Consider the following 49,176-nt stretch of genomic DNA (forward strand, 5'->3'; position numbering starts at 1 on the left):
ACGATTTGATAAAATTTCTCCTCACGCAACCAATCTTTGATCGGTACTGGGAAGCCTAGTTTTTCACGATTGTACCATTCCTCTGGTAAATGACGCGCTGCCGCTTGACGGAAGGCAAACTTCGTATTTTCGGCATTGATCAAATATTTGGTTGGTACAATCTCAGAGACCTTCATCATTTCTTTGTCTAGTAATGGTACCCGAACTTCCAATGAATTAGCCATTGCCAATTTGTCAGCTTTCAAGAGAATATCTTTCGGCATCCATTGGTGCATGTCCAAGTACTGCATTTTTTTGATTTCAGACATATCTTGAACTTTTTCGTAGTGAACATCAACAATGTCTTTGATCGTTGGACTTTGTTGGTATTCAGGCTGTAAATAGTCAACAGCTTCATCTTCTTCAAAGACCTTCGCTTGACCAATAAAGAACTCTTCCGCTGGTGCTAAAGAAGTGTACAAATGCAATGCACCTTTAAAGGTTTTGCCCTTCAATCCTTTAGCGATCGAGTAACGCATGCCTTTTGGTAATTTTTTCAAGCCTTCCGCTACAACCTTGACTGCTTTTGACTTTGTATTCATTCCATAAGCTTGGTACCCAGCGAACAATTCATCAGCACCTTCACCACTCAACGCCACCCGTACATCACGGCTAGCAAGTTCAGTTAAGAAATACAGTGGCACACATGAAGGGTTAGAATCTGGTTCATCCAAATGGTATTGGATCAACGGGAAGTATTCAAAGGCTTCATCACCGGTAACGACACGAGATGTATTATTTAAATCAATCAAATCAGCCAATTTTTTAGCTTCAATTGATTCGTTATATGATTTATCTCCAAATCCAATCGAATAAGAATGCTCTGGGCGTAAAACGGCCGTTACATAACTTGAATCCACACCTGATGACAAGAACGAACCAACTTCAACGTCAGCGATCCGATGCGCTTCAACTGATTTTTCAACTGTGTCATCAATCAAATCAACGGTTTCTTCCAAAGTCATATTGGTTTCTTGCTCTTTCACATCCCAATATTGCTGAATGTCTAACTTACCATCTTTGTAGATAAAATAATGGCCTTCTTTGATCCGATAAACATTTTTAAAGAAGGTTTCATCCAATGCTGAATATTGGAAGGTCATATAAGGCTTCAAAGCTTCCTTATTCAGTTCTTTGACAAAGTTTGGATGCTGCAAGAAGCTCTTGATTTCTGAGCCGTACATAAAGGTTCCATTCATTATAGCGTAATAAAGCGGCTTGATTCCAAAGTGGTCACGAGCACCAAATAATTCTTGTTTTTTCGTATCCCAGATCACGAAAGCAAACATGCCACGAATCTTTTGTAATAAGTCAATCCCATATTCTTCATAACCATGTAATAGCACTTCAGTATCTGCATGCGTTGTAAACACATGGCCTTTTGCGATCAAATCTTCGCGAATACTTTGGTAGTTATAAATTTCTCCGTTAAAGGTGATAATTTTTGTACCGTCTTCATTTTTGATCGGCTGTGTACCGCCCTCAAGGTCAATAATACTTAAGCGACGGAAACCTAAAGCGGCACCTTCATCAATAAATTGTCCAGCGCTGTTAGGTCCGCGGTGAACGATTGTATCCATCATATTTTTAACAATTTGTTCTTTTTGCGTTGTATCTGAACGGTCAATAAATCCTACAATTCCACACACAATCTCTACCCTCTTTCAAACATGGTAAACTGATACTCTTTCATATCAACTTTCAAAGTATATCATAGGATTTACGGACTTTCACGAGTGAACGTGATTTCCTACAAAAAAAGCTCAAAAATTTAATTTTTTTCAAAGGGAAAAGAATAGGGAGTTAAAATGAGTCGGATTTAGAAAGGCTTCTCGAACTCGCCCAGCTTTTGCTTATTGCTCAAAAGCTAAATCATGAGACTGAACATGGCTATACCTGCTTATTCATGTAAAAATTTAATCCTTTCCACAAGTAAAAAAACAACACGCATTTCACCAAAAGACTTTGGAGCAACACGTGTTGTTTCATTATTATTCAGTAATAGTCAAAGGTACTAAGAATGGATAGCTGCCAAAAAATTCGATCAATGATTTATTTTTACGATCGGTATTCAGCTTCAGGCTGCTAGACTCGTCTTGTGAGTTTTGCTCAATCGTTACCGTTTGATTCCCATCTAAAGCAATCAGATAGCTATTTTCATCAATCTTTTTGAAATCATAGTTTTCGTTATCCATAGTCGTAATAAAGATTCTGTCCAGCACATCAACTGGCGTCTTATGATGAAGATCTACCGTCAGATCTAATGGCTTACTATTGTCTAAAAGATTGTCATCAAACTCAAATCCTAGCTCTTTCATATGTGCCATGACATCATTCATTTCACGACTGAACATTGAATTTTGACCACTAGTGTAAATGTGCTTGTTGTAGCAATCCTTCAATAACGTCAAAACAGCTTCATCTAAAACGGTGACTTTCATCGTTTCTGGATAAACTTGCATTAGTTTAATTTTTTCATTGCGGAATTTACCATCAGAAGTCGGCATCATAAAACTAAAGTTGATAACATTCTCATTGGTTAAGCGATAAGAAAGATTAAAATGCTTGCTTTCCCAAGTAGAAAAATCATTTGTTGAAAGATAGAGACCATAATTTTCCAATGGCTTAATCAGTTCAAAGGTAATGTATTCCAATAGCGCGCCTTTTGCGATCGCTGAAATCGAAAACTCTTCTCTTAAAAAGATCTTTTTGAAGTAATCCAATAGCGTTGGAAAATCTGACTCCATCAATACTTTTCGGAATTTTAAATCAGCAATCTCTTTTTCTGCATCATCGATCAAACGAAGTAAATCTTGATAATTTTCATTGCGATTATCATAATAATTTAGGGAAGAATCGCTAACAGGTTTGGATTGTGGCGTTGCCTTAAAGGCTTCAACCGATTCCTCCGTCGTTTCATCGTCAGGGTGAAGAATTTCTTTCTCGCGAATATTCAAACCTGGTTCTTCAGACTCTACCAGTGCGTCATAGATCTGATTGATTTTATTCTTTTCTTCGGTCATTTATTCCGCCCCCCTGTTTAAGAAATCCTTGATAAAAATTTCAAGTGCGGCATCCATTTCTTCCAAACCGCCAAACCTTTTTTTGATCAAGCGCAGCTCTTTCAATGCGACAGCTTGTTCTAGCTCGATTCTGGCAATTTTACTCTCCAAAGCAATTTTTTGTGACTCTCCAGATAGCTGATCTCCCACAAAAGGTGTCCATTCGCTCCGCTGTCTTTTCAATTCCTTTAGCTTGTCATCGATTACTTCAATTTCTTCTTCGATTTTTTTGCGGTTCATAAAGCTTTTTGTTTCTTCAAGCTCAGCCTTCAGTTTTTCTTGATGTGCGATCTTACCGTTTATCTCACGTAACTCCGACTGAGCGGCAATGGTTTTTGCATCAAAATCATCCTGTTGGTTCTGAAGCTGTAATAATTCTTCTTTATAGTCACCATTCATGACCTTTTCCCATTGATCACGAATCTCAGGTAATATTTGTATAGTTGGTTGTGTAGCGTCGACTTGCAACACCGACCGATCTCGATAATAGCTACCAATCTGATAATTTATCAAAATTGGTGAAACGACATCCCGCATGATCATAAATGGGAACGTCCTCTGAATTTCTTGATCCAATTTACTTGTCAAAAAATTATCGATTTCATGGTTTGCATTACTGGATTGTTGAATCGAAGCTGGCAATTCATTCCAATAGATTTGGTAAACGTCACCCATACGTTCTTCTTTCATTGCCTCTTCCAACCGTTTGATCTGCCCCATCAACCCACCTAACACATCGGAAGCAGATTCCTTCACTGAATCAAATGATGTTTCAGTTTGAAGTTCTTCCTGTTTCTCTGGAGTCTCCATCTAAGACCCTCCTTCATTTTTAATAGTTAACTATATAATAAATATTACCATAATTATTATTGATACCATTCATTGAGAGAGAAAATATCTAAATATTTCCTTTAGAATCAGAAACCACTCCTCTATTTTACCCTAGCCGAGTGATAATGATAAGCATAAACTGTTGACATACGAAAAAAAAGATTGTGTCAAACTTAGAAAGTGACACAATCTTTTTGATTAATTTGTTAATCCGCTAAAAAAATCTTTAATTTGCTGCCACAAGTTTGCAAAAAATCCTTGATTATCTTCCAGTGTCCCTTTGAGTGAATCACCAAACTTCCCTAGTTGATCAGAAACTTTATTGACAGTTCCTTTAAAATCATCACTAATTTTATCTAGTTGTTGAATGGATTCCTTGTCTAACACGCCATCGGTAGTTTGATATTGTTGTGCAAGTGCTACTAATTTGTTGATATCATCTTTTGTCACGTACTGAGAAAGATTATTTTTTTCCAATGCATCATTGACGATTTTTTCAACGTCCTCTTTCGTCGCTAACTCGCTTTGTTTTTCCTTAAGCTCAGCCAGTTCCTTTTTAATGTCTACTAAAGTTTGGTTTAATTGTGCCTTGTAGGCTTCATCAGCCTTTTCTTTTTCACTATCCGACAGGTTTTGATTTTGACTTTGCTCATTTGCTTTGTTGACAACCGATTGTGAAACATCAGAAGTCGTGTCTAATTCTGTTTGTGCTAATTGTGCCCGCTCAGGATCAACAGTCTCACCATTCGATTCAAAAGCTTTGTACACACCTGTCAAAGCACTTTCACCTGTCACTTTTACCACGCTGGCAACCTTGACTGTCGCATCGGTAATCCCCGCCGTAACTAATGGATTCTTGTATTGATCTGCAGTAATTTGTGTAATATTTTGTGGGGTTAGAATGTTGACATTGATGCCTTTGCCTTGATCCTCACGATTCACCACCACAGAACTCAACATAACACTGTCATCACCGCTGCCATAGCCTAGGTATTTTACTAAATCAGCTCCAGTGGCTGTCTCCATCTTTACGCTATCTTGATTAATTCCTAATTTATCCATTGTTTCGTTTAATTGTTGTTGGTTCAAGCCTGCCCCGGCAACAAATGTTGGTTTTCCCCAACGTTCATTGATAGCTCCATCATCAGCCTCCGCATGAACTCTGGAAGTACCAAGTAGTCCAGCACCTAAAGAGAGCCCTATACCTGCTAATAAAATATATTTATGAAATTTCATAACAATGCCTCCTGTTTCTTGATAGTCTTATTTTAGCTGATTTACTTCTGTTTACTAACTCGGAACCCTTCTGTTTAAATAATTATTTACCAAACTAAGAATCTCTTAAGCTTTTTATCAGTCTTAAGTTGGAGGTAAATGTGAATCTTCCATGCTATAGAAAAAACTTCCCAACAAAAGCTGTTGAGAAGTTTTTGAGAATTACTTTTCTTTCGTCGTAAAATGGATCTTATCTTGGTCATCACGTTCCAAGTAAGTTGTTTCCTTCAGATAGCTAAAATGTAATTCTTTGATGCTGGTATCTTCCAGCATCTTTTCGTAGCCTTCAAAAATTGCTCGAATGTATTGTTTGTAAGCTTGTTTTTTTCGTTGTCGCTTGTTCATAAGACACCGTCCTTCTTGGTTATCTTACCAATCTACGGCTTTTCAGACAAGTATTTTATTGATAGGTTTGACTTAAATAGGTCAATAAATCTTTTGAAAGATCCGTTGCAGAGGTTCCTTCAGGCTTATTCTCTAGGAACTCAACCACTGAGTAATTCTGTTTTTCGGAATCAAAAGCATATAGGAAACTGTTTTCTTGTCCCTTTTCATCTTGCTTTTCTTTAATTTCTGCCGTACCTGTTTTTGCAGCTAACGGAATATTTAGCTCAGCTAAGCTGTGGGCCGTTCCGTTTTCATCACTGACCACCGCTTGCATATCGGCAGTAATCGTTTCAGCTGAGCTGGCTTTGATAACTTCTTTTTCATTTTTTGTCTCTTTGTCCGCAATCAGTTTAGGATAAACCATCGTTCCTTTATTAGGAAAGACAGAATAGGCAGTAATCTGTTGGATAGGATTAAGTAATAATTGTCCTTGTCCATAGCCAGTATCAGCGAGTAAGATTTCTGAGTCAAAACTATCTTTGCTAGATATTTGTGCTTCGTTCATTGCAATCGGCAAATCCAGTTCCTTGCCAAAAATGAATTTATTCAACCCAGCTCGGAAAGTTTTTTCACCCATTTTCAATGTCTCTTGTGCCATATAAATATTGTCAGAATAGACCAATGCAGTCCTTAAGTTGACTGGACTAACATCGGAGACGCGAGTCACCTGGTATGAACCCCAAGAACTATCTTTTTGCCATTTCAAACCATTAATTGCTAATTCCTCATTCGGATTCAAGGTACCAGCGTCCAGGCCAATTGCAGCAGTAATCGTTTTAAAGGTTGATCCTGGTGCATACCCATTTGCGAAACGACTCATAAAGGGCTGATTTTTATCATTGCTATATGCGTCGTAATCCGCTTGACTGATGCCATTAGTCATTTTATTCGGATCAAAACTTGGTGAACTTGCTGCCACTAATAGCTCACCTGTCTTTGGAGCCATCACTACACTTGAACCAGCTTGCCCGTTCAAACCGTTATAAGCGATTTGCTGAGCGCGACTGTCGATTGTTAATTTAACATTTTCACCATCTTTTTTGTCGATCTTCTGTAAGACCTTTTTCTCATTTCCTTTACTATCAGTGATTGCTAGTGATCCGCCATCTTTGCCTCGTAACTGTTTATCTAAAGCCATTTCTAATCCGCTGCGACCAATCAAGCTGTCGCTGGCAAGCTCGCTGTTTTTCTTCATATCCTCAGCAGTCACTTTGCCTACATACCCAATTAATTGCGCCGCTGCTTCCTTTAGAGGATACGTACGACCTGTTGCTTCTTTAACTTCTAAACCTTCTGGCGTGTCTTTTGGTGCATCAGCAGTAGTTTTTAGTGGTACAAAGAAATCATCTTGGACCCAGCCCTGTGCTAAAGCGGAATCTATGTCTTTAGCAGTAATATCTAAACTTTTAGCAATCGCTTCGATTTTAGCTGTCCGTTCTTCTCCAGTACCAAGATTTTTGGGAACGATTCCCGACTGGTAAACTGTTCCATTGACGGCAATACCTTGACCGCTACGATCTAAAATCTCCCCGCGAGTCGCTGGATCAACAGAATAGTTGACCTTGTCCTTGCCAGACATTCCAGGGAAAATCAAATTCGGTTTCCAGTTAATTTCTTTCCCAGCATCTGTCAACGTGCCAGAGTATTTTTGGTTACTTATTTTCCCAAAGCCTGTATTCACTGATAACTTGTAACTAAAATGATAGGTGTCACCTTTTTTATTTACCGTTAAATCCGTCATTTTGATATTTGACGCACTGATACCAGAAAAAATCGACTGGTACTTTTCGGCTACTTGTTTTTTTGAATAGCCGCTCGCCTTAACTGAATCAGCATTTAAATTTTGGGTAATGTCTTGATAATTCCCTTTTTGCAAGCTCTTAACAAAGGCTTTGACGGTTGTCTCCCCTTGTTTTTTTACTTGATTCGCTTGATAAGCGCGAACACCAAAGAAACCAGCTATCAGCAAAATAATAATCCCAATAATTATAATTGGCAGCTTCTTATTTGTTTGTTTTTTTGTACGTGTACTTCTCTCCATATAGGGTCCCCTCCCTAGCTTCTTTCGCCCAGTTTCTTTATACTATAAAAAAGGACGTGTTAATTATGAATCATTGTTACTTATTCATTGGACCAAGTGGTTCAGGAAAAACCAGCTTGGCTGAAAAAGCCTTCACTCCTGAACAAAAAGTTATTTCGTATACAACGCGCTCCCCACGTGAAGGTGAGGAACATGGACGTGACTATTTTTTTGTATCAAAAAAGAAATTCAAGCAAATGGTCAATAATGACCAATTTGCGGAATACGATGTTTATGACGAAGAATTTTACGGCATTGCCAAATCAACTTTACGAAAATCTTTGGCTGCCGGTGACTGCTATGATCCGATCACCACGACCGGTTTTATCAACCTACATCGAATTTTTGGTGATCAAATGGTTCCTATCTGGATCAATATTTCGCAAGAAACAATGATCGCTCGCCTTGAAAAAAGAGCAACAACTGAAGAATTAGAACGCCGTTTAGCAATTTTTCAAGAGGATGTAGAAAGCCTTGAACGATTGAAACAATTTTCCAATCTAATTATCATCAATGGTGAAGCCACACTTGACGAAATGCTCCTTCAATTACATCGAGCTCTGGATTAATTGAAAAGCTTTGCGTTCTCCGTGTTCAAATGGAAAATAGATCATGCCGCAATAAACAAATCCTAATTTTTCGATCAAACTCAACATCGGCTGATTAGCAGGGTAGGTATCGATCCGAATGTCTTTAAATCCCAAAAGTTTAGCCTGCTGAATGGCTGAGTTCAACAGTGTTTTTCCTAGCCCCATTCCACGATAATTTTGATTAACTGCGACATGGTGTAATGCTACATAAGGTCCATTCCCCTGCCACTTCCCATCGATTGCTTCATAGATAGGGTCCTCTTCAGCAAGCAGCGCGACCGTCCCAACGATCTCGCCTTTTAGAGTCAGCACATAGCTGGCTTTTTTTCGTATATCTTCGCGAATCACTGCTTCGTGAGGCTCGTGGCCATTTTGCCATTGTGGTGATCCTTGATCCTTCAAATATTGTTTGGCCTGATTGATAATGACACCAATCTCTGGAAGATCCTCATAGGTACTCAACCGAAAATCAAAATCCTGTTCCTTTAGATCGCTAGTTTTTGCTTCGTTGCCAAAGGTTATGATCGTCTCCGCATCCTTTTTGCCCAGAATACCTCCTAAGACTTCCCCCATTTGCTGGGCTTGTCTGACAATAAAATCTTCATCTTCATATCCCATTATTTTTCCATCCTCTCTGCCAATGATCACCGTGTTCTAAATAGGCCCCGATCAACTCCAAATGGTGTGCCAATGACCATTTCTTGATTGTTCCCAAGCCAGGGAATTTCTGTGTTTCTCGATAGTGCAGTAATTCTTCTAAACCAATAGTTAGTAAGAGCTGATCCTGATTACGAAAATACCATTCAGATAACTTTTCTAATGCTTCAAAAAATTTTCCACTTTGATCCTGCGCGGATTCATTGCTGTCTGACACAAAGTGTTTGACTCTAATATTAAAGTACGCATCAAAATAGCTAATATGAATAGCAATCGCACGACTTGGACCACCTTTGTCAAAATAACGACTGCCTTCAATCGTATAATCGCTAAAGCCCTTTGATTCAGCGGATAAATAGAGATGCTCATCGCTATAAAAATCATCCACTTTTTCAGCATAATTGGCAACATTTTTTTTTGATTGAAAGGCTTCTCTGAGTAAAATTTTATTTGGCACATCTAAAACTCTAAATCTTCCCTGATCAGGGATAACAGACAGTGCGGTATTCGGAATAGCTAAATCCTTTATTTTACGCGAGGAATGTGCGTTAAAAATATAGAGTTCAGCCTCAAATGGAGTCTCCTTTGTCACGATCTCTGCTGTTTTAACGCTGGACTCTGAACTCACCTTCCATTCAAAGCGTCTTTCTGCAAAAAGTTTAGCTGTACCAACTTGCGGGTTCGTAATTAAATAACAAACAAAATTTTCTCTATCAAACAACTCAATTGTCTTTTTTAGTGTCGCCGAATCACGAACAGGCTCGATGATCGGCCGAATTTTGTTCGACCAGCGAGCTTCCTTAATCAACGTATTAACTGCAAGCAGGTCGAATTGTTTACCGCGTAAATAAGGATAATACATAGGCTCACTCCAATGGTTCAGTCGGACGACGCCGAACCTGTCTTTGCTGACGTAAAAACTCATAATCTTGCTCTAATGCTCGCAGCTCTTCTTCTAAACTTTCGATGCGAGCCGCTTGAACATCTTCAATAAAGCGCTGATAGTAATTATTCTCCTGTAGGCTATCCTTCTCATCCAAACGCCGACGCAATTCTTTATAAAGCTGTTCTGTCGAAAAAAAGCTTGTGCCATAGGACATGCGTTTAGCTTTTTGAACCTCGCGAAACAACGAAGCCATAAAGCGTTGAGTAAGAGCAGTTTCTTCAACCTGCAAAGCTCTTTTTACTGGCTTTTTTGCAACAAAAAAGGTTCCCTCAGCAGGAAGTTCATCTGCCTCAGTGTAAGGTCGGTAAACTAAGACTCCAATCTCACTTGGAATGTCCTCCATTACCTTCAAATAGAGTTCTTCCGTTAAAACAAAATAATTGTAATGTCCGATAAAGGAAAGTTTAGCTTTTGAGTAAAAATCGGCTTTTGTCACCTTAAGCTCATAACAACGCCACTCTGTTGTATTTGGTTTGAAAAAGCAAGCTAGCGTATCGACAATTCCTTGATCTTCTGGCATTGTGACTTCCTCAACGACGATGCCACCGAGTTCAATACAATAATAATAAAGTGCCTTTTCAATTTCTTGCGTTAGTGTTGTTTTCATTTTCTCACCATGGGAACGTATTTTCGTAAACTTTAGCATAATTGTACAAAAAAAAACAGAGGGTACCCTCTGTTTTAAATAAAATATGAAAGATCACTCGCTGGACTTGGATAGGCAAAGATAAATTTTTCAATTTCTTCGTGTGTCATTTTCTTTGTTAAAGCGATCAAGAGATAATTGATGACTTCATCCGCTAGTTGGCTCAAACAAGTAATAGCAGCGATTTTATCTTCTTCGTCATAGACAAATTTTATCTTTGCTCCTTGATCGTTGATTCGGTGATACGTGTACCAGCTGGACAAATCCATTGTTTGTGAATGGTATTTTTCCGGATGAGCAGCAAGTTCTCTTTCACCTACACCTAATCGTGCGAGACGTTGATCGCCAAAAACAATGGTTGGAATTAATGGATAGTCGATCGCTTCGGTAGCCTCCGTCATAGCCTTAACAACATAGCCTGCTTCAAAACCAGCTACAGGAGTCAGTTTGGGTTGGCTTTTCGCTACAACATCTCCGCATGCGAAAATATTTTGCTGTGTCGTACGTAAATGATCATCAACTTTTATTCCTTTTTTGTCATAAGCGACATCGGCTTTTTCTAAATTCAAGCCTTCCACATTTGGTATTCGACCAGTGGCTCCAAAGACCATATCGGTAATTAATTCAAAATTTTCACCACTGATACGATATTGCGGATGCATCAGTTCTACTGCTTTTGTGTTTACATTAAAATGAAAATGAACACCAGCTAGTTTCATATGCTCCACTAAAGCTGACACTAACTCTTGATCAAATTCTTTCAACGGACGATCATTGTGATGTATGATATGGACCTCTGAGCCAGCAGCACTAGCAATCACGGCTAATTCGAAAGCGATATAACCTGCACCGATAAAAGCAATTTTTTTAGGTAAATGCTCCAAAGCTAAAAAATCGGTACTGCTTTGCAGCAGATCTTGTCCGTCAATTGGGAGTACTGATGGGCGTTGTCCAGTTGCGATCAGAAATTGATCTGAAGCTAGAATTTCATCATTAACAATGATTTGATGGGTATCAATAAAGCTAGCCTGTCCCTGATAGCGATCAATTTCCGCTGCGTCTAACCCATCTTTAGTATTTTGGGGAACACTGTCTGTATAGCTTCGCTTAAAGGTCATCAAATCTTCCCAAATGATTTTAGGTGTTTGTTCAAAGCCATTGCCAACCATTGTCTCAATCCGCTTTTGCGCTTCTACTCCACTCATCAGCATTTTTTTTGGATCACAGCCACGATTAGGGCAAGTACCGCCCCATAAATCAGATTCGACAACTGCTACTTTTTTTCCAAGCTCTTTGAAACCATAAGCAGCGGAATTTCCAGCAGGTCCGCTACCAATTACAATCACATCATATTTTTCCATTGTTAGCCCTTCTTATTCGTAATAAAGTAATTATTTTTTGAAATGCGCAAAAAATAATTCGTATCCTCATGCCGCATACCATTCCACTAAACCTTCCTGTTTGTAATTACAGCACCCTGTTACAAAAGACTGTCCGTTTCGATAACTGCAAAAAGTGGAACTGGCATCTTATTCGTAATAAAGTAATTATTTTTTGAAATACACAAAAAATAATTCGTATCCTCATGCCGCATACCATTCCACTAAAACTTCCTATTTGTAGTTACGGCATCTTGCTACAAAAGATTGTCCGCTTCGATAACTGCAAAAAGTGGAACTGGCATCTTATTCGTAATAAAGTAATTATTTTTTGAAATGCACAAAAAATAATTCGTATCCTCATGCCGTATCCTATTTCACTCAAACTTAAAAGGTGTTATCGTGTTTTATTATCCGGCTTCTTGACTTAAATATCGGAACACATCGCTCCGATTAACGATACCGATTATTTTGCCGTCTTGCTTCATCGCAAAGGCATCATGCTCTGCTAACAAATCAAAAACTTCACTCAAGCTAGTTTCAATAGACAAAGTTAATAACTCAGAGGCTGCTGTTTCTGATTTTTGGTAAAAACCGCCATTATATAGGACCTCCAATGTTTGTGTATACACCTCATCCGTCGTTTCATCAAAGAATTCTTCCACAAATTTATTGGCTGGATGCTTCTGAATCTCTTCTGGTGTATCACACTGAATCAATTTTCCTTCATGCATGACCGCGATTCGACTACCGATCTTCATCGCTTCTTTCATATTATGAGTCACGAAGATTACGGTATTGCCTAACTTTTGATGCAATTCTAATACAAGGTCTTGAAGACTTGCACGTGAAATTGGATCTAGCGCGCTAAATGGTTCATCCATTAAGACAATGTCCGGCTCTGATGCTAGCGCACGAATGATTCCGATCCGCTGCTGTTGTCCGCCTGAGAGCTCACTTGGCATCCGATCTCTAAATTGATCTGGGTCCATGTCAACCTCCCTCAATAATTGGTCCACACGGTTGTTGCGTCGTTCCTTATCCCAGCCGAGCATATCAGGAATAACTTCAATGTTTTCCTTGACACTCATGGTTGGAAATAAAGCGATCTGCTGTAAAACATAGCCAATCTGCCAGCGTAATTTCTGAATATTGTAATCTTTGATTCGTTTTTCTTTAAAATAAAGATTTCCATCTGTAGGTTCGATCAAACCGTTGATCATTTTTAGTGAAGTCGTTTTTCCACTTCCTGAAGGACCAACTAAGACAAAAATCTCGCCTTTTTTCACTTGGAAGTTCAAATCCTTCAAGACAACATTGCCTTCGAACTCCTTACTTACGTCTTTAAATTCAATAATCGATTCCATTTATTTCTCCTCCCCAATGATTTTTTCTTTCACTAAGAAGTCATGGGCAACTTTAGCCGGCTGTTCCTTTTTCACGTTCACAAGATAGTTCATTTCGATCATTTGATCTTCAGTAATCTTGCCTGCCAGACGATTCAAGGCTTTGACAATATCAGGATGCTTATCAGCAAACTCTTTCTTCATCAATGCAGCACCTTGATATGGTGGGAAGAGATGAAGGTCATCCTCTAAGGTGACTAGATCATATTGTTTAATTTCACTATCTGTTGAGTATGCATCAATCACATCGACATCACCATTATTGATTGCCTGATAACGCAGTGCAGGTTCCATACTTTGAACCGAACTTAATTTCACGCCATATTTATCTTGAATTCCACGATAACCGTCTTGACGATCAATGAATTCCAAAGTAAAGCCCGCTTTCAATTGATCTTGTTGTCCCTGCAATTGAGAAATTTTAGTGATTCCACGTTTTTCTGCTTCACTTTTCTTCATTGCTAAAGCATACGTATTTTCATAATCCATGGGTTTTAATAAACGCATATCAAATTGCGAATCTAGTAATTTGTTCGCTTCTTTGTACGTCTTTTCTGGCGATAAATTATCTGGTGTGCTTTTAGGAACCTTGACTAAGCTTTCTAAAACGGTTCCCGTAAATTCAGGATAAATATCGATTTGATCACTTTTCACCGCACTAAACAAGAAACTGGTTTTTCCGAAGTTTGGCTTTAATTCTACATTGATCGAGGAATCTTCATCCTTGATGACTTCCTTATACATATTGATCAAAATATCTGGTTCAGAACCTAATTTTCCGGCAATTGTTACGGTCTCGCTGCCAATTGGATTGTTTTGAGCAAAAAAGATTCCGCCAATGCTTAAACAAATTACTCCAAGAGTAATCAGCGTTACTTTCCCGCTGCGATTTTGCAGGAAACGGATCAACGTACTGAAAATGATCGCTAACAAAGCGGAACTAATCGCCCCGATCAACGTCAAGTTTGGATCGTTACGGTCGATTCCCAACAAAATGAAAGTACCAAGGCCGCCTGCTCCAATCAAGGCTGCTAATGTTGCCGTACCGATGATTAAGACTAAGGCAGTTCGAACTCCAGAAATAATGACTGGCATTGCCATGGGTAATTCAACTCGCATCAATTTTCGCATGCGTGACATTCCAAATGCATCAGCCGCCTCTTCAATTGACGGATCAATCTCAGCCAATCCAATATAGGTATTTTGGAAAATCGGCAGTAGCGCATACACAACTAGTGCAATTAATGCGGGAACTGTGCCAATTCCAACGAAGGGAATCAGCAATCCAAGTAATGCAAGTGACGGAATCGTCTGCAAAATACTTGTAATTTGTAAAACGACCTCTGCTAATTTTTTTCGTTGACTCAATAATATCGCCAACGGAATTGCGATTACTATGGCGATGAGCAGAGCACTTAAAGAGATGGCTAAATGCTCAAAGATCGCCGATAGTAAATCGTCCTTTCTTTCACTAAAGGTATTAATTAATTCATTCATAAAAAATCCTCTCAAATTATGACTTATTCTCATTATAACTTAATCAAAAACGGAGACAAAAAGATTGGCTCGCTCAAAAAGTAGTATAATAATGATTGGAAATTATTCAGAAGTAGATTATTCTGAAAAAGAAAGCAGGAGAAAGATGAAATCAATCGATGAGTTAAAACAAATTCAGCGAACAACCGAAGAAAAATCGTATTCTTATCTGAATTCTCACCATTATAATTGGTTTAAAGCGATAGATTTGAATTTATTAAACAGCGATGGCTTCACCAACTATTTTTCGCGAATCAAACAAAATGAACCAGAAGTTTTTGAAGGATTACGGGAAAAAGTATTGAATGCGACAATTACGAGCTTTCTGCAAGATTTATCTGATTCGGATAGTTTCGTTCTGTTGACAGCAGCATGGGCAAATGGCTTTGTTCCTGAAAAAGCAGAAGCAGCGATGCAGGACCTTGATCGTTATCTGGATCAATACACTATTCAAAAAGACCCTTTGATTGGAATCAATCAAATGAATGCAGATCTGAATCGAGTCTTGATACAGCATCTACCAAAAGTTCGTCGACAGGATCTGCGCTTGATTTATCGGCTGCTTTTATTAAAAGAAGCTTCGGAAAAAGACGTTCAGACTGAACTTTCGTCATTAAATGATCCTACTAAAATAAGAACTACGGCCGCTCTAAAACTTTTTCGAAGCCTCTAAAGCAAAAAGAAACGACGTGTGACTGGTCGTTTCTTTTTTTCTTACTTTTCTGCCGGATCTATCATCACATGCCACTGTTTTAGTTCATAGCGATAAAGTCCGCTTTGAATGACTGGGTCCGCGTCTGAAATGGCTTGCGCTTCTGCTAAATTTTCAGCTTCAAACACTACCATGGCGCCATCGATTATCTCCGTTGTCATATCGCCAAATACCCCAGCAGTTAGATAACGTTCCTTCGATAGTTGTTTTAAATAAGCTGCAGAATCCATCGCTACCTTTTCACTGACTTCATCCTCACCATTTTTAAAGTCAATCCGAACAAACAACATCTTTCCAACATTCATTTTATCAGCCCCTTTCTACAATAAATAGTTATTTTCTTTACTGGCAACCTGTAATTGATGAAGCTCATACGTCGCATAGCCGTTAACAATTAATGGTTCATTTTGACAGATTGTTTCCGCTTCTTCATAGCTTTTTGCTTTCAAAATAAACATTCCAGCCATGCCTGGGTACCCCTTAAAGGCACCTGCAAGTTTGATATTCCCTTCTGCATCTAATTTTCTTAGGTTTTCGGCATGTTCGGTAACGTCCACCTTATTTAAACGTCGATAATCTTTGGTCTTCTTGATCAACATGACATACAGCCATTCCTCCATTAGTTCTCCTCCTTGTTATATTGCTGAGCAATCTTCAATGCTCGTTTTTTAACTTCTTTTCGAGCGGCTTCCGGCTCAAGTATCTCTACGTAAGGTCCGAATGAAAGTAAGCGATGATAGGTCCATTCATTCAGTGGATACCGGACCGTAACTAAATAACGATCATCCGAACATCGCTTCACTTCGTCTTCATGAAACTCATCAAATAAACGATAAGCCATTTCTGGTAAAAATCGAAGCTTGAAAAGTACGTATTCAGTACTATAACCAGAATGATCTAAAGAAAAATCTTCAGGTAACGTACGGTCAAAATTTTGTTCCAAAACATGTATCCTTTTCATCCGAGACAATCGAAAAATTCGAATGTCCTGATTATCGTGACAATAGCCAACGATGTACCAAGCATGTGATTTAAAGATCAAACGAAGTGGTTCCAATTTTCTTTCAGATCGTTGCAATTCAGAATTAAAATAATCAAAGGCTAGGACATATTTTTGAGTAATCGCTCGGCGTAATTCTGAGATCGTGATTTTTTCATCCTCACTGCTTCCCCAGTAACTGAAATCAATTTCTAACCAGTCGTCAGCTGGTGCTTGATTAAAGAGCGCACCGATTTTCGTTAGTACTTGATCCGCTTCAGGATAATTTGACGCCTGTAAAATCTGTAATCCCTGATAAATCTGTAATTGCTCCTCGATCGTCAAAAACGATTCATTCAAGCTGTATCCATCCATCAATGAAATACCGCCACCAGCGCCCTTTTTAGAAATGATTGGGATATCAGACAAGCTCAGAGTTGTGATATCACGATAAATCGTTCGCGTAGAGACACCAAAATAATCCGCCAGTTCCCTTGCAGTAACTTGTTTTCGATTAACGATATAGAAAATCATTCGCACTAACCGTTCAATCTGCATAAAGCTCCTTCCCTTCATTTAAACTATATCAATGCTAATACGACAATAAGCTGTCATATTAAATATAAAAAAACAGAAAAAACATTTTCATGCTTTTTCTGTTTTTATTTCAATCGACTAATTTCACGCTCAATCAGTGCAAGAGAAAGCTTCAAGGCTTTAACACGTTCCTTTGATAACGTAATTTGGGCCTTCATATTTCGACCTGCAGTTTGTTTGTCCTCCAACGAAACGATTGCCTGCTCGATTTTATGCAGCGTTGAGGTCAAGGATTTCTTCGCGGCCAAATAATCAGCTAAATCATAATTCTCCAAACGCATTCGCCTCCTTATACTCAATTATAGCAAAAAAATCCCCTCTTAAGAAAAGAGGAGATAATTTTTTTGGTTACATTAACGGATGCCTAGTGCAATTCGCGCGTAACGACTCATTTTATCAGTTGTCCACGCGGGGTACCAAACAAGCTTTACTTCTACATTGGTAACTTCAGGAATTTCAGCTAATGCTGATTGGATATTGTCAGTTAGGATATCAGCTAACGGACAGCCCATAGTGGTCAAAGTCATCTTGATGACAGTATTTCCAGTTTGTTCGAAATCTACTTCATAGATCAAGCCAAGGTTAACAATATCGATACCTAACTCAGGGTCAATTACTGACTCTAAAGCAGTCAAAATAGTTTCTTTAATTTCAGCTATTTCTGCATCGGTCCATTTTTCTGTGTTCTCTTCCACCTGTTCCACTCCTTTCGAGTTTCAAGAAGTATTTTACTCTATCTTCGTGCTTTTGTAAATGAGAATTGAAACCTGTTTATTCTCATTTAAGAATTGTTACTTACTACTTTGTGACTTCTTTAGTTGAAGTTGTTCATCTTGTGTTAAGAAAGTCCCGACAACCGAATCCGTCGCAACAATATTGGTAAAGGATTGAGGATCAACATCTGCTACTACCTGCTTCAATGCGTATAATTCGTAACGAGTAAAAACGATCATAATCATTTCTCGTTCACTGGAACTAAAGCCGCCGCGTGCTTGAATGACGGTCATTCCTCGCAAAAGTTCGTTGTTTAAAGCCGCACGCATGTCAGCGCTTTTACTTGTTGTAATAAAAGCAGTCATTTTTTGGTGACTGGTATGAACGTAATCGACGACCGTACTCATAGTAAAAATTGTGATGATTGTATACAAGGCACTTTCCCAAGTAAAAAAGAACCCGGCAACAACAACGATGACACCATTTAAAAGCATCATATAATTTCCCACTGTTCGTCCAGTCGTTTTAGACAGCAGCAATGAGACGATATCTAATCCGCCTGTTGTAAAACCAAATTTCAACGAAAGTCCCGCACCGATTCCAAGTAATACGCCACCAGTAATCGCATTCATCAACACATTATCTGTGACTTGACCAGTAGGCACAATGGTCGTAAAGAACGACATCGCAATCACGTTAGCAAAACTCAGTATCATTGCTGACTTTCCTAATTTAATAAACCCTAAAATGAATACCGGAACGTTCAGAAGAAAGATCAAAATCCCAGTATCAATTGATAAACCAGCATTTGAAAGTAAATGCTCTACAATCTGGGCAATCCCAGTCATACCAGCAGAAAAAACATTCGCTGGAATCAAGAAATAATTTAGTCCAACTGCTCCGGTCAGACCTGTAAATAATATGACAAGGATTTTTTTTGTTAAATCCTTTGATGTATAATTGATAACCTTCTGCATCCGTGATTCCCCTTTCATTTTCAAACCTATAATAGAGTAACAGGTTCTCTCATTAATAATCAATCTTTTTCCATATTAGATTGGAGAATAATTATGGCTTTCTTAGCAATTTTTGATAAACTATAAGAAATGGATTGGGATGTCTTAATGAATGATATTTGGCATTTGAATCCTTGGAAAAGAAGTTGCTAAATCGAATAAGGAGGATGTCTATGGCTAAAGATGCAAGCTTTGATATTGTTTCGGAATTGAATAAAGAGGAAGTCAAAAATGGTGTACAAATTGCCCTGAAAGAGTTAAAAAATCGCTTTGATTTTAAGGGTAGTCTCTTTGACATTAAGTTAGAAGGAAATCAATTAGTTATTAAAGCTGAAGATGAATACAAAGTGGAGCAAGTCAAGGACGTGCTTTTCAGTAAACTGATTAAACGCGGGGTCCCTTTGAAGAACATTCAGTTTTCTGCTTCAGAACACGCGTTAGGTGGAAATGCTCGCCAAGCAGCAGAATTAGTAAACGGAATTGACAGAGATAGTGCTAAAAAAATCACGACAGCGATCAAAAACAGCAAAATCAAAGTAAAAGCACAAATTCAAGAAGATCGCCTGCGAGTGACTGGAAAAAGCCGGGATGATCTGCAACAGGTCATTTCATTAGTTAAAGATATCGAATTACCGATTGATGTACAATTCATAAATTACCGTTAAAAAAGCCGACACTTTTGTCGGCTTTCCTTTATTCTTAATGAAGAGAGTTTTCGGTTAACTGCTAGTTACTGAGAAATATGTCTTTATTTCGTATGCAATATTTTTATCAACTATTACAGAAAAAGAGTTCAAGCTTGCACTACTCAAAGTTTTATTCTCTTGCTTGCCAAAATTTGCGTGCTGACTGTTCTACATCTTCTGCTCCATAGACTATTTTTCGATCTGACCAGCTGACTGGTAACAGATTTTGATAATGCGGATTGGTATAGCGCTGATCAAGTAATAAAATAATCCCCCGATCTTCCATCGTCCGAATCACACGACCGGCAGCTTGAATAACCTTGTTCATACCGGGTAACTGATAGGCATAGCTAAATCCTTGATTGCGTTTTTCGTCATAGTATTCTTTGATCAACTCTTGTTCATGGTTGACTTGCGGCAATCCCACGCCAACAACGACGGTCCCGATCAAGCGTTCGCCAACCAAGTCAATCCCTTCTGAAAAAATACCCCCTAATACGCAAAATCCGATCAACGTTTTCTCAGGTTGATCAACAAAAGCTGCTAAGAAATCCTCTCTTTCTGCTTCGTTCAATTTTGAACCTTGAATCTGGATCGCGTATTCTGGATAAACGTCATGGAAATAATCTGCCACCTGATCTAAATATTGAAAGGATGGAAAGAAAACTAGATAGTTGCCTGTTTTCGTTTTTATTAGTCGTTCAATCGATGCAGCGATTTTGGGAATACTTTGAGTCCGTTTTTGATAAGTCGTTTGGACACTGGCATCTACCATAACTAATCGATTTTCATTTGGAAAAGGACTTGGCAAACGATATGTTAAACTATCCTCGCCTCCGCCTAAGACCTCTTGATAATAATCTAGGGGTGAAAAACTAGCAGAAAAAAGGATACTGCTGCCAACCTTCTCCATTGTTTGCTCTAGAAACCAAGAAGGATCAATGCAGTATTCTTTTACAATCAGATCATAGCTTTTATGTTCAACGGTTGTTTGATAGTGATCGTCGTAGAATTCACTCATACGTGTAAAGCGAATAATCTCAAAATAAACCGACAGCATTTTCTGCTGCGCTGGATGATCGGGATTCTCTGCCAACCATTCCTTGATCTGCTCTTGCAATTTGAACAAACTATTGATTAAGCTTTCAGGAGCAGCCTGCTGATGGTGATAGGCTTCGCCCTCCAGCGATTGATGGATTAGTTCAAACTCATTATCGACTCTGGTAAATGCTCTGTTCAATTTTTTAAAGGATTTATCTAAGTCTTTTTGCATCTGCGCGATATTTTCCCTAGAAATACTAGCCGAGTACATTTCTTTTGAACGATTGACTAGATTATGAGCTTCATCAACTAACACTAAGTTCGTTTTATTCTCTTCTTCAAAGAAACGGCGCAAATAAACCGTTGGATCAAATAGATAATTATAATCGCCAACGACCAAATCACAAAAACGACTAATATCTAATGACAATTCAAAAGGACACAGCTCATGCTTTCGGGCGTATTTTTCAATGACTGGACGTGTATATTGATCATCATTGTTTAACATATCCCAAAGGCCGTCATTGACCCGATCATAATATCTCTTCGCGAAGGGGCAATACTCTGGCGTACAGTTGCGTTCCGTTAAGAAACAAATCTTGTCCTTGGCCGTCAGCGTGACGCTTTTAACCCGGGCATCTTTTTTAGTAATTTTCGTAACTGTTTCTTCTGCTACCTGTCGGGTAATGGTTTTAGCGGTTAGGTAAAAAATGCGCTCACCTAATTCTTCACCCATCGCCTTGAATGTCGGGAAAAGAGTTGACATGGTTTTGCCAGTTCCAGTCGGTGCTTCCACATAAAGCTTTTGCTGTGCATGAATCGTTTTATAAACAGCCGCGGCCAGCTCCCTTTGCCCTGCTCGATAGGTATCAAAAGGAAATGCTAATGACTTTAACGAATTATTGCGTGTTTCTCGCCATTGCATTTGAAAAACTAGCCAGTTCTCATAACGTTCAATCAAGTCATTGAAAAAATCTGTTAATTCTTCAAAACTAAAGGTCCGAATCTGACGTGTGATCTTTTCTTCTGTTGTTTGAAAATAAGTCAAACGCGTTCCGATTTCCGTTAGTTCTTCTTGTTCACTATAAATATAGGCATAAACCATCGCTTGATAGAAATAGAGATCAATAATTCCTGCCTCAAGTTCTTCAAAAGGGGTTTCCGAAGTTTTAATTTCATCAATCATTATTTTTTCATCTTCTAAATAGATACCATCTGCCCGTCCTTCAATTTGAACGGCAGTTTCAGCAATCTCAAGAGACTTTTTCAGCCATACTTCTTTTTGGTAGCCTTCGCCCGCTTCTTTTTGTAATTGACGATGAATTCGTGCGCCTTCTTGAGGTGTATGATTACTATTTTTTCCTTCATCAATGCTGCCGCGGCGTAAGATAAACTCAACGAGTTCGCGAATCGCTATTTTCTTGACCACCATACTTTCACCTCATTCTTTGTTTCTATCCAATGTTTCTTAAAATCATTTGGCTGTTTCACCATAGAAGATTTTCAATCACTCGTCAAGTTTTATTCGTGCTTCTCTTCCATTGATTCTTCTGAATGAGCATAAATGTTTCTACAGGCTCTTCATTTAATCAATATTCGTTGTATAACTCTCATTAAAATGATTCGCAAAATCCCTGATAGAAATGTCAAAATCGTTCAGAGGAGCCACAATTTTTTTACTTTTAAGGTATAATGAAGAAGGAATTCGTGATTCTAAATTTATTGATACTCATTTTGAGTCAGCAATAGTGAATCGAATCAAGAAATACACTTTTAGTTTTCAGGGGGAAAATAAAAATAATGATTCAAATCGAAGGTTTTGTTACTGGAATCGCGCAAGAAAATTGCTACTTGATTCATAACGAACACAATTTATTGATCGTTGATCCTGGCTCAGAGGGAGATCGTTTAATTCAAGAAATCAAACGCATTGGAAAAACTCCGCGAGCCATTCTTTTGACGCACACCCATTACGACCATATTGGTGCAGTTGAGCAGCTGCGAAATAAATATGGAATCCCCGTATACGTGAGCCCACTGGAACAAAAATGGCTGGGCGATCCAATTTTAAATCTATCTGGTCTTGGTCGTCATGATAATATGCCTGATCTGATCGTTCAACCAGCAGAATACGAATTTGAAATGAAGGAGTATACGATTGGTGATATGACTTTTCAAGTTGTACCAACACCGGGACATTCAATTGGCAGCCTGAGCTTCATTTTTGATGATTTCGTAGTGGTGGGTGACGCGCTGTTCAAGGGTAGTATCGGGCGTACGGATCTATACACTGGCGACATGCAGCAATTACTATACAGTATCAAAACGTATCTATTCACTCTTCCGCGGGAATTACCGGCTTATCCGGGGCATGGTCCTGCGACGACAATCGGTCATGAGATCGATACGAATCCATTCTTTAATTAATCAACTTTTTGGAGGTTTTAAATATGGCAGAAACAAATCTTTATATCGTTCGACATGGTAAAACAATGTTCAATACGTTGGCTCGTGTGCAAGGCTGGTGTGACACTCCCCTTACTCAAAGCGGGCGTGACGGCATTCACTATGTTGGTTTGGGCTTGCAAGACACGAAGTTTGAAGAAGCTTACTCCAGCGATTCTGGTCGAGCGATTGAAACTATGCGCATTCTTTTAGGTGAGCATCCTGATGGAAAAGATATTCCTTATCACGTCGATCCCCGCATTCGCGAATGGTGCTTTGGTTCATTAGAAGGCGGTTTTGATGCAGAGATGTGGGGCGTTTTACCACGAGTATTGAACTTCAAGACTGAAGATGAGCTTTTCGCGACTGAAGTGAGCTTTGAGGAAATCGCCAATGCCGTTTTCGCTGCTGATACGGCAAACTGGGCAGAACCTTATGAAAAATTGCGTGATCGCGTATGGCAAGGCTTTGAAGACATCGCACAACACCGTGAAAAGCAAGGCGGCGGAAATGTCCTGATCGTTTCTCATGGTTTGACAATTGCCTTCTTATTAAGCTTAATCGATTCAAAACAACCGGTTCGTGCAAACTTGCTTAACGGCAGTATCAATCGCCTGCGTTACGAAAATGGGGAATTCTCCATCCGTGCAATCAATGACATCAGTTATATGGAACGGGGAAAAACTATCTCAGATCAAATTGACGAATAGCATTTTGAACTGTCGACAACTGTCGGCAGTTTTTTTCTTATAAAAAGCTTAGCCTTTTTTCGATGGTCTTTTTAAAGGTGAAACGGTATACTAATGATTGTTATTAATTTGAAAGGACGTAAACTATGCTTATTGCCAATATTTTCAAAGCAATTATTCTTGGGATCGTCGAAGGGATTACCGAATGGTTACCGATTTCTTCCACAGGTCATTTAATTTTAGCGGATGAGTTCATCAAGATGAATATGAGTGCCGCTTTTACCGAAATGTTCAATGTTGTAATTCAGTTAGGTGCGATTTTAGCCGTGGTGGTTTTATATTTCAATAAACTCAACCCCTTCTCAGCTAGTAAGTCGCATCAGGAAAAAAACGACACTTGGACATTATGGTTTAAGGTAATTATTGCCTGTGTGCCTGCTGCGGTGATTGGGTTGCCGTTAGATGATTTTTTAGAGGCCCATTTCCACAAATTCTTACCAGTAGCGATCATGCTGATCGTTTATGGGATTGCCTTTATTGTTGTTGAAAAACACAATAAAACAAAAACACCTAAATGTACCAATTTAAATGATTTTACCTATAAAGCCGCATTGATTGTTGGAGTCTTTCAGCTACTATCTTTGATTCCCGGAACTTCACGTTCAGGAGCAACGATTTTAGGAGCTATCATCATCGGAAGCTCACGCTTTGTAGCAACGGAATTTTCTTTCTTCTTAGGTATTCCAGTAATGTTTGGGGCTAGTGGATTGAAAATCGTCAAGTTTTTGATGAATGGAAACAGCTTTGGCATTTCCGAAATCGTTGTACTTTTAGTTGGTATGGTGACTGCCTTTGTCGTTTCGATCATTGCTATCAAATTCTTATTGGATTATATTAAACGAAACGATTTTACCGCCTTTGGTTGGTATCGAATCGTTCTAGGAATCATCTTGATCGGCTATTGGCTAATTGCTATGTAGGATCTGAATGGATATAAAATAAGTTCCAAGCTTAAAATGTTGAGCTTGGAACTTATTTTTTTGATTTATTCATTAAACATCAAATTTAATGTGAAAGCAGCTGTCTTTTTTTGCCATGGTGGTATTGCTTCAACGTAAATAATACTAATTATAAATTAAAAACAAAAAGAAAATCTTCTTTGAAACGTTAATATAAAAGCTTTCACTAACATAAATACTAATGATAGTCATTCTCAACCCTAATTGATAATTACTTTCGTTCTCAATTAGCGAATTTCATTATCATTTACACTGACTCCTGTGTTACTATAATGGTGAAGATAAACGTGAAATCATTTGCGGCTTACAAATTGAAAGGAGGAAAAGTGATGAGTAAAAAAGAACGAAATGCTTTTCTCTCTACCCTTTTCTGTTTAGTATTTTTAATTGTTGGAAGAATTTTAATTGAGCTTTCTCAATCTATCTATCCCCTCTTTTTCATCTTAGCGATTATTAGCGGCGGCTGGAAGCAAACCTATGAAGGACTCAGCGAACTAGTCCATGAACGTACCTTAAATGTCGATTTACTGATGGCGTTAGCAGCAATCGGTGCGTGTTTAATCGGAAACTGGTTTGAAGGAGCAATGCTGACCTTTATTTTCTGTCTAAGTGGTGCTTTGGAGGAATATGCTACTAACAAAAGTACTAAAGAAATCACTGCTCTGATGAATGTCGCTCCAAATGAGGCGATAAAAATCGTCGACGAAAAACACATTACGGTTCCTGTCGAAGAATTAGCCGTCGGTGACTTTGTTTTCGTACCGAAAGGCCAAGCAGTCCCGATTGACGGTCGCATGTTATCCTCCTCTTCAATTGACGAGTCAGCGATTTCTGGTGAATCTGTTCCAGTGGAAAAGGCCATAAACGATGATGCTTTCAGCGGAACAATTAACCTAGGTCAGGCTTTTACTTTAGAAGTGACCAAGACCAGCGATGATACCTTGTTTGCACAGATTTTGAAGTTAGTTGAAAATGCTCAAAATGAACAAAGCGCTACTGCGACGTTTATTGAGAAAATCGAAAATGTTTATGTGAAGATCGTTCTGATCGCAGTCCCTTTGATGATTCTATTGACTCACTTTGTACTTGGTTGGAGCTTTACAGAAAGCTTTTATCGTGGAATGGTGCTTTTAGTTGTCGCTTCACCTTGTGCTTTGGTGGCCTCTGCTACTCCGGCGACACTTGCAGCGATTTCCAATGGTGCGAAAAAAGGTATCCTGTTCAAATCTGGGAAAACCCTTGAAAAACTAGCTGACCTACGAGCGATCTCTTTTGACAAGACGGGAACACTGACCCAAGGAAAACCACGAGTAACAGATTACAAAACATTTTCTGACGAACCTGTCATTCCACGATTGTTTTACTCTATGGAACGACAATCGACTCATCCATTAGCTGTGGCGATTACCAATTTCTTTAAGGATGAAAAAACACTGGAACTACAGGTGGAGGAAAAGGCCGGTTTCGGGTTACAAACCACCTATCACGGTGAGACATGGCAATTAGGAAAACCACTGAAGAAACAACAGCACCCACTCATTGAACAATGGCACGACGAAGGTAAAACAGTCGTGGTTCTTAGTAAAAATGAAGAAATCGTGGCACTTTTGGCCTTAATGGATTTGCCTAAACCATTTACCTCTGAAGTGATCTCCTACTTCCAAGACCAAGCAGTCGAAACAGTAATGCTCACTGGTGATAATCTTGGAGCAGCGAAATATGTCGCTCAACAGTTAGGCTTAAATGATTACCACGGCGGCTGTCTCCCTGCTGATAAAACCAAGCTTGTAAAGCAACAGCAGGAGGAATATACCATCAATGCGATGGTTGGTGATGGGATCAATGATGCTCCTGCACTTGCCACTGCTAGTATCGGAATTGCCATGGGTGAAGGAACAGATGTGGCAATGGAAGTTTCTGACATGGTCTTAATGAAAAATGATTTAACCAAATTGATGTACAGTCATCGTTTAGCGAAAAAAATGAGACGAATCGTTCGGCAAAATATTATCTTCTCTTTATGTGTCATCGTATTGCTGATTGCTAGTAACTTTCTTCAATTTCTTACCCTTCCTTTAGGGGTCGTGGGACATGAAGGAAGCACCATTCTAGTTATTCTGAATGGATTACGAATGCTGATGCCGTTAAAAGAAGTCGATGGCTTAGATGAAACAAGATGCACCTCTTGTCCGCTTTACAAGGCAGAACATTAGGCAGAAGCAGAATCGCAAAGGATTCTGCTTCTTTATGCGAGCTTATACAAATTATGATTTATTTAAAGAAAACAATTTTCTATCTTTCTTTATTTTCTGTTAAGGAAAAAAACTTGTCACGATTTTATTGCATTAAAAAGCGGCTTTATGTATAATGAGTAATGTTGAATTGTACGGTATTAACCGTATAAGACTGAATTCGGAGGTGAAATCCATGCCAAACATTGAATCTGCAATCAAACGTGTCCGCACTAGCGAAGCTGCTAACGCTAAAAACTCATCACAAATGAGCGCAATGCGTACTACTGTTAAGAAATTCGAAGAAGCTGTTGCTGCTGGCGCTGAAAATATGAACGATCTTTACAAAGAAGCTGCTAAAGCAATCGATATGGCTGAATCAAAAGGTTTGATCCACAAAAACAAAGCAAACCGTGATAAAGCACGTCTTGCTAAAAAATTAGCTAAATAATAAAAACCGATCAAATGATCGGTTTTTTTATTTGTGCTCATAAAGATAGCGCCGATACACTCTGCATCGACGCTATGCTTTATTTATTCATTAGTTCTTCGTAACTTTTCGCGCGTTCTTCCATATCTTCAACTGTTTGATTCAGCATTTCTTCTACTAGCGCATCATCTTTCTTGATGTTATGCAAAGCAGAGAATCGAGTTTGACCTTCTAAGAAGTCATTCATCTTGCTGAAGTCTGTTTTCTTGAAGTCGATACGCATTGGGTCTTTACCCTTTTGTGCACGAACAGGATCATAGCGATAAAGCGGCCAATAACCTGATTCTACAGCTTTCGTAGATTCTTCGATAGATTTGCTCATACCACCGCGGATACCATGATTGATACAAGGTGTATAGCCGATCACCAATGAAGGTCCAGGATAAGCCTCCGCTTCTTGAATCGCTTTTAAAGCCTGTGTTGGGTTGGCCTCGATTGCAACCTGTGCGACATAAACATCGCGATAAGTCATGGCAATCATACCGAGATCTTTTTTCTTCGTCTTCTTACCGCCGGCAGCGAATTTCGCAATAGCTGCTGATGGTGTTGCTTTCGACATTTGACCACCGGTATTGGCATAAACTTCATTATCCATTACCAAAATGTTCACATCTTCGCCAGAAGCAAGAACATGGTCGATTCCGCTAAAGCCGATATCGTATGCCCAACCATCTCCGCCAATAATCCATTGGCTAGGTTTAGCAAACATTTCGCTATCAGCTAGAATAGATTGCAATTCTGGATCTGTTTCTTCGCTCAATACCGCGCTCAATTTAGCAGCACGTTGCTGACTGCCTTCACCTTCTAACATATGGTCCAACCAATCCTGCATCTGTGCTTTTGTATCTTCAGAACCGAGACCTTTTGCTAAAGCTGAAGAAATTTTATTCGCTACTCGATTGCGTTTTGTTTCATTCGCCATATGCATTCCTAAGCCATATTCAGCATTGTCCTCAAATAGCGAGTTACTCCAAGCTGGGCCACGTCCGTCTTGATTGACTGTATACGGTGTCGCTGGTGCTGAACCGCCCCAGATAGAAGAACAGCCAGTCGTGTTAGCGACCATCATCCGATCCCCAAATAACTGTGTCAAAAGCTTCACGTATGGTGTTTCCCCACAACCGGCACAAGCTCCTGAGAACTCTAACAACGGTTGCTCAAATTGAGAGCCTTTAACGGAGAATTTCTTCGCTGGATTTTCTTTTTGACGCAATGTCATGGCAAATGCCCAATTCATCGCTTGTTCTTTTTGTTCCTCATATGATCTCATCACCAGAGCTTTTTCTTTAGCTGGACAAGCTTCTACACATAGTCCACAGCCAGTACAATCCTCTAAAGAAACTTGGATACGATATTTTAAGCCGTCTTTTCCACGCATGTCGCGAGTCACAAAGCCTTCAGGAGCTGCTGCCATTTCTTCATCATCAGCAAGGAATGGTCGAATCGCTGCATGTGGACAGATAAAGGCACATTCATTACACATTGTACAGGCTTCAGGAATCCACTCAGGAACTTCTAGCGCAATTCCGCGTTTCTCATAAGCCGCTGTACCAGAAGGCATTACGCCGCCTAGCATGCCGTTTTCGATCAAGTCATTGACAGAAAGCTGATTTCCTTCCTGACGATTCACTGGTTCAAGAATATTGCGAATGTAGTCTGGTTTGGTGTCATCGCCGCCGCTAAACAGCGCCTTACCTTCAACTTCAGCCCACTCAGCTGGAATCTCAATTTTCTTCAATTCAGCGACAGTCGCATCAATCGCCTGCCAATTACGTTCAACGATTGTTCTAGATTTCTTACCGTAGGCAGCATCTACTTCTGCCTTAAGCAGTGGTAGATAAGTCTCGTGATCCATGATATCCGTCAGCTCAAAGAAAGCTGTTGACATCACTTGATTGATCCGTCCACCTAAGCCAGTTTTTTGAGCGATGTCCATCGCATTGATAATATAGAAATTAATATTGTGGTCAGCTAAATAGCGTTTGAGACGGTTTGGCAATAATTGCTTGACCTTCTCTTCATCCCAAACTGTATTCAATAAGAAAGTACCGCCATCTTTTAAGCCCTTTAATAAATCATATTGATGGATATAAGCGCTATTGTGACAACCGACAAAGTCAGCCGCTTCTACATTGTAAGTAGAAAGAATTGGTTCTTTCCCGAAACGTAAATGAGAATTCGTCAATCCACCTGACTTCTTCGAATCGTAAGAGAAATATGCTTGTGCATAATAATCGGTATTGTTCCCGATAATCTTGATCGCTTGCTTATTCGCTCCAACAGTACCATCTGATCCAAGTCCCCAGAATTTCGCTTGGAAGGTTGATTTTGGTGTCAAATCTAGCACTTCGCTCATTGGCAAGGATAGATTTGTCACATCATCAATGATTCCGATCGTAAACCGTTGTTTCAGCTCAGCAGCTGGGAATAACAAATGATTGAAAACAGCGACGATTTGATCTGGTGTCACATCTTTCGAAGCAATTCCGTAACGGCCGCCGATAACGATTGGTCGATTGGTATGACGATAAAGCACACTCTGAACATCCAGCAATAAAGGTTCGCCGTCTGATCCAGGTTCCTTCGTCCGGTCTAGAACCGCTACTTTTTCAACCGTTTCTGGTAATTTCGCCAACAAGTTTTCTGCTGGGAATGGACGATACAAATGAATATCTAGGAAGCCAACTTTACGACCGTTTGCATTCAGATAGTCGACCGTTTGCTGGATTGTTGGAGAAGCTGACCCCATCGCGATGATCACTTCTGTTGCTTCAGGATCACCATAGTAATTCGTCAAATCATAGTTCGTACCACGCAGATTGTTGATCTTGTTCATATACTTCTGCACAATCGCAGGCATTTCATCGTAATAGCGATTGACTGTTTCTCTTTGTTGGAAATGAATATCGGGATTTTGTGCTGTACCAGATACATTTGGACGATTAGGGTTCATTCCTAATCTTCTAAAGTCAGCTAAAGCTTCCCAGTTCATCATTGCCTTTAAATCATCGTAGTCAATGACTTCGATTTTTTGCAGCTCATGACTTGTTCTAAAGCCATCAAAAAAGTTCATGAACGGCAGCTTGCCTTCGATACTTGCTAAGTGTGCCACTGCGGACAAGTCCATTACTTCTTGGACGCCACCTTCTGCTAGCATACAAAAACCTGTTTGGCGAGCAGCCATTACATCACTGTGATCACCGAAGATACTTAATGCGTTGGTGGATACTGCACGTGCCGCTACGTGGAAAACGGTCGGTAATAACTCACCAGCGATTTTAAACATGTTTGGAATCATCAACAGCAAACCTTGTGAAGCTGTATAAGTCGTGGTTAGGACTCCTGTTTTCAGGGAACCATGGACCGTTCCAGCAGCACCGGCTTCTGATTGCATCTCTACTACCTTAACTGTCTCGTTGAAAATATTCTTGCGACCCTGTTCTGCCCACTCATCAACGACTTCCGCCATCGTTGAACTAGGAGTGATCGGATAGATTCCTGCAACTTCAGTAAATGCGTAGGATATATGCGCCGCTGCTGTATTTCCATCCATTGTTTTCATAGTTTTCATCATTTGCACCTCGCTTAAACCAATTGCTCCTGCTTTGTCTTTTGAATGTATTGATCAATTTCATTTGCTGCGATTTTTCCAGCACCCATTGCTAAAATAACAGTGGCTGCACCTGTCACGATATCTCCTCCAGCGAAAACACTTGGGATCGAAGTTGCACAGGTTTCTTCATCAGCATCGATGTATCCCCATTTATTCAATGCGAGCTCAGGGAACGTATCTAATAAAACTTTATTAGCCCCTTGTCCGATTGCTTCGATAGCAGTATCTGCTTCAATAATGAACTCACTGCCTGGAATAACGATTGGTCGACGGCGGCCAGATTCATCTGGTTCGCCTAACTCCATTTGAACACATTTGACGGCCTTTAATCGTCCGTTGCCATCGTCTATGTATTCGATAGGATTGCTTAACCAATGGTATTCAATTCCTTCTTCAACTGAATGGTGATACTCTTCCTCACGAGCTGGTAATTCTTCTAACGAGCGTCGATAAACAATTGATACTTTTTCTGCTCCTAAACGTTTTGCTGATCGCGCAGCGTCCATTGCAACATTTCCGCCACCGATAACAACGACATTTTTTGATTTTTGAACGGGGGTATCGTACTCAGGGAATTGATAGCCGTGCATCAAATTTACTCGAGTTAAGTATTCACTAGATGAGTAGACTCCGTTTAATGACGTCCCTTTGATACCTTGGAATCTTGGAGCACCCGCTCCAACAGAAAGATAGCAGGCGTCAAACTCATCAATGATCTCGTCCATAGTAATCGTTTTTCCTACGACGACATTTGTTTCGATTTTTACCCCTTGTGCGACGATCCGCTCGATTTCTTGCTTAACAATTCGTTTTGGCAGACGGAATTCTGGAATTCCGTAAGTCAAAACACCACCTGGTGCATGTAATGCTTCATAGACAGTCACATCGTAGCCTAATTTCGCTAAATCACCTGCCGTGGTAAGGCCAGAAGGCCCTGAACCAATTACTGCTACGCGGCCCTTGTCGCCACTGACTTCTTTGTATTCAAAAGGTTGCTCCAACGCCCAGTCTGCAACTAATCGTTCTAACTTTCCGATGGCTACTGGCTCAAACTTCTTGGAACGCCCTAATCGGCAAACCATTTCACATTGTTTCTCCTGTGGACAAACACGTCCGCAGATTGCAGGTAAATTTGTATACCGACCTAAAATTTCATAGGCTAACGGCATATCCCCTTCTTCGATCGCCTTGATAAAGCCAGGAATATCGATCATTACAGGACATTCTGTAATACAAGGGGCATTTTTACATTGCAAACAACGACTTGCTTCTAGTCGGCCCTCTTCCAAGGTGTAGCCCAATGCCACTTCATCAAAGTTTTGATTGCGGATCTCAGGGGCTTGCTCCTTCATTGGCGTTTTTGTATAACTGCGTTTAGCCATTTGAACTCACCTGCTTTTCATATCTTTCGTTAGCCAGTAATTCCTCTGGACGATATTGCTGCATTCGATTGACAAACTCATCCCAATCGACTTCTTCGCCTAAAAATTCCGGCCCGTCAACACAAGCGAATTTAATCGAATCGCCTACGGTTACACGACAACCGCCGCACATACCAGTCCCATCGATCATAATTGGATTTAATGAAACGTAAATCGGTACATCATATTTCTGCGCAGTAAGTGTGCAAAATTTCATCATAATACTTGGACCAATCGCCCAGGCCATCGAAATTTTTTCACGTTTGAAAACTTCTTCCATGGCATCCGTAACGAGTCCTTTTTCCCCAAGTGACCCATCATCCGTCATCAGAATCAGCTCATCGGAATACTTTCCGCAATCTTCTTGAAGTATCAATAAATCCTTGTTTTTCGCTCCAAGAACAGTAATTACACGATTTCCGGCTTCCTTTAATCCTTTTACGATCGGGAACAATGCCGCTATCCCAACACCGCCTCCTACCAAGAGAACGGTACCATAATTCTCAATATCTGTTGCTTTTCCTAACGGACCTACAATATCCGTTAAAGCTTCACCAGCCATAACAGTCGCGAGCTGGGCTGTCGATTTGCCGATCACTTGAAAGATTAAGCGTACCCAACCCGCTTCTTTGTCCGTATCAACGACAGTCAGCGGAATACGCTCACCATTTTCGTCGATTCGCAAGATCACAAACTGCCCTGGTTGCGCTTTACTGGCAATTCGTGGTGCATCAACTAAAATTTCAAATTCCGTTGGTGCCAGTTCCTTGCGTTCTAATACTTTAAACAAATCCTCACTCCGTTCTTTCAATGTGATTCCTTACTCCGCTGCTTCGATCAGCGTTTTTACAAAAGCTTTCAATACTTCTTCGTCATCATCGTCCGCTTCATTTTCGATTTTCAATGTTTCTGCTGCTTTTTTCGCCCCAGTTTTAGCAAAGGCTTCATCGAATGCAATCGCCGCATGACAGAAATAATCCGGATATAATTCACTGTCTCCGCTTCCTACAACACCATAAACTTTTCCTGATAGATCTTCATCTGGCAGTTCTTCGTGGAAATCTTCCAAATCAAACGGTATCTCGCCATCTCCATCAGTATAGGTAGCTAGGACACAGATATCCGCATCTTCATAAAAATCTGCTTCCGCATCATCAGCGTCAACGCGTTCAACGTCGATACCGTTTGCTTCGAAAGCATCCTCCAGAATTTCAGAGATTCCTTCTGTGTTTCCTGTGTTAGTTGCATAAACGATCTTTGCTAGTGTCATTTTGTTCATCCTTCCTTCTTATCTGATTTTGGATAAATAAAGCCAATAAGATTTGGCTATTATTCCTTAAATAATGAAAGCCCTTTTTTGCATTTTGGAAAGAAACCTCAAAATAAATATTAGAAGTTTGCCACTTTTATCATAACTCAAAACCGTGAATTAATGAACATCTCATTGGGATTTTTATTCGCTATTTTTTTAATAAAACATGTTTTTCGATGGATTTTTGAGTTCTAACAACTCTAATTGAGAAAGCTTTTCATTTAGCGGTATATTTTTATTCTTGGCTGCTAAAAATACGAAAAAACCAGCCTGTCAAAAATGACCTGCTGGTTTAATAAATTGGATAATTATAGAGTCCAATTGAGAAAAAATTCTAATTTTTAATGCGCTCTGTTGATTTTAAAATAAACAGCTGAAAACTCAATTCTTTCTCAGCTTGTCCAGTTTTCACTTCATAATCATTTTGCACCAACTCATCATACATGGGTACGAGTAAATCCAATGGAAATTTCGCTACCTGTTGCATCGCCAGCTTCACGCGATAAGGATGCACACCTAATGTCTCAGCGATATTGGCCTGCTGATAACCGATTTTTTGCAAAATCTTTGTTTGTAATAGCAGTCGGATCTGGCCAATCAAGATGGCGGTCAGCTTAATGGTCTCCTCCCCTTGAAGATGAAGTTCTTCGTAGGTTTGATAGGCTTTTGCTGTATCTCCTTTTAAAATCTGTTCAGTCAATTCAAAAATATTATGTTCCAATGTTTTAGGTACCAAATCTTGAACCAATTGCAGGGTGATGGTTCCGCCTTCGCCTGCCAGCAATAACAGCTTTTCAATTTCGTTCATTGCCTTGGAAAGATCAAAATCAGTCAGCCGCAAGAATAGATCAAAAGCTTCCTTTGAAATCTTCACCTGTTCATTACTAATATAACGCTGTAAAAAATTGCGCAAATCCCGCTCCTGTAGCGGTGCTGCATCAATCACAGTGGTCTTTTTCAAGGCCTTCGTGATTTTTTTACGGGCATCCAGCTTAGGATAGGTTGCCCAAAAAACAACGATCGAAGTATCCAGTGGTTGTTTTAAATAATCTACTAAACTATCAGTATCTTGCTCGGGAACATTGCTTTTCTTTTCCCCAGTTAAAAAATAAGGCTTCTCAACAAAAATCAACCGATAATCACCGAAAAACGGTAATGTTTCAGCCTCGTCAATTACTGCTCCTAAACCATTTTCTTCCATATCAAAAGACATGAAGTTCAATTCCTCTAAATCATCCTTCTTCATTCGATCTAAAAACGCCTGACGAATTTCCTGAATCAAATAATCTTCCGTGCCGGTTACAAGATAGACTGGTTTCAATGGCGCATTTCTGATTTGCTGAAGGGCTTCTTGTGTATTCATGTCATTACTCCTAATTCAAACTGTTGTTCTTCATATGATCTTTATCGACAAACGAAAGACCTGACTATTTATGCTACCACGATTATTCCAGAAAATCTATTAGGAGTTTGATTTCTCCTCGTTTTGTAATGGCGGACCATTGATAATAAATCATCCCTTGTTGATCTGTTCGAAAAATGCGGATCTTCTGCTTATTTAATTTTGTTAAGGTCTCTTGAGTCGGATGACCATATCGGTTCTTTTTACCAGCGGAAATGACCGCGTATTTCGGCCGGATTTTTTCTAACAGCTCTTCTCCAGTTGACGTATTGCTGCCATGGTGTCCGACCTTTAAAAAATCTACTTTCAGCTGCGGATAATGTCGAATCAGTGCTTCTTCTCCCGTTGTTTCTAAATCACCAGTCAATAAGAAACGTTGATGGTTTAATGTAAAATAAGTGACCAGTGAATCGTCGTTATCTCCTTGGCTCTTTTCAGGCGAAAGTATCTGCAACTTAAGTTTATTACCGACTGTGTCTCCCTTTTTCACTAAATGGATCTTAGTGCCTTTGATCGATTGAATCAGCTTCTTCAGCTCTATCTGAGACCCTTTTGCTAGATAGAGATTTTTTACCTTAACGTTCTCTAGCACGTTCACCATTTCTCCCATGTGATCGGCGTCATTATGAGTAATTAGTAAATGATCAATCTTTGTACAACCTAATGACTTCAAAAATGGTAATAGATTATAGTCCGAAAGGTGTTTTGATTGACGTGTTTGCCATTTCTTTTGCTTGAATTTTAAACGTCCACCAGTATCAATCAAAAAGGTCTCCTGCTTGAAGGGTAGCTTGATAAAGATACTGTCGCCTTGACCCACATCTACAAAGGCCACCATACCTTTTGTTGAAAAAGTGACAGAAGCTATTAGCAAGAAGGCAAGCCCCAATAACCAATATGTTTTTCGCTGATATTTCAAACGATCAATTAATAAAAGGACAGTCAGAATGAGAAATAAAAGGATCGTAAACGTTGGACGACCTATCGTTAGATTTGGAAAAGCCGCTAACGCTAATACTTTTTCAAGCAATCGAAAGAACTGCTCTAGTAAAAAACTTAAAAATTGCGGGATCGGCAAAAAACAGCCCAAAAAGAGAACGATACACCCTGGTAAGATCAACCATTCGAAAAGAGGAAACAGTAGGATCGTAAATAACCCGCCGATAATTGTCCATTCACTAAAGCTATAGATCATAATCGGCAAGGCAAAAGCAGAAAATAAAACTAGCTGTTGCCAAGTTTTTAAACGCAAATCGTTAAGATAGGACAGTATCAACGCAAAATATAAGCTTAGCTGCGCACCAACTGACCAAAATACTAGTGGAAAACAAAGGATTAGTAAAAATAGCATAATACTCCACTGATCAAGTTTTGAAAGCTGGATATCAAGGGTCAAGCATGCAAATGCAATAAGAAAACTCACAACTGCCCGGATTGTACTAAAACCGCCACCAGTCAAAAAGATCAATAGAAGTCCAACTGCACTCAACAAAAGAAGTCGCGTCTCTCTGACCAGCCCAGCTCTCTTCAGAAGCAAATGAACCCCGCCTAAGTAAAACTGGATATGCAACCCTGATAGTGTAAACAAATGTAAGAGCCCTGTTGTCTTGTAGGCAGAAGTATAATCAGCAAATTGAGCATCTTTATAGCCAATTACTAACGCTTTGATATAACTAGCTAACCGACTAGAATAACGCTGGTCAATCCTCCAGATTAATTGGTGCCGCACAGTGCTGATTGAAAATTGCTGTATATTGAAAGGCTTTATTGACTCTGCTTGCAAAGTCTGAGTAAACCCAAGACTTTGATAGTATTTTTTTGCATCAAATCCATTTAGATTTCTGGCATTGTCAAAATCTTCAGTATCTCCATTGACTATAGCCATATTAGGTAACGCTTTTCCTTGCCAAATCGCCTTCTCTGCTGGAGACTTCAAGGTATGATAAACTAAATATTTTTTCCCTTGTATTTTTCCTGTCAACTTTAGCGAGTTCCCATCAACCTTTATCGAGTCCGTTTGAATTTTCAAATAGCCATTTGTTATCTTCTGAGGCTCATTCTCAAGTTTGTTTACATAATAATACGTTCGTAAACTAAGAAAAAAACTGCACAAAAAGACCATCAGCCAAAGCCGACGATTTTTCATGCAGATCATTCGAATAATTAAACTACTCAATAGCAACAGCAGCAATAAATGAAACTGATAAAACAAACTCGCCACTAAAATAGCGCTCAGAATCGGTAAGATTAAATAATTGCGAAAGGATTCTATCCTTCTGGCAATGTGGCAGCATCTTCTCCTAATTGCAATTTTGTAAAGTATTTGCTTTCCAAGTGGACCTGATGTGCACTGGCACCTACTTGATTAATTAGCTCAATTGCGTATGGATCATTGCGATAATCCTTCAAGTAATGAATCTTTTTGATTCCAGCCTGCAGCAACGCTTTAGTACACGCTAAACATGGAAAATGTGTCACGTACACCTCGGCTTGATCCGTCGCGATTCCCAATTTAGCGCATTGCAGCAACGCATTCATTTCCGCATGGATCGTTCGTAAACAATGTCCGTCAACGACATAGCAGCCTTCATCCATACAATGGACATCCCCGCTGACTGAACCATTATACCCTCCTGCAATGATTCGCTTGTCGCGCACAATCGTCGCACCAACCTCCAAACGAGTACATGTACTTCTTAATGATAGTAAAACGGCCTGCGCCATAAAATATTGATCCCAAGGTATTCTTTCTGTCGTCAAATTAGTCGTCCTCTCTTTCGATCTTTCTTATATTGTAATCGAGTCCTTCAAATTTTCAAGCGTCTTTTCACCAATTCCGGATACTTTGGTCAAATCTTCTATCGCATGAAAACTGCCATTTTCCTCACGATATTTAATGATGTCCGCAGCACGCTTTTCACCGATTCCTGATAACTGCTGTAATTCAGCTGCGTCAGCTGTATTGATATTGATTTTTGCTGTTTCTGAGTTTGAGCCTGTTCCACCTCCAGTTGGGCTGACCTCGTTGATTACGGGGACTTCTTCTCCGATTTTTGGTACATAAATAATCTCCTGATCTGCTAATAATTTTGAAAAATTCATTTGATTTTGATCCGCATCCGCTGTAAAACCACCCGCCAGATCAATTGCATCCATTAAGCGCATACCTTGTGTGATACGATACATGCCAGTCTTTTTGACTGCACCTTTAACATCGACGTACCACTCCTGACTGCTAGACTCAGCTGTTTCCTTTACACTGCTTTCTGTTGAAAAGAGTGCTGGATCAACGGTTTCCTGTTCCGGTTCTCTAGTTAAAAAGAAAAAAACAGCAATCACTAAAACCACGGGAACGGTAATCAGATATGGGTACTTTTTCAGATAGTCTTTCATAACACCCTCCTTAAAATTAACATACGCAAATAAGTTAGAATGCTTCTCAGAAAGCCTGATTTTTACAAAAAAAAAGGAGCTGACCAAAAGCCTAAAAGACTTTTGGGTCAGCTCCTTTTCACGAATAAACGGCGACTCATTTATAATATTTATTTCATTTTTTCTAAATAGTCTAACGCATCCTGTACCGTTTTAACGGGTACAATCTTCATATCGGTCTTTAATTCTTTGGCGGCCGCTTTGGCTTCTTCATAGTTTGACTTGATGCCAGGCTGCGCTTTTTTCATCTCTTTGGTGATCTCATCATCAGGTGCAAAGAATATTTTATTGTCGCTGGCAGCGGCACTAGCAACTTTTTTATCGATACCACCGATTCGACCAACTTCTCCCTCTGAATTGATCGTTCCTGTTCCAGCGATTTTTTTACCCTGACGTAAATCCTTGTCAACTAGTTGTTCATAGATTTCCAATGTAAACATTAAACCAGCTGAAGGACCCCCGATATCTCCGGCATCAACTTTCACTTTCTCCTGTGAATCGATCTCTGTGTGGTCAGTCAATGTGATGCCAATTCCCGGCTTTTTATCGGTGGGAAGCTTAATCAATTTCTCTGTAGCTTCCTTTGTTTCCCCATCATGTGTGTAGGTTACCTTCATTTTCTGACCAACTTTTTGCGATTTTACATATTTCATAAAATCTTCGCTGCTGGTAAAAGTTTTCCCATCGGCCTTCGTGACCGTGTCCCCCACACTGATCTTTCCAAAAAAGTTTGAATTCTTTTCAACACCCAGCACATAGACCCCTTTATACTTCATCTCGTAAGGTTTATTTGCCAATTTTAATGCCTGCTCAATCGCAAAATTCTGAGATGTCTCCATATTGAATTTTTGAATCTGCATGTATTCATCATCGCTGGCACCGCCAGTCAGTTCATCCGCAGAAATAATTTCATGGAATGGTTCGATCTTTGATTTGATCGCAGTAAAAACGGTGGCTCGCCGAATTCCGACAGAAGTTAAACTGAAGGAACCTTTATCTTCATCTTTTTTATCATTAACAGTAATCAATTCTTTCAGGTCGATTGTCTCTCCAGGCTCTTCGATGTAGTACGGAATCGGCACGACCACACAGGCAACTACTACTAAGGCTAAGAAAATAAGGGCTAATCGTTTGACAAGTTTATTATTTTTCACTATTCTCACGCTTCTCTTCCAACGCCTGATAAACTGCCTCAGGCAAATATTCTTTGACATCCCCATTAAATGTCCATACTTCTTTTAAAATTGACGAACTAATATGACTATATTTTGGCTCCGCCAGTAAAAAGACTGTTTCTAGTTCTTGATCAAGATGTCGATTCATTAATGCGATCTCTTTTTCATACTCATAATCTTTTATACTGCGGATTCCTCGCAATAGAAATTTTGCCCCAAGCTTTTCGGCTACAGACACGGTTAATTCGTTCTCTTGAGTGATCACACGCACATTCGGGATATGTTTGACAGATTCCTTTACGATAGCAAGTTTTTCTTCCGAAGTAAAGTAACTCTTTTTACTTGTATTTACGAAAACGCCGATGATCAACTCATCAAACAATTTCGCTCCCCGTTCTATCGTATCCATATGCCCCATTGTTAATGGATCAAAACTGCCGGGAAAAAGCGCGATTCGTTTCATCTTAATCCTCCCAATCATAGATAGTTACAGCAGTGATGCCGTAATCATGACGCTTACGTTCTTTTAACTGACCAATTGTCTCTGGCAGCACCACAGCCTTATCGGTCTCACAAACAACCGTCGCCTGATTCGTTAATAACTCATGTTCAAGCAGCATTTCAATTTGCTTTACAATTTCCTGCTTCGCGTAGGGCGGGTCTAAAAGCACTAGATCAAATTTCTGATCACCTTCTGCCAATTGTTTAATGGCTTGATTTGCCGGCATCTTCATTAACTGAAAGGACGCTTCATTTTTAGTCATCGCAACATTTTCACGAACAATTTCCATTGCTCGATAGTTTTTCTCGACTAGAACCGCTTGATCCATTCCGCGGGAAACTGCCTCTATTCCAAGCGAACCGCTGCCAGAAAACAAGTCCAATGCAGTCCCCCCGTCAAAGTAAGGTCCAATCATGTTAAACATCGCGCCCTTCACTTTATCTGTCGTGGGTCGTGTATTGTTCCCCGTTAATGTTTTTAACTTCCGACCGCCAAATTCACCTGCAACTACACGCATGATCCCCATGCCTCTCTTTCCTACTAAATCTCTCTACTAATTAAAGCTAGTAAATAAAGCTTGAAAAAACTCGAACGAATATTCTTATTATCAAAGAAAAAGATGAAAAATGTTTGAAAAAATCAGACATTTTTCACCTTACTTAGACTGTTTCTGCTAATCGAATCTTCGTATTGGCTTCTACTACATCCAACTCATCATCATCTTTCACTTGATAAGCAGCCTTCGTTCCAATCCGATCCGCAAAATTCATTTCAATATCTGGACGATAGGACCGTTCCACTTGGCGCACAAAATGTAACGCCTGAAGCTTTTCTTCCACTTCTTCAACTGTCTCTTCATTCACATACAATACCACATATTTCATTTTTCTTGAGACAAAATGAACCAAGCCATATCGTTTCAAGGTTTTTAATTGCTTCAAGGAATATACCCAAACGATTATCCCTCGTCTTTTTTGCATTATAAATTCAGTATTATCCATGACAATTCCCCTTACAACTATGATTCCCTGTTTCAAAAAAAGGATTTCCAGCATCAACCTTGATCTCCACTGAAATCGTCTGTGCGATACGTTGACCAACTTCATCTAATAACTGTTGGAGATCCGTTTCTGCTAAACGAAAGGCTGCTACTTTCTCATTAAGATCGAGGGCACGTTTACTCAATCGAACCTTTCGCTGCTGTTGGCGGTAATCAGGTGCATACTCACCATAACTCGCGATTTGTTCGAATTTATCTTTGTCTCTTAGAAAAGCCTTTTTAAGCTTTGCAACTTCTGGACTAGTGTTCATCTCTGTTCTTGTCAGCAGATAGTTTTTATAGCTTTGACTCGCTAGTATTTCCTGAATCAGTACTTGATTCTGGTCCTCTAGCTGAAAGAAAGCGTCATTAATAATCAACTTATTCACTATCCTTTGTTTTTTCTGGTTCCTGTAACAAGACTAGCACACTTTCTTGATTAATTGCAACGCCAAGATCCGCCTCAGATACACTAAATACTTCATTCAAATGCTCTTGACTAATCCAATTAAATAGGTTGAATAAAGGATCAACCATTGGTGAATAAAACAAGCCGCTTTGGTAGTCGATTTTGTCATGTTTAGCTAAATCCTTAAACTCAGCTGCAGATAACTCAAAAGACAAATTGCTCAAGTGCGCCCCTTGATCGGTCTGCCACTCTTCTAGACGCTCATTAGACAGCACTCTTTTAGGTGTTGTTAAGAAACTTTTTAAAAGCTTCTTACTATCGTCCATTGATTTATCCGGCACCATTAATTTAGGCAATTTATTTAAACTACGGTACTGATTAATCGCATCAATCGTCCGTGATTGCTTTTGTGTATTCAACACATTCCAATCAAGATTACTCTCTTGTACACGGTTCGCTAAAGGATTTCCGCTATTAATCTGGTAGGGCATCAAACGCAATAAATTTTCCAAGTCTAAATAAACGACACCTATCAGCTTTTCTTTATCACTATTGAAAAAAAGCATCGCAAACGTATTATTTTCAAAAGCGATCAATGGACGGAAGCGCATATCATTCTCACTCAATTCGATCGCCACAGGCTCTTCGTCATAGGTCAAAGCAAAATCTGCTGATAAGTTGATTTGATCAGACAGCTGACTGCTGGTCATGCCAAACTTAAATGGTTTAACATCTGCTTTTTTTGCCATTACTTTGATTGTACTGACTTTTCCAGCTTCTACATTCACTTCCAAAATACCACGCTCAAGCTCATAATCCCTAGTTTGAAAGAAAAATCCACTATCTTCTATCTTTGTCGGATGACCAAACTTTTGTTCAAAAGCCTCGATAGATTGAGAAATGTATTGTGCGTAGCCTTCTGTCTTGATTGTTTGATGCTTCAACGCTTTATGACGCACCACTTGATTTTTTTGTTCAACTGGTACTTGCTTTTGCGTAGGCGGAAAGAGGACTGGCTGCAAATAGTAACCAATCAAAACCAAACATAAAATACTAAGAAAACCAATCACTCTTTTCACACAACAACGCTCCTACTTAATACTGCTTATTTTTCTTTTACTTCAATTAATAAATCACCGGAAGAAATGCTTTCGCCCTCTTCAACGTATAAATGTGATACTTCGCCTGCAAAACGTGCATCAATAGATGTCTCCATCTTCATCGCTTCGGTAATCAGCAATGGTTGACCCTTCTCAACATGATCGCCTTTTTTCACTAAGACCTTCAAGACCGATCCAGTCATTGTCGCCCCGATTTGCTCACGATTAGTTGGCTCAACTTTACGTTTCGTTTGGACGGCACTCTTGATTGACGCATCCTTAACGAGAATTTCACGACGTTGACCGTTTAAGTTGAAGAAGAGTGTCCGATTTCCTTCTACATCTGCTTCCCCGATTTCATCTAAACGAATAATCAAGGTTTTCCCTTTTTCAATTTGAACGTTGATTGTCTCACCAAGGCGCATGCCAGTAAAGAAGGTTGGTGTATCTAACAATGTAACATCTGCAAATTGACCATAAGATTTTTGATAATCTAGGAAGACTTGCGGATACATCAAATAGCTTAATACATCTGTCTTACTTGGCTCAAAGCCGATTAACTCTTGTAATTCTTGCTTCACTTTTTCAAAATTGACTGCCTCAGCAAATTTACCTGGACGTTCTTGCATTGCTGGACGTCCTTGTAAAATGATGCGCTGCAGTTTTTCAGGGAAGCCGCCAACAGGTTGACCAAGTTCTCCTTGGAAAAAGCTGACAACTGACTCTGGATAACTTAACTCATCTCCATGATCATAGATATCTTCTTCTGTCAGTTCGTTTTGCACCATAAACAATGCCATGTCACCAACCACTTTAGAAGATGGCGTTACTTTTACAATATCACCAAACATCAAATTTACAGTTTGGTACATTTCTTTAATTTCATCCCATTTATCGCCTAAACCGACAGCTTTAGCTTGCTGTTGCAGATTTGAGTATTGTCCGCCAGGCATTTCATGATTATAGACTTCTGTTTGAGCAGCCATAATGCCATTTTCAAAGCTTGCATAGTATGGACGAACGTCTTCCCAATAGTGATTGATTTGACGAACGTTCTTCAAATTCAACTCAGGCGTACGATCTCCGTACTGTAGAGCAAAATACAAACTGCTCATACTTGGTTGACTGGTTGCTCCGCTCATCGCGCTGGTTGCAACGTCAACAACATCCACTCCTGCTTTAACAGCCGCAGAAAGTGTGATAAGTCCGTTTCCGGAAGTATCATGTGTATGCAGATGAATCGGTAAATCAGTTGTTTCTTTCAACTCACTGATCAAACGGAAGGCAGCCTGCGGTTTCAATAGACCAGCCATATCCTTGATTGCAATCATATGAGCACCGATTGATTCCAATTCCTTCGCCATGCCTTTATAGTAGTCAACGTTGTACTTCGTACGGTTAGGATCTAGGATATCCCCCGTATAGCAAATCGCTGCTTCAGCAATTTTGCCCGCATCACGAACATATTGAATGCTTTTTTCCATTTGCGGAACCCAGTTTAAGCTATCAAAGATACGGAAAACATCTATGCCGTTATGAGCAGCTTCTTTGATAAATTCTTCTAATACATTGTCGGGATAATTAGAATAGCCGACTGCATTTGAGCCACGGAATAGCATTTGCAGCAATGTATTCGGCATTGCTTTACGTAATAATTTCAGACGCTTCCAAGGATCCTCCGTTAAGAAACGATAAGCAACATCAAAAGTAGCCCCGCCCCACATCTCGCTTGAGAACAATTCAGGAATACCTTCTCCAGTCGCTTGGGCTACATTTAGAAGGTCGTGTGTACGAACTCGCGTAGCCAGTAAGCTTTGATGCGCGTCACGGAAAGTTGTATCGGTCAATAAGACAGAATCCTGTTCTTTAACCCATTTAGCAACTGCTTCTGGGCCCGATTGATCCAAGATATTTTTCGCAGTAATAATTTCTCTTTTCTCGATTTTTGGTGCCCGAGGCGTTTCGAAATAACGTTTTTCTTGTTTTTCAATTCCCGGGAAGCCGTTAACTGTGATTTCAGAAATATAACGCATCGTTTTATTCCCACGGTCACGAACGCGTGGAAACTCAAACAACTCAGGTGTATTGTCAATAAATGTCGTTTTCGCATCGCCACTTTGGAAAACGGGATGACTAATCACATTGTGCATGAAAGGAATATTTGTCTTCACTCCGCGAACTCGGAACTCAATTAAACAACGCTGCATTTTTTCGATTGCTTGATCAAAGTTCAAGGCATGGGTACAGACTTTTACTAATAAAGAATCAAAGTATGGCGTTACTGTTGCTCCAGCATAGGCATTTCCCACGTCTAAACGCACTCCAAAACCACCTGGTGAACGGTACGTATCAATCTTACCGGTGTCAGGCATAAAACCATTCAACGGATCTTCAGTCGTCACACGACATTGGATCGCGGCACCAGACATTTGCACATCTTCTTGCTTAGGCAGTCCGATTTCCTTATGCAAATCTTTGCCTTGAGCGATCATTAATTGAGAAGTAACGATATCCACACCGGTGATTAATTCAGTAATCGTATGCTCTACTTGGACCCGTGGATTTACTTCAATAAAATAGAAGTTATCGCCTTCGACTAAGAACTCAACGGTTCCGGCGTTAACATAACCTACGTGTTTCATTAATTGAACAGCGGCTTGGCAGATTTTTTCCCGTTGCTCGCTATTCAAGGAAATACATGGCGCCACTTCGACAACCTTTTGATGACGGCGTTGCACGGAACAATCCCGCTCAAATAAATGCAAAACATTTCCATGAGTATCCCCTAAAATTTGAACCTCAATATGTTTAGGATTGGCAACATATTTTTCAACGTAGATTTCATCATTCCCGAAAGCCGCTTTCGCTTCACTTTTAGCACGATCATAGCCTTCACGAGCCTCTTTTTCATCATGAGCCACGCGCATCCCGCGACCACCGCCGCCTAGCGCTGCTTTGATCATGATCGGGTAACCATGTGATTCAGCAAATTCCAAGACGCCTTCAATCGTGTCCACCGGACCATCAGAACCAGGAATTGACGGAATTCCAGCCTCTAACGCAGCCGTTTTTGCTTTGATCTTATCGCCGAAAATATCTAAATGATGCAACTCAGGCCCCACAAAAATAAGACCCTCCTCGCGACAACGCTTCGCGAATTCCAAGTTTTCTGAAAGGAAGCCATAGCCTGGGTGAATGGCATCCACCTTTGCTTCTTTCGCTACTCGGATAATATCCTCAATATCTAGATAGGCATCAATCGGTTTTTTCCCTTTACCGACTAAATATGCCTCATCTGATTTAAAGCGATGGACCGAATATTGATCCTCCTCTGCGAAGATCGCCACCGTTTTAATGTTTAATTCGCTACACGCGCGAAAAACCCGCGTTGCAATTTCTCCTCTATTTGCTACCAATACCTTTTTCATGCACTTCACTCCTGACTTTTTAAGTATTCATACTCGATCGCAAGCTTCGTTCGTTTTTCATCCGCACTGATATTTAATGCAAATGCCACGCCGACTGACAATACGAGTAAGCTATTTCCTCCTTGACTCAAAAACGGGAACGTGATCCCAGTCAAAGGAATAATTCCCAAAATACCACCAAGATTAATAAAAACTTGTAATAACAACAAACTTCCAATTCCAATACAAATCAAAGAATTGAAAGGCTTCTTCGAACGAATTCCAACCAAGTAAATTCGTGCGATCATAAAAATCAAAATTGCTAATATAACAAAAGCGCCGATCAAACCAACTTCTTCTATTACAATAGAAAAGATAAAGTCAGTATGAGCTTCACTTAAAAAACCTTTTTTCTCAATACTATTCCCAAGACCGCGGCCAAACCAGCCACCATTAAACATCGCATAATAGCCGTTGACCATTTGATGACCGGTATCCAATTCGAATTTGAATGGATTTTTAAAGCTTTCAAAACGACTAGCAATATATTTCAGCTTTCCAGGAAGAACCTTATCACCAAAATGAGTCAAAAATTCGATGACTAGAAAACTTCCAGTAATCCCAACACCACCGATAATCAAGCTGTAAACCCAGTTTACTCCACTAGCCAACAGCAAAATCAACGCCAGTAAAGTGATGATTGCCGCATTCCCCATGTCGGGTTGAATAGCTACTAAAAAGATCATAGCAAAAACTAAGATCAATGGACGTTTCATATCACTGACAAAATTGTCTTGGATCGTTTCCTGACGTTTCGATAAAATATATGAAAGGTACCAGATAACCATGATCTTCAAGTATTCAGCCGGCTGCATAGTGAAGCCTCCGATATCGATCCAACCTTTAGCACCATTTCGTTCATCACCAAAAAAAAGAACGACAATCAATAATATAAAGATCAGATACGTAACAAAAATGATCAGCTGCTGACTTTTCAGCACGTCTGTCTTCATCTTGTACATCAAACTAATCGCAACTAAACTTAAAACCCAAAAGATTCCCTGGTTCATTACCAAGCTTGTTGGATTCGCATTATTCGTAATCAATAAATAGGAAGTTGAACTATAGACAAAAATCAAGCCAATCACAGTTAAAATCAAATAAGGAATTAAAATACTATAATCTAAAAAATGACGTTTCTTTATCTTCGTAGGCAAGAGTTAAGCCTCCCAGCCGGCATCCGTCATATCTTGACGAGTCTCGTACAATTCCGTATATAAACGATTCAGCTCTGCTTCCAATTCGCTAAGCATCTTCTGTCCTTCTCCGCGCTTCAATATACCAACCTTTTCAGCAAAGAAGACCTGACGGGAGAAGCCATACATCTGTGTATCGACAACTTCCTCGAAGGCTTTACATTGAGAGATACAAAGGCTATTTGTTTGATTGCGAATCAACAGTTTGATTCGGTCAGCATCCTCTTGTAATACTTTAATGGCAAAATCAGAAGAAATATTTTCCATTTTGCTTCCCTCCTATCTTGATTCAACATTATAACATAGAAAAATTTTAAAAAGGAAAAAAATAAGCGAGACTAAGCTTTTTCTAAACTCTTTGTTCGGGTTTTGAGTTTTACACAGCTACTCTAATATTACATAGAGATTACAAACCAAAAACTTAAGCAAAAAACGCGAAAAATCAATTCTTTTTTGTTTCTCCCTCGTGAAACAAACGGACAATATGAAACATAACAGTTTTTTATCATTTTATTCTATCATAATCCCTCAATCAATTCTTGCAAAAGTTTGTATTTTCACGACAAATAGCCCGCTGGATAGCAGGCTAAAAAATTCTGTTTACTTAAGGAAATGATGTAAATTATCGTCCACCTCATACCAACGTTGGATTTTTATGATGAACTGGACACAATTAGTTATTCACGCTTGCGAATTCGCTCGAGTAACCGTTTTCGTTTTTTCTTAGGTTTTGCTGGTGGCGATTCCTTGTTCACTGCGGTAACGATCGCCTCCTGAGGCGCCTCTTCCTTGCGCTCTCCTGTAACAATCAGCTTCGCTGGGACGGATTCGTCGTCTGCTTTGATATCCATTGGTTCAATTCCCGCTGGAAAACACGCATTGATCAACACAAAAGCTTGACTTTCATTCAGATCCCACGAATGGTAGCCGCTTGGTAGCTCAATTGTTTGGACCAAGCAGTTCGGCTGTGGCCATTCTTCGGTAATGGTTAAATCCTCCGGAATACGGATGGTTTCTTGTACTATTTTCTTGCTGTCAGGTGCCTGCACCTGTTGTATTGGTTCTTCTACTGCTTGGACAGCTGCCATTGGTTCAGTCTGAGGCTGAGCGGCGCTTTCCGCCACCTGTTTATCATCAAAAATCATTCTTTCCGTTCGTTTGATGACTTTGGCACGGCGCACTTCCTGAAATAATTCAACACCATTTTTTTCGAATAGTTTTAGTTTCGTTAATTTTGTTAGTGACGCTTTAATCTCTTCTGCTGATTTGGTGAAATCAAAATTCTTTATACGCAACCGATGGGACTTGCCATCGCTTTTACCAAACTCTGCAGCTAATGTATAGGTTGTTTGCATTGTTCCATTCCTTCCTAGTTTCTTTTACTTGTATAGTTTCTCCGCAGGTCTTCGTCATGAACCGACCAATCCTGCCAACGGTTCTTTGATAAATTGAGTAAATAACGTTTTCAGCTTTTCTGCAACATAAGTTTTCGCTGGAAACAATTTAATTTCTAATAAACGCCATTCCTTCTTTTCGAAATATTCTGTAAAGAAGACATAATAACGGCGCAGTGCGCTATTCGATCGTGTGCGCATAAAAATGTGACGCACAAGATCGGCCAATACAAATGAGAAATCCGCTTCTGTCAATTCTTC

45 protein-coding genes and 1 pseudogene (1 of these 46 only partly in view) are annotated in these 49,176 nt (G+C 39.7%); 8 read left to right on the plus strand and 38 right to left on the minus strand.

The window, feature by feature from the left end; translation table 11 throughout:
* From asnB to pbp4, 6 genes are all read right to left on the minus strand, one after another.
* Positions 1-1,688: the 5' portion of an asparagine synthase (glutamine-hydrolyzing) gene (asnB, locus tag KQI58_RS09835; protein ID WP_216408714.1), read on the minus strand. 193 nt of this gene lie to the left of the window's left edge; only the first 1,688 of its 1,881 coding nucleotides appear in the window; it begins with the start codon at positions 1,686-1,688; its stop codon lies beyond the left edge, outside the window.
* A 342-nt stretch (positions 1,689-2,030) separates the two neighbouring features.
* Positions 2,031-3,062: a hypothetical protein gene (locus tag KQI58_RS09840; RefSeq protein ID WP_216408716.1), complete on the minus strand. Its 1,032-nt coding sequence runs from the start codon at positions 3,060-3,062 to the stop codon at positions 2,031-2,033.
* Positions 3,063-3,911: a hypothetical protein gene (locus KQI58_RS09845; RefSeq protein WP_216408718.1), complete on the minus strand. Its 849-nt coding sequence runs from the start codon at positions 3,909-3,911 to the stop codon at positions 3,063-3,065.
* A gap of 219 nt (positions 3,912-4,130) precedes the next feature.
* Positions 4,131-5,168, minus strand: coding sequence for a DUF1002 domain-containing protein (locus KQI58_RS09850; RefSeq protein ID WP_216408720.1), 1,038 nt, complete (start codon positions 5,166-5,168; stop codon positions 4,131-4,133).
* Between the two features lie 201 nt (positions 5,169-5,369).
* Entirely contained in the window at positions 5,370-5,552 is a 183-nt protein-coding gene (locus KQI58_RS09855; RefSeq protein WP_216408722.1) for a hypothetical protein, read from the minus strand.
* A gap of 55 nt (positions 5,553-5,607) precedes the next feature.
* Positions 5,608-7,635, minus strand: coding sequence for a penicillin-binding protein PBP4(5) (gene pbp4 / locus KQI58_RS09860; protein ID WP_216408723.1), 2,028 nt, complete (start codon positions 7,633-7,635; stop codon positions 5,608-5,610).
* Positions 7,636-7,700: 65 nt separating this feature from the next.
* Between pbp4 and KQI58_RS09865 the strand changes: the two genes are divergently transcribed.
* Positions 7,701-8,243, plus strand: a complete 543-nt coding sequence (locus KQI58_RS09865) for a guanylate kinase (protein WP_216408725.1) — start codon at positions 7,701-7,703, stop codon at positions 8,241-8,243.
* Here the strand turns inward: KQI58_RS09865 and KQI58_RS09870 are convergent.
* From KQI58_RS09870 to KQI58_RS09895, 6 genes are all read right to left on the minus strand, one after another.
* A complete protein-coding gene (locus KQI58_RS09870; protein WP_216408728.1) occupies positions 8,223-8,882 on the minus strand; it encodes a GNAT family N-acetyltransferase in 660 nt (219 codons plus the stop codon). The genes KQI58_RS09865 and KQI58_RS09870 overlap by 21 nt on opposite strands.
* Positions 8,872-9,783, minus strand: coding sequence for a sce7725 family protein (locus tag KQI58_RS09875; RefSeq protein ID WP_216408729.1), 912 nt, complete (start codon positions 9,781-9,783; stop codon positions 8,872-8,874). Before KQI58_RS09875 ends, KQI58_RS09870 begins: the two co-directional genes overlap by 11 nt.
* Before the next feature lie 4 nt (positions 9,784-9,787).
* On the minus strand, positions 9,788-10,474 hold the full coding sequence (locus KQI58_RS09880) for a hypothetical protein (protein ID WP_216408731.1): 687 nt from the start codon (positions 10,472-10,474) through the stop codon (positions 9,788-9,790).
* A gap of 74 nt (positions 10,475-10,548) precedes the next feature.
* Positions 10,549-11,874, minus strand: a complete 1,326-nt coding sequence (locus tag KQI58_RS09885) for a dihydrolipoyl dehydrogenase family protein (protein WP_216408733.1) — start codon at positions 11,872-11,874, stop codon at positions 10,549-10,551.
* A gap of 428 nt (positions 11,875-12,302) precedes the next feature.
* Complete coding sequence (locus tag KQI58_RS09890) at positions 12,303-13,259, minus strand: ABC transporter ATP-binding protein (protein ID WP_216408736.1); 957 nt, start codon at positions 13,257-13,259, stop codon at positions 12,303-12,305.
* On the minus strand, positions 13,260-14,795 hold the full coding sequence (locus KQI58_RS09895; protein WP_216408738.1) for an ABC transporter permease/substrate-binding protein: 1,536 nt from the start codon (positions 14,793-14,795) through the stop codon (positions 13,260-13,262).
* A 145-nt stretch (positions 14,796-14,940) separates the two neighbouring features.
* On the opposite strand from KQI58_RS09895, the gene KQI58_RS09900 reads away from it, so the two are divergent.
* Complete coding sequence (locus KQI58_RS09900; RefSeq protein WP_216408740.1) at positions 14,941-15,507, plus strand: hypothetical protein; 567 nt, start codon at positions 14,941-14,943, stop codon at positions 15,505-15,507.
* Between the two features lie 41 nt (positions 15,508-15,548).
* Here KQI58_RS09900 and KQI58_RS09905 read toward each other — a convergent pair whose 3' ends face one another.
* From KQI58_RS09905 to KQI58_RS09930, 6 genes are all read right to left on the minus strand, one after another.
* The gene (locus KQI58_RS09905; protein ID WP_216408742.1) at positions 15,549-15,851 is read right to left on the minus strand and encodes a YciI family protein; all 303 of its coding nucleotides are present in this window, start codon (positions 15,849-15,851) and stop codon (positions 15,549-15,551) included.
* A 15-nt stretch (positions 15,852-15,866) separates the two neighbouring features.
* Positions 15,867-16,166 carry a YciI family protein gene (locus tag KQI58_RS09910; protein WP_216408744.1) on the minus strand — a complete coding sequence of 100 codons (300 nt, stop codon included), beginning with the start codon at positions 16,164-16,166 and terminating at the stop codon, positions 15,867-15,869.
* On the minus strand, positions 16,166-17,083 hold the full coding sequence (locus tag KQI58_RS09915; RefSeq protein ID WP_216408745.1) for a helix-turn-helix transcriptional regulator: 918 nt from the start codon (positions 17,081-17,083) through the stop codon (positions 16,166-16,168). The genes KQI58_RS09910 and KQI58_RS09915 overlap by 1 nt, the downstream gene beginning before the upstream one ends.
* Before the next feature lie 104 nt (positions 17,084-17,187).
* Positions 17,188-17,403: a hypothetical protein gene (locus KQI58_RS09920; RefSeq protein ID WP_216408748.1), complete on the minus strand. Its 216-nt coding sequence runs from the start codon at positions 17,401-17,403 to the stop codon at positions 17,188-17,190.
* A gap of 72 nt (positions 17,404-17,475) precedes the next feature.
* Positions 17,476-17,817, minus strand: a complete 342-nt coding sequence (locus KQI58_RS09925) for a metal-sulfur cluster assembly factor (protein ID WP_216408750.1) — start codon at positions 17,815-17,817, stop codon at positions 17,476-17,478.
* 96 nt (positions 17,818-17,913) lie between these two features.
* The gene (locus KQI58_RS09930; RefSeq protein WP_216408752.1) at positions 17,914-18,813 is read right to left on the minus strand and encodes a YitT family protein; all 900 of its coding nucleotides are present in this window, start codon (positions 18,811-18,813) and stop codon (positions 17,914-17,916) included.
* Positions 18,814-19,025: 212 nt separating this feature from the next.
* Here KQI58_RS09930 and KQI58_RS09935 point away from each other — a divergent pair, with 212 nt between their 5' ends.
* Positions 19,026-19,517 carry a YajQ family cyclic di-GMP-binding protein gene (locus KQI58_RS09935; protein WP_216408754.1) on the plus strand — a complete coding sequence of 164 codons (492 nt, stop codon included), beginning with the start codon at positions 19,026-19,028 and terminating at the stop codon, positions 19,515-19,517.
* Positions 19,518-19,668: 151 nt separating this feature from the next.
* On the opposite strand, the gene KQI58_RS09940 is transcribed toward KQI58_RS09935, so the two are convergent.
* Positions 19,669-22,011, minus strand: a complete 2,343-nt coding sequence (locus KQI58_RS09940) for an ATP-dependent DNA helicase (protein WP_216408755.1) — start codon at positions 22,009-22,011, stop codon at positions 19,669-19,671.
* A 368-nt stretch (positions 22,012-22,379) separates the two neighbouring features.
* Between KQI58_RS09940 and KQI58_RS09945 the strand changes: the two genes are divergently transcribed.
* From KQI58_RS09945 to rpsT, 5 genes are all read left to right on the plus strand, one after another.
* On the plus strand, positions 22,380-23,006 hold the full coding sequence (locus tag KQI58_RS09945; RefSeq protein WP_216408757.1) for an MBL fold metallo-hydrolase: 627 nt from the start codon (positions 22,380-22,382) through the stop codon (positions 23,004-23,006).
* Positions 23,007-23,029: 23 nt separating this feature from the next.
* Positions 23,030-23,734 (plus strand): histidine phosphatase family protein, encoded by a 705-nt coding sequence (locus tag KQI58_RS09950; RefSeq protein WP_216408759.1) that lies wholly within the window; start codon positions 23,030-23,032, stop codon positions 23,732-23,734.
* A 125-nt stretch (positions 23,735-23,859) separates the two neighbouring features.
* A complete protein-coding gene (locus tag KQI58_RS09955) occupies positions 23,860-24,693 on the plus strand; it encodes an undecaprenyl-diphosphate phosphatase (RefSeq protein ID WP_216408761.1) in 834 nt (277 codons plus the stop codon).
* Between the two features lie 368 nt (positions 24,694-25,061).
* Positions 25,062-26,945: a heavy metal translocating P-type ATPase gene (locus tag KQI58_RS09960; protein ID WP_216408763.1), complete on the plus strand. Its 1,884-nt coding sequence runs from the start codon at positions 25,062-25,064 to the stop codon at positions 26,943-26,945.
* 214 nt (positions 26,946-27,159) lie between these two features.
* On the plus strand, positions 27,160-27,414 hold the full coding sequence (rpsT, locus tag KQI58_RS09965; RefSeq protein WP_016180291.1) for a 30S ribosomal protein S20: 255 nt from the start codon (positions 27,160-27,162) through the stop codon (positions 27,412-27,414).
* A 79-nt stretch (positions 27,415-27,493) separates the two neighbouring features.
* Here the strand turns inward: rpsT and nifJ are convergent, their stop codons facing one another.
* The 19 genes and pseudogenes from nifJ to KQI58_RS10060 all read right to left on the minus strand — a co-directional run.
* Positions 27,494-31,027: a pyruvate:ferredoxin (flavodoxin) oxidoreductase gene (nifJ, locus tag KQI58_RS09970; RefSeq protein WP_216408765.1), complete on the minus strand. Its 3,534-nt coding sequence runs from the start codon at positions 31,025-31,027 to the stop codon at positions 27,494-27,496.
* Positions 31,028-31,038: 11 nt separating this feature from the next.
* A complete protein-coding gene (gene gltA / locus KQI58_RS09975) occupies positions 31,039-32,448 on the minus strand; it encodes an NADPH-dependent glutamate synthase (RefSeq protein ID WP_216408767.1) in 1,410 nt (469 codons plus the stop codon).
* Positions 32,441-33,277, minus strand: coding sequence for a sulfide/dihydroorotate dehydrogenase-like FAD/NAD-binding protein (locus tag KQI58_RS09980; protein ID WP_253295877.1), 837 nt, complete (start codon positions 33,275-33,277; stop codon positions 32,441-32,443). The genes gltA and KQI58_RS09980 overlap by 8 nt, the downstream gene beginning before the upstream one ends.
* 30 nt (positions 33,278-33,307) lie before the next feature.
* Positions 33,308-33,757 (minus strand): flavodoxin, encoded by a 450-nt coding sequence (locus KQI58_RS09985; protein WP_216408770.1) that lies wholly within the window; start codon positions 33,755-33,757, stop codon positions 33,308-33,310.
* 376 nt (positions 33,758-34,133) lie between these two features.
* Positions 34,134-35,162: a DNA polymerase III subunit delta gene (gene holA, locus KQI58_RS09990; protein WP_216408772.1), complete on the minus strand. Its 1,029-nt coding sequence runs from the start codon at positions 35,160-35,162 to the stop codon at positions 34,134-34,136.
* 82 nt (positions 35,163-35,244) lie between these two features.
* Entirely contained in the window at positions 35,245-37,422 is a 2,178-nt protein-coding gene (locus KQI58_RS09995) for a DNA internalization-related competence protein ComEC/Rec2 (RefSeq protein ID WP_216408775.1), read from the minus strand.
* A 47-nt stretch (positions 37,423-37,469) separates the two neighbouring features.
* Positions 37,470-37,961, minus strand: a complete 492-nt coding sequence (locus tag KQI58_RS10000) for a ComE operon protein 2 (RefSeq protein WP_216408776.1) — start codon at positions 37,959-37,961, stop codon at positions 37,470-37,472.
* Positions 37,962-37,988: 27 nt separating this feature from the next.
* Entirely contained in the window at positions 37,989-38,594 is a 606-nt protein-coding gene (locus KQI58_RS10005) for a helix-hairpin-helix domain-containing protein (RefSeq protein ID WP_216408778.1), read from the minus strand.
* A gap of 149 nt (positions 38,595-38,743) precedes the next feature.
* Positions 38,744-39,796, minus strand: a complete 1,053-nt coding sequence (locus tag KQI58_RS10010) for a SepM family pheromone-processing serine protease (protein ID WP_437177516.1) — start codon at positions 39,794-39,796, stop codon at positions 38,744-38,746.
* Complete coding sequence (gene coaD, locus KQI58_RS10015) at positions 39,777-40,271, minus strand: pantetheine-phosphate adenylyltransferase (protein ID WP_216408781.1); 495 nt, start codon at positions 40,269-40,271, stop codon at positions 39,777-39,779. The genes KQI58_RS10010 and coaD overlap by 20 nt, the downstream gene beginning before the upstream one ends.
* A gap of 1 nt (position 40,272) precedes the next feature.
* Positions 40,273-40,836, minus strand: a complete 564-nt coding sequence (gene rsmD, locus KQI58_RS10020) for a 16S rRNA (guanine(966)-N(2))-methyltransferase RsmD (RefSeq protein WP_301282195.1) — start codon at positions 40,834-40,836, stop codon at positions 40,273-40,275.
* Positions 40,837-40,969: 133 nt separating this feature from the next.
* Positions 40,970-41,317: a YlbG family protein gene (locus KQI58_RS10025; RefSeq protein ID WP_216408807.1), complete on the minus strand. Its 348-nt coding sequence runs from the start codon at positions 41,315-41,317 to the stop codon at positions 40,970-40,972.
* Positions 41,304-41,729, minus strand: coding sequence for a YlbF family regulator (locus tag KQI58_RS10030; protein WP_216408783.1), 426 nt, complete (start codon positions 41,727-41,729; stop codon positions 41,304-41,306). The genes KQI58_RS10025 and KQI58_RS10030 overlap by 14 nt, the downstream gene beginning before the upstream one ends.
* A 1-nt stretch (position 41,730) precedes the next feature.
* Positions 41,731-42,837, minus strand: coding sequence for a CAP-associated domain-containing protein (locus tag KQI58_RS10035; RefSeq protein ID WP_216408785.1), 1,107 nt, complete (start codon positions 42,835-42,837; stop codon positions 41,731-41,733).
* Positions 42,838-42,863: 26 nt separating this feature from the next.
* A complete protein-coding gene (locus tag KQI58_RS10040; RefSeq protein ID WP_216408788.1) occupies positions 42,864-46,286 on the minus strand; it encodes a pyruvate carboxylase in 3,423 nt (1,140 codons plus the stop codon).
* Between the two features lie 5 nt (positions 46,287-46,291).
* Positions 46,292-47,482, minus strand: coding sequence for an FtsW/RodA/SpoVE family cell cycle protein (locus KQI58_RS10045; protein ID WP_216408790.1), 1,191 nt, complete (start codon positions 47,480-47,482; stop codon positions 46,292-46,294).
* 3 nt (positions 47,483-47,485) lie between these two features.
* A complete protein-coding gene (locus tag KQI58_RS10050) occupies positions 47,486-47,788 on the minus strand; it encodes a YlaN family protein (RefSeq protein ID WP_216408792.1) in 303 nt (100 codons plus the stop codon).
* Between the two features lie 410 nt (positions 47,789-48,198).
* Positions 48,199-48,876 carry a DUF2922 family protein gene (locus tag KQI58_RS10055; RefSeq protein ID WP_216408793.1) on the minus strand — a complete coding sequence of 226 codons (678 nt, stop codon included), beginning with the start codon at positions 48,874-48,876 and terminating at the stop codon, positions 48,199-48,201.
* Positions 48,877-48,930: 54 nt separating this feature from the next.
* Positions 48,931-49,176: pseudogene (locus KQI58_RS10060) on the minus strand (hypothetical protein); the annotation flags it as partial.

It is taken from the genome of Enterococcus raffinosus, assembly GCF_018917525.1.
Taxonomy (GTDB): domain Bacteria; phylum Bacillota; class Bacilli; order Lactobacillales; family Enterococcaceae; genus Enterococcus_A; species Enterococcus_A raffinosus_A.

Excerpts from the sequence above, each read along its gene's own strand:
- KQI58_RS09950 (WP_216408759.1), top strand. The coding sequence starts at position 23,030 with ATGGCAGAAACAAATCTTTATATCGTTCGACATGGTAAAACAATGTTC.
- KQI58_RS09940 (WP_216408755.1), bottom strand. The coding sequence starts at position 22,011 with ATGGTGGTCAAGAAAATAGCGATTCGCGAACTCGTTGAGTTTATCTTA.
- KQI58_RS09915 (WP_216408745.1), bottom strand. The coding sequence starts at position 17,083 with ATGCAGATTGAACGGTTAGTGCGAATGATTTTCTATATCGTTAATCGA.
- KQI58_RS09890 (WP_216408736.1), bottom strand. The coding sequence starts at position 13,259 with ATGGAATCGATTATTGAATTTAAAGACGTAAGTAAGGAGTTCGAAGGC.
- KQI58_RS09930 (WP_216408752.1), bottom strand. The coding sequence starts at position 18,813 with ATGCAGAAGGTTATCAATTATACATCAAAGGATTTAACAAAAAAAATC.
- KQI58_RS09895 (WP_216408738.1), bottom strand. The coding sequence starts at position 14,795 with ATGAATGAATTAATTAATACCTTTAGTGAAAGAAAGGACGATTTACTA.
- KQI58_RS09910 (WP_216408744.1), bottom strand. The coding sequence starts at position 16,166 with ATGGAGGAATGGCTGTATGTCATGTTGATCAAGAAGACCAAAGATTAT.
- gltA (WP_216408767.1), bottom strand. The coding sequence starts at position 32,448 with ATGGCTAAACGCAGTTATACAAAAACGCCAATGAAGGAGCAAGCCCCT.
- KQI58_RS09885 (WP_216408733.1), bottom strand. The coding sequence starts at position 11,874 with ATGGAAAAATATGATGTGATTGTAATTGGTAGCGGACCTGCTGGAAAT.
- rpsT (WP_016180291.1), top strand. The coding sequence starts at position 27,160 with ATGCCAAACATTGAATCTGCAATCAAACGTGTCCGCACTAGCGAAGCT.
- coaD (WP_216408781.1), bottom strand. The coding sequence starts at position 40,271 with ATGAAACGAATCGCGCTTTTTCCCGGCAGTTTTGATCCATTAACAATG.
- KQI58_RS09845 (WP_216408718.1), bottom strand. The coding sequence starts at position 3,911 with ATGGAGACTCCAGAGAAACAGGAAGAACTTCAAACTGAAACATCATTT.
- KQI58_RS09840 (WP_216408716.1), bottom strand. The coding sequence starts at position 3,062 with ATGACCGAAGAAAAGAATAAAATCAATCAGATCTATGACGCACTGGTA.
- rsmD (WP_301282195.1), bottom strand. The coding sequence starts at position 40,836 with ATGGGGATCATGCGTGTAGTTGCAGGTGAATTTGGCGGTCGGAAGTTA.
- KQI58_RS09955 (WP_216408761.1), top strand. The coding sequence starts at position 23,860 with ATGCTTATTGCCAATATTTTCAAAGCAATTATTCTTGGGATCGTCGAA.
- KQI58_RS09870 (WP_216408728.1), bottom strand. The coding sequence starts at position 8,882 with ATGGGATATGAAGATGAAGATTTTATTGTCAGACAAGCCCAGCAAATG.
- KQI58_RS09960 (WP_216408763.1), top strand. The coding sequence starts at position 25,062 with ATGAGTAAAAAAGAACGAAATGCTTTTCTCTCTACCCTTTTCTGTTTA.
- KQI58_RS09855 (WP_216408722.1), bottom strand. The coding sequence starts at position 5,552 with ATGAACAAGCGACAACGAAAAAAACAAGCTTACAAACAATACATTCGA.
- KQI58_RS09935 (WP_216408754.1), top strand. The coding sequence starts at position 19,026 with ATGGCTAAAGATGCAAGCTTTGATATTGTTTCGGAATTGAATAAAGAG.
- KQI58_RS09900 (WP_216408740.1), top strand. The coding sequence starts at position 14,941 with ATGAAATCAATCGATGAGTTAAAACAAATTCAGCGAACAACCGAAGAA.
- KQI58_RS09875 (WP_216408729.1), bottom strand. The coding sequence starts at position 9,783 with ATGTATTATCCTTATTTACGCGGTAAACAATTCGACCTGCTTGCAGTT.
- KQI58_RS09905 (WP_216408742.1), bottom strand. The coding sequence starts at position 15,851 with ATGAATGTTGGAAAGATGTTGTTTGTTCGGATTGACTTTAAAAATGGT.
- KQI58_RS10005 (WP_216408778.1), bottom strand. The coding sequence starts at position 38,594 with ATGAAAGACTATCTGAAAAAGTACCCATATCTGATTACCGTTCCCGTG.
- KQI58_RS10040 (WP_216408788.1), bottom strand. The coding sequence starts at position 46,286 with ATGAAAAAGGTATTGGTAGCAAATAGAGGAGAAATTGCAACGCGGGTT.
- KQI58_RS10050 (WP_216408792.1), bottom strand. The coding sequence starts at position 47,788 with ATGGAAAATATTTCTTCTGATTTTGCCATTAAAGTATTACAAGAGGAT.
- KQI58_RS09880 (WP_216408731.1), bottom strand. The coding sequence starts at position 10,474 with ATGAAAACAACACTAACGCAAGAAATTGAAAAGGCACTTTATTATTAT.
- KQI58_RS09920 (WP_216408748.1), bottom strand. The coding sequence starts at position 17,403 with ATGCGTTTGGAGAATTATGATTTAGCTGATTATTTGGCCGCGAAGAAA.
- holA (WP_216408772.1), bottom strand. The coding sequence starts at position 35,162 with ATGAATACACAAGAAGCCCTTCAGCAAATCAGAAATGCGCCATTGAAA.
- nifJ (WP_216408765.1), bottom strand. The coding sequence starts at position 31,027 with ATGATGAAAACTATGAAAACAATGGATGGAAATACAGCAGCGGCGCAT.
- KQI58_RS09850 (WP_216408720.1), bottom strand. The coding sequence starts at position 5,168 with ATGAAATTTCATAAATATATTTTATTAGCAGGTATAGGGCTCTCTTTA.
- KQI58_RS10055 (WP_216408793.1), bottom strand. The coding sequence starts at position 48,876 with ATGCAAACAACCTATACATTAGCTGCAGAGTTTGGTAAAAGCGATGGC.
- pbp4 (WP_216408723.1), bottom strand. The coding sequence starts at position 7,635 with ATGGAGAGAAGTACACGTACAAAAAAACAAACAAATAAGAAGCTGCCA.
- KQI58_RS09985 (WP_216408770.1), bottom strand. The coding sequence starts at position 33,757 with ATGACACTAGCAAAGATCGTTTATGCAACTAACACAGGAAACACAGAA.
- KQI58_RS09945 (WP_216408757.1), top strand. The coding sequence starts at position 22,380 with ATGATTCAAATCGAAGGTTTTGTTACTGGAATCGCGCAAGAAAATTGC.
- KQI58_RS09865 (WP_216408725.1), top strand. The coding sequence starts at position 7,701 with ATGAATCATTGTTACTTATTCATTGGACCAAGTGGTTCAGGAAAAACC.